Source organism: uncultured Lacinutrix sp., assembly GCF_947500325.1.
Classification (GTDB): domain Bacteria; phylum Bacteroidota; class Bacteroidia; order Flavobacteriales; family Flavobacteriaceae; genus Lacinutrix.
The window spans coordinates 1-57,671 of the sequence record NZ_CANMRQ010000008.1 but is presented as its reverse complement, the minus strand read 5'-3'; the positions used below and the strand labels follow the sequence as shown (position 1 = coordinate 57,671).

Sequence of the window (57,671 nt, the reverse complement as noted above, 5' to 3'; positions counted from 1 at the left end):
CTTAAATCAGATTTAAAAGCTGCTTTCGAACTAGTTAAACAACCAGTTCTTTCATAATTTTTTTTAGTTAGATCGATGTTTGGAATTGAGTTACGCATTTTGATAATGTGGCGTAGCTCTTTTCTAAACTAATTAGCAATTTTTTAAACTGATAAAATGAATCAGATACATCATATATCTATTTTAGATTATGTCACTTTAAATGGAAGTAAGATTGAGTCTCTCAATTTGTCTTACGAAGTGTTTGGTAGACCATTACTAGATGCACCCATTGTATTAGTTAATCACGCATTAACAGGAAACAGTAGTGTCTCAGGTGAAAATGGTTGGTGGTCAGATTTAGTAGGCGATAATAAGGTTATTGATACTAATCGATATACTGTTTTAGCATTTAATATTCCAGGAAATGGTTATGATGGTTTTGAAATAGAAAATTATAAAGATTTTGTCGCACGAGACATTGCTAAACTATTTTTAATAGGTCTTGAGAAATTAAAAATAGACAACCTTTTTGCTGTTATTGGAGGTTCTCTTGGCGGAGGCATTTCATGGGAAATGGCAGTATTAAAACCAAATCTTTCTATGCATTTAATACCTGTAGCAACAGATTGGAAATCTACAGATTGGTTAATGGCAAATTGTCAAATTCAAGAGCAGTTTTTAACTAATTCTAATAACCCTGTTCATGATGCAAGAATGCATGCTATGCTATGTTATAGAACGCCAGAATCTTTTAAATCACGTTTTCAACGTTCAAAAAACGAGGTGTTAGAATTGTTTAATGTAGAGAGTTGGTTATTACATCATGGTAAGAAATTACAAGAACGTTTTCAATTATCTGCATATAAATTAATGAACCAATTATTGCGTACAATTGATGTTACTAAAGGGAGAGAAAATAGTGAAAACATCTTAGATAGTATACAATCTAAAATAACAATTGTAGCTGTAGATTCTGATTTGTTTTTTACAGCAGAAGAAAATAGAGAAACACAAAAACAGTTAGCATTAACACATCCTAATGTTACTTACAACGAGATAAATTCTATTCATGGTCATGATGCTTTTTTAATTGAATTCGAACAGCTAGAAAATATTATTAAAGACATTTTTAATCCGGAATCAAAAGAAAAAAGAATGAAAATATTAAAATTTGGTGGTAAATCTTTAGCTAATGGCGAAGGTATAAACCGAGTAATTTCTATAATAGAAAATAAAGTAAAAGCGAAAGAAAATATTGCAGTGGTTGTCTCAGCAAGAGGACAAGCAACAGATGAATTAGAAGCTATTCTAGACAAAGCTTTAGAAAATGAAAACTATCAAGAACAATTAAAAGCCTTTAAAGACTATCAAAATTTATTGACTAATGCAGATTTGTCTCAAGAATTTTCAAGATTAGATAGTTTATTTGAAGGTGTCCAGTTATTAGGTGATTATAATCAAAAAATAAAAGATGAAGTTTTGGCGCAAGGCGAATTAATTTCGGCCAAATTAATTTCTGCTTTATTAAAAGACAAAAATATAAACGCTAAAGCTGCAGATGCTAGAGCTCTTATTAAAACTGATGATAATTTTGGTAATGCTAAACCTAATGATGCTATATCTAAGAAAAATGTTGTTGATTATTTTAAACAAAATAATGGAACAACAGTAAATATTGTAACAGGTTTTATAGCTTCTAATAAAGATAATAAAACAACGACTTTAGGTAGAAATGGAAGTAATTATACAGCGTCATTATTAGCAAACTATTTAAATGCAGAAGAGTTACAGAATTATACGCATGTAAATGGAATTTACACCGCAAACCCCGATTTAGTAACAGATGCCAGAAAAATTGAAAGATTATCATTTACAGAAGCGAATGAGCTTGCAAATTTTGGAACAACCATCTTACATGCTAAAACTATTATTCCATTAATAGAAAAAAACATTCCGCTTCGCATATTAAATACGTTTAATCCTGATGATAAAGGCACTATTATTACCTCTCAAAATAACGCTAATGGTATTCGCTCATTATCCGTTTTAGATAATGTAGCCTTAGTAAATATTGAAGGACGTGGTTTGTTGGGGAAAGTTGGTGTCGACGCAAGAATTTTTAAGGCTTTAAGTAACGAAGATATTAGTGTTAGTATTATATCACAAGGCTCTTCAGAACGAGGAATAGGTTTGGTTATAGATGCAAATAAAGCTACTAAAGCAGTAATTGCATTAGAGAAAGAATTTGAAAACGATTTCTATTCGCAGGACATTAACAAGATTAATGTTATAGATGATGTTTCGGTTATATCAATTGTAGGTCAAGAATTAAGTACGTTTCATAAACCATTTAATGCTTTAATTAAAAATCAAATAACACCTCTGTTATTTAATAATACTATTACTGGAGAAAATGTAAGTATAGTACTTAAAAAAGAGCAGTTGCATAAAGCGTTAAACGTCATGCATGGTGAAATTTTTGGTATTTCAAAAAAGATAAACCTTGCTATTTTTGGACATGGTTTGGTTGGTAGTGAACTCATTAATCAAATTATAGCTTCTGCAGAAGATATTGAAAAAAGAAAAGGCATTAAACTAAATATTTTTGCAATTGCAAATTCTAAAAAAATATTGCTAAATAAAAAAGGAATCAATAAAAACTGGGAAAACGATCTTAATGATGAAGGAGAAAATTATACAATAGAAGATGTTTTTGAATATGCAAAATCTAATCATTTAGAAAATTTAATAGCTATTGATAATACGTCTAGTTTAGAGTTTGTTTCTAACTATATTCAATTAGTAGAAACAGGTTTCGATTTGGTGTCTTCAAATAAAATAGCCAATACTATTGATCTAGAATTCTATAATAAATTACGTAAAACCTTAGAGAAATACCAAAAATCATACTTGTATGAAACTAATGTTGGAGCCGGTTTGCCCTTAATAGATACCATTAAGCTATTGCATTTGTCGGGAGAAAACATAGTGCGTATTCGAGGTGTGTTTTCTGGGTCTTTAAGTTATTTGTTTAATACGTTTTCTTCAGAAGATATTTTGTTTTCAGAAGCGTTACAACAAGCTTTAGATAAAGGGTATACAGAACCAAACCCTAGAGAAGATTTAAGTGGTAATGATGTAGCAAGAAAATTATTAATCTTGGCTAGAGAATTAGATTTACATAACGATTTAAGTGATGTGTCTGTAGAAAACTTAATTCCTGAAAATTTACGGACTATAGAAACTTCAGCATTTTTGGAATCATTGCATACGTTAAATCCAATTTTTCAAAAGAAAAAAGAGCAACAAGATCCAAATCATGTGTTAAGATATATTGGGGATTTATATGGTGATCTGGCAGATGATAATGGAGCTAAATTAGATGTGAAATTAGTGTCTGTTCCTGAGCAATCAGCACTTGGAGCTTTAAAAGGTGCAGATTCAATATTCGAAATATATACAGAAAGTTATGGGGAAAACCCTATTGTTATTCAAGGTGCTGGTGCTGGAGCTTCAGTTACAGCAAGAGGTGTTTTTGGTGATATTCTAAGATTAACAGAAAAAAATAATTAAAAAGAATGAGTTCTAATCATATAGAAACACAGGCAATACGTACGCAAATAGAGCGCTCTCAATACTTAGAGCATTCAAATCCTTTGTATTTAACATCTAGTTATATTTTTGAAGATGCAGAAGATATGCGAGCTTCTTTTGCAGATGAAAAGGATCGTAATATCTATAGCCGTTATTCAAATCCAAATACATCAGAATTTATTGAGAAAATATGTAAAATGGAAGGCGCAGAAAGAGGCTATGCTTTCGCATCTGGAATGTCTGCCGTATTTTCAACATTTGCAGCTTTATTAAATGCAGGAGATCATATTATTTCATCTAGAAGTGTATTTGGATCAACGCAAACAATGTATAATAATATTCTGCCAAAATGGAATATCTCAACTAACTATTTTAAAATCAATGAAATTGACAAGATAGAAAGTCTTATACAACCTAATACAAAAGTAATTTATGCAGAAAGCCCAACAAATCCTGCAGTAGATATTTTAGATTTAGAACTATTGGGGCAAATTGCAAAAAAACATAATCTTATCTTAATAATAGATAACTGTTTTGCAACACCATATTTACAGCAACCAATAAAGTTTGGAGCCGATATCGTTATTCATTCTGCAACAAAACTAATTGATGGACAAGGTCGCGTTTTAGGCGGCGTTACAGTTGGTAGTGAAGCATTAATACAAAAAATCTATTTGTTTTCAAGAAATACAGGACCAGCGTTATCGCCTTTTAATGCATGGGTATTGTCTAAAAGTTTAGAAACACTTCCAGTAAGAGTAGATAAGCATTGTGAAAACGCATTTAAAGTAGCTCAATTTTTGGAGACGCATAATAAAGTAAATCTAGTTAAATACCCGTTTTTAAAATCGCATCCGCAATATGAATTGGCCAAAAAGCAAATGAAATTAGGAGGTAATATTGTGGCTTTCGAAATAAAAGGAGGTATTGAAGCTGGTAGAAACTTTTTGAATAGAATAAAGTTATTATCTCTATCTGCAAATTTAGGAGATACTAGAAGTATAGTAACGCATCCAGCATCAACAACACATGCTAAACTGTCTGAAGACGATAGATTACAAACAGGAATTACTGGAGGTTTGGTTCGTGTTTCTGTGGGGTTAGAATATGTAGATGATATTATAAATGATTTAAATCAAGCATTGAATTAATGGCAAATATTGAAGAAGAAATACAAAAGCGAATTCTAATTTTAGATGGAGCAATGGGAACAATGTTACAGCGTTATAATTTCACTGAAGCAGATTTTCGTGGAGAGCGTTTTAAAGATTATCCATCGCCTTTACAAGGTAATAATGATTTGTTGTCTTTAACACAACCTCAAGCTATTTCAGATATACATAGGCAGTATTTTGAAGCCGGAGCAGATATTGTAGAAACAAATACATTCTCAGGTACAACTATAGCTATGGCAGATTACGATATGGAAGATTTAGTCTATGAATTAAATTACGAATCGGCAAAAATTGCAAAATATGTAGCTAATGAGTTTACTCAAAAGAATCCTAAGAAACCAAGATTTGTTGCGGGTAGTATTGGGCCAACAAATAGAACTGCTAGTTTATCTCCGGATGTTAATAAACCAGAGTATCGCGCAGTAACGTTCGAAGAATTACGATTAGCGTATAAACAACAAATAGAAGCTTTAGTTGATGGTGGTGTAGATTTACTTTTAGTAGAAACGATCTTCGATACATTAAATGCAAAAGCAGCATTATTTGCTATAGAAGAAGTAAAAGAAGAACGTAATATTGATATTCCAATTATGGTATCTGGAACAATTACTGATGCTTCAGGGCGCACATTGTCTGGGCAGACAGTCGAAGCTTTTTTAGCATCTATTTCTCATGTGCAGTTGTTAAGTGTAGGATTTAATTGTGCCTTAGGAGCCGAGCAGTTACAGCCGTATTTAAAACGATTAGCAAATGAGACAACATTTTATACTTCGGCACACCCTAATGCAGGATTGCCAAATGCTTTTGGTGAGTATGATGAATCTGCAGAAGAAATGCAAGCGTATATTGAAAGCTATCTTAAAGATGATTTAATAAATATTATTGGAGGTTGCTGTGGCACAAACCCAGATCATATTAAAGCCATTGCAGATGTGTCTGCAAATTATAAACCCCGTCAAATCTCTGTGCAAGCAGAAACTTTTTAAAGATTAAAGTTATGCCTAAGGATAATAAATATTTAACATTATCTGGCTTAGAGCCACTTGTAGTTACACCAGATACTAATTTTATTAATGTTGGAGAGCGAACTAATGTTACTGGCTCTCGTAAATTTTTACGTTTAATAAAAGAAGAAAAATTTGAAGAAGCGTTAAGTGTTGCTAGAGACCAAGTAGAAGGTGGTGCGCAAATTATTGATGTCAATATGGATGAAGGTATGCTTGATGGTGTAGAAGCTATGACTACCTTTTTAAATCTTATTGCTTCAGAACCAGATATTGCAAGAGTCCCAATTATGATTGATAGCTCTAAATGGGAAATAATTGAAGCGGGGTTACAAGTTGTTCAAGGGAAAAGTGTAGTAAATTCTATTAGTTTAAAAGAAGGAGAAGCCCAATTTAAATACCAAGCAAAATTAGTAAAACGTTATGGAGCTGCAGTAATTGTGATGGCTTTTGATGAGCATGGGCAAGCAGATACTTATGAAAGACGTATTGAAATATGTAAACGATCTTACGATATATTAGTTAGTGAAGTCAATTTTCCTCCTCAAGACATCATATTCGACCCTAATATATTTCCTGTGGCTACAGGAATGGAAGAACACAGAAAAAATGCTCTAGACTTCTTTAATGCTACTAAATGGATTCGTGAAAATTTACCTTATGCTAATGTCTCTGGAGGCGTGAGTAATGTGTCATTCTCATTTAGAGGAAATAATACGGTTCGAGAGGCAATGCACTCTTCGTTTTTATATCATGCCATAAAAAATGGAATGAATTTAGGAATTGTAAACCCAACAATGTTGGAGATTTATGATGAAATAGATAAAGAATTATTAGAACGTGTTGAAGATGTCTTATTTGATAGAAAAGATGATGCTACAGAACGGCTCTTAGATTTTGCAGAAACAGTAAAAGGGAATAAAAAAGAAGAAACCGAAACAATACAGGAATGGCGTAATTTAAACTTACAATCTAGAATAACACATGCCTTAGTAAAAGGGATAGATGCTTTTATTGTTGAAGATGTTGAAGAAGCGAGATTATCAGTTTCTAGACCAATACAAGTGATTGAGGGACATTTAATGATAGGAATGAATGTTGTTGGAGATCTTTTTGGAAGTGGAAAAATGTTCTTACCACAAGTTGTGAAATCAGCAAGAGTAATGAAAAAAGCAGTAGCTTATTTACAGCCGTTTATTGAAGATGAAAAAGATGGAAAACAAGAGTTTGCTGGAAAGATTTTAATGGCAACTGTAAAAGGAGATGTTCATGATATAGGGAAAAATATAGTAAGTGTTGTTTTGGGGTGTAATAATTACGAAATCATTGATTTAGGAGTCATGGTTCCTCCAGAAAAAATTATAGAAACTGCTATAAAAGAAAGAGTAGATGTAATTGGTTTAAGTGGATTAATAACACCGTCATTAGATGAAATGGTTTATGTGTCTAAGGAATTAGAAAAACAAAATATCGAAATCCCATTAATTATTGGAGGAGCAACAACATCAAAAGCACATACTGCTGTAAAAATTGCGCCGCATTACCAAAATACTGTTATCCATATTAATGATGCATCTCGTGCAGTTACTGTAGTTGGAGATTTATTACAAGAAAGTAACACATTATATAAAAATCAAATTCGTGAAGAGTATAATAAATTTCGAGAACAATTTTTAAGTCGAACAAAACAAAAAGAATACAGAACAATTGATGAAGCGAGAGCACGAAAATTTAAAATTGATTGGGAAACTACAAGCATTGTAAAACCAAAACAGTTAGGTGTTCAAACTATTCATGAATTTGATATTAAGTCACTTGAGTCATTTATTGATTGGTCGCCCTTTTTTAGAAGTTGGGACTTACATGGTAAATACCCAGATATTTTAAAAGATGAAATAGTTGGAACCCAAGCAACAGAATTATTTGCAGATGCTCAAGAACTACTTAGGGAAATATTTGATGAGAAATTGTTAAAAGCAAAAGCTGTTTTTGGTTTGTTTCCAGCAAATACCGTAAATGATGATGATATTGAAGTAAAGGTTCCTAATATGTGCTCAAGCGGATTTGATAGCCAAAGTAAGAATATTAAATTTTTAACCTTACGCCAACAGCTTAAAAAACGAGAAAGCATTCCAAACTTTGCATTAGCCGATTTTATTGCACCTAAAGCTACAGGAATTCAGGATTATATTGGTGCATTTTGCGTGACTACGGGCTTTGGAACAAAAGAGTTGGCAGAACAATTTGAAGCTAATAATGATGATTACAACTCTATTATGATAAAAGCTTTAGCAGATAGATTAGCCGAGGCTTTTGCAGAGTATTTACATAAAGAAGTACGAACAAAACATTGGGCTTATACTGAAAATGAAACATTAAGTAATCAAGATTTAATAAAAGAAAATTATAAAGGCATTCGTCCAGCGCCTGGATATCCAGCATGTCCAGATCATTTAGAGAAAACAACGATTTGGGAGCTTTTAGATGTTGAAAAAAATATTGGAGTAAAACTAACTGAAAGTTTGGCTATGTGGCCAGCAGCGAGTGTAAGTGGTTATTATTTTGGTAATAAAGAAGCTAAATATTTCGGTCTTGGAAAAATAAAAGAAGATCAATTAAAGGATTATGCTAAACGTAGAAGTATTAATGAAGAAATAGCTAGAAAATGGCTAAATCCAAATCTAGCAGAATAAGTATGAAAGTAGTAGAACATATAAACGAAGCGAATGGGAAAACACGCTTTTCATTCGAGATTTTGCCACCTTTAAAAGGACAGCATATTCAATCTATTTTTGATAATATAGACCCTTTAATGGAATTTAAACCTCCATTTATTGATGTTACTTATCACAGAGAAGAGTATACTTATAAAGATTGTGGTAATGGTTTATTAAAAAAGCAAGTTGTTAAAAAACGTCCAGGTACAGTAGGGATATGTGCTGCACTACAAAATAAATATCAAGTCGACGCTATTCCTCATATTCTATGTGGAGGTTTTACTAAAGAAGATACCGAGAATTTTTTAATTGATCTGGATTTTTTAGGAATTGATAATGTCATGGCTTTACGTGGTGACGCAGTAAAAACAGAAACGTATTTTGCACCTGAAAAAGAAGGGCATCATTATGCAAGTGAACTTGTAACACAAATTTCAAATTTAAATAATGCTAAATATTTAGATGATGAATTAGAAAATTGTTCAGCAACAAACTTTTGTGTAGGAGTTGGCGCTTATCCAGAAAAGCATATGGAAGCACCAAGTTTGGATAGTGATATTCATTTTTTAAAAAAGAAAATTAAAAACGGAGCAGAATATATAGTCACTCAAATGTTTTTTGATAATCAAAAATATTTTGAATTTGTAAAAAAATGTAGAAATGAAGGGATAACAGTGCCAATAATACCAGGGTTAAAACCTATAGCTACTAAAAGACAATTAAATATAATTCCCCATAGGTTTCATGTAGATTTACCAGAAGCTCTTATATTAGAGGTTGTAAAGTGTAAGGATAATAAAGAAGTGAGACAAATAGGTATAGAATGGTGTATACAGCAATCTAAAGAATTAGAAAAAGCTGGTATTCCAGTATTACATTATTATTCAATGGGGAAAAGTGATAATATTAAGGCAATAGCCGAAGCTATCTTTTAAATAATTAAAAATAAGTACATTTGTTGTATGCTTTCAAAGAAAACAAAATATGGAATTAAGGCTCTAGTGCATTTAGGAAAAAAAGAAGAACGCGACCCTGTTCAAATTGCAAACATTTCTAAAGCAGAAAATATATCTCAAAAATTTTTAGAGAGTATATTACTAACTCTTAAAAAAAATGGAGTTTTAGGTTCTAAAAAAGGAAAAACAGGAGGGTATTATCTTATAAAAGAGCCAGAAGATATAAAAATGGCTGATGTTATGCGTGCACTTGAAGGGCCTATTGCGATGGTACCGTGTGTAAGTCTTAATTTTTATGAGAGATGTGATGATTGTCCTGATGAAACTGTTTGTGCAGTCCATAATCTAATGCTAGATGTAAGAGATAGTACTTTAAAAATATTTAATAATACAACACTCTCAGATTTAATTTCTCAAAAATAACATAAATACTTTGCTAGATTTAATTTCTTGATTTACATTTGTTTTAAATTCCTAGTATTCCTATAGGAATTAAATAGTAATAAAAATGATGATAAATATTTTATATAAAAATGACATTAAAAAAGAAGGAAAAGAGACTTCTTTAAATGGTGCGCAAAATAAAATAGAAAACAAAACCTCTGAAGAGAAAATAAAGAGAAGTTTAATGAAAACAATTAGTTGGAGAGTAATTGGGACATTAGATACTGTACTTATATCGTATTTAATTACAGGAACAATAGCAATGGCAATTTCAATTGGAGGAATTGAGCTAGTCTCAAAAATGGGTTTGTACTTTTTTCATGAGCGTGCTTGGAATAAAATAAAATGGGGAAAATAATGGAATTAGACTTAAATAAAATAAACAAAAAGTTACAAGGTAAAACACCTATAGAGATTGTGAAATGGGCAATAGGAATTGCTAAATCGCCATTAGTTACAACTAATTTTAGACCCTATGAAGCTGCTATTTTAAATGTTACAAGTCAAATAAAAAAGGATATTAAAGTGGTTTGGTGTGATACAGGGTATAATACACCTAATACATATAAACATGCAGAAGAAGTTATTAAGCAATTAAATTTAAATGTAAAATTATTTGTGCCAATGCAAACAACAGCACATAGAGATATCGTTTTAGGTATTCCCGAAATTAATAATCCTGCGCATAAGATATTTACAGAACAAGTAAAATTAGAGCCTTTTAAAAGAGCGATGGATGAGCATAAACCAGATGTGTGGTTTACAAATTTACGTAAAGGACAAACTGCATTTAGAGACAGTATAAATATTGTTTCTCAAGATAAAAATGGAGTAATAAAAGTGAGTCCTTTTTACAATTGGACAGATGAAGAATTAGATGACTATTTAGAAGAAAATAATTTGCCAAATGAATTTAAATATTTCGATCCAACAAAACAATTAGCTAATAGAGAGTGTGGATTACATGCTTAATACCTCTAAAACATATAATAACCAAATGAAAGATACATCAAAAGTAAATCCATTAGAAAGTGAAGCTATATACATTATGCGAGAAGTGGCTGCTCAATTCGAAAAGCCAGTGCTTTTATTTTCTGGGGGAAAAGATTCAATCACCTTAGTGCGTCTAGCGCAAAAGGCATTTTATCCAGCAAAAATTCCTTTCCCATTAATGCATATCGATACAGGACATAATTTTCCTGAAACTATAGAATTTAGAGACCGCTTAGTCAAAGAATTAGGTTTAGAACTTATTGTAAGAAATGTTCAAGATTCTATTGATGAAGGTAAAGTTAAAGAAGAATCTGGAAGATATTCTAGTAGAAATGTATTACAAACTACTACTCTTTTAGATGCTATTGAAGAATTTAAGTTTGATGCATGTATTGGAGGAGCAAGACGTGATGAGGAAAAAGCAAGAGCAAAAGAGCGTATTTTTTCTGTACGTGATGATTTTGGGCAATGGGACGAGAAAAACCAAAGGCCAGAATTATTCGATATGCTTAATGGCCAAATCGAGTTAGGGCAAAATGTACGTGTTTTTCCTATTTCTAACTGGACAGAATTAGATGTCTGGTCATATATACAAAAAGAACAAATTGAAATTCCTTCAATCTATTTTGCTCATACAAGAGCTACATTTTTAAGAGATGGTTTAATATGGTCTGCAGATGATGATGTGGTTTATAGAGATAAAGACGAGGAGGTTATAGAAAGAATAGTACGATTTAGAACAGTAGGAGATATGAGTTGTACTGCGGCAGTGTTATCTACTGCAGCAGATATTAAAAGTGTGGTACAAGAAATTAGAGAATCTTCAATCTCAGAAAGAGGAGCAAGAATAGATGATAAACGTTCTGAGGCTGCAATGGAAAAAAGAAAACAACAAGGATATTTTTAATATAAAGTAATTAAATATAATAAATGGAAGTTTTAAAAATAGCAACAGCAGGAAGCGTAGATGATGGAAAAAGTACATTAATTGGAAGATTACTTTACGATACCAAATCACTAACTACAGATAAATTAGAAGCAATAGAAAAAAAGAGTAAGCAACTAGGTTACGATTATTTAGATTTTTCTTTAGCAACAGATGGATTAGTAGCAGAAAGAGAACAAGGTATAACAATAGATGTCGCACATATTTATTTTTCTACTGCAAATAAAAGTTACATAATTGCAGATACACCTGGACATGTCGAGTATACTAGAAATATGGTTACAGGAGCTTCAACATCTCAAGCAGCTATAGTATTAATTGATGCTCGTAAAGGTGTTATAGAGCAAACTAATCGTCATTTTTTTATTAATAATCTATTAAGAATTAAAACAGTTATAGTCGCTATAAATAAAATGGATTTAGTAGATTTTTCTAAGGAAAAATACGATGAAATTAAAGCAGACTTTGAAGCTTTAATGAGTAAAAGAGATTATAAGGACCAAAAAATAACTTTTGTGCCAGTTAGTGCTTTAAAAGGAGATAATGTAGTTAATAAATCTAAAAACACACCTTGGTATACTGGTGAAACATTATTACAGTATTTAGAAAAAATAGATAATCAAGATATATACAATACAGGTACACCAAGATTTCCAGTACAATATGTAATTAGACCAAAGACCGAAGAATTCCATGATTTTAGAGGTTATGCAGGAAAAATATATGGAGGAGAACTTAGTCTAGGAGATGAAGTAGTGGTGTTGCCTTCACAAACAAGATCTAAAATAAAAGAAATATTATTTCATGATCAAAAAGTAGAAACAGCTTCAAGACGCTCTTCTGTAGTAATAACACTTGAAAACGATGTAAATATTAGCCGCGGCGATATGATTGTTAAAGCTAATGATTTGCCAACTATAGATAAACAATTTGTTGCAACTATTTCTTGGATGGATTCACAACAATTAACCCTAGGAAGCAAGTATATAATACAGCATGGAGTAAATAAAGTGTTAGCAAAAGTAGATCGTATACATCATAAAATAAATCCAGATTATTCAGGAATCGATGAGAATGCAAAGGCTTTAAATATGAATGACATAGCATCAGTTTCTTTTAAGTTAAATAAACCTGTTTTTTACGATTCTTTTAAATCACACAGAACAAATGGCTCTTTTATATTAATAGATAATCAATCTAATAATACAGTCGGTGCAGGATTTATCCAATAACTCTTTTAAATAAAAGCAATGGCAATTATAATAACAGACGAATGCATTAATTGTGGTGCTTGTGAACCAGAATGCCCAAACACTGCTATTTACGAAGGTGGAGAAAGTTGGAAATACAAAGATGGAACCTCGTTGGTAGATGACAAAATAGCAATGCCTAATGGTATAGAGATAAATGCAAATGAAGAACAAACACCTATTTCGGATGAGTTTTATTTTATAGCTCCAGATAAATGTACAGAATGTGTTGGGTTTCATGAAGAGCCACAATGTGCCGCAGTTTGCCCAGTAGATTGTTGCGTACCTGATGATGATTATGTAGAGACGGAAGATGAGTTATTAACTAAACAAGCTTTTCTTCACAAGTAAAAATTATAAATAAGAAACTGCGTAAAAGTAGTTTTAAGCTAAGATTAATAATAATGCAAAGTTTTAGAACAGAAATTGAAAATCCTATAGTAGAAAAGGATGTCATAGAATTAGCTAATAAAATAGAGCTTTTTCATAATGGAAAAATCGACGAAGAAAAATTTAGAAGCTTGCGTTTAGCTCGTGGTGTTTATGGTCAGCGTCAACATGGTGTGCAAATGATTCGTATAAAGCTACCATATGGTAAGGTGTTAAGTCATCAATTACGAAGAATTAGTGAAGTTTCAGACGAGTATTCAAGAAGTCGGTTGCATATAACAACGCGTCAGGATATACAAATTCATTATGTAGATTTAAATCGTACGCCAGAACTTTGGGCAGAATTAGAAAAAGATAATGTAACCTTAAGAGAAGCTTGTGGAAATACAGTTAGAAATGTAACTGCAAGTGAAACAGCAGGAATAGATGTTAACGAACCTTTTGATGTGTCTCCATATGCAGATGCTCTATTTCGTTTTTTTCTAAGAAACGCTATTTGCCAAGAAATGGGTAGGAAGTTTAAAGTCTCTTTTTCTGCTACAGATGAGGATACAGGATTGTCATATATGCATGATTTAGGCTTTATAGCTAAAATTGAAAACGGTATAAAAGGCTTTAAAGTAATGCTAGGTGGTGGTTTAGGCTCTCAGCCTAGACATGCAGATGTGTTTTACGAATTCTTAGCTTCAGATAAAATAATTCCTTTAATGGAAGGTGTTTTAAGAGTGTTTGATCGTTATGGAGAGCGTAAAAGTAGAGCTAAAGCTAGGTTGAAATTTTTAATAAAAGATATTGGTTTAGAGGCTTTTAAAGAATTAGTAGCTGAAGAGCAAAATGCTATTGAATTTAAAACGGTAAAAATAGATGAAACGGATTATGTAACCTCTATTCCAGTAGAAGTAGAAACGCCTATTGTAGAAATAAAAGATAGAAAGGCCTTCGATTTATGGAAGTCTACAAATGTAATTCCTCAAAAACAAAAGGGCTATTTTGCTATTGGGGTAAAGGTATTATTAGGAGATTTTTATACAGATAAAGCACGTTTGTTGGCCAATTTAGTTGAGCAATATGGAGCAGGAGAAATACGCTTAACATTAAGGCAAAATATATTAATTCCTTTTGTTAGAGAAGACTTGATTCCATTTTTCTATTCAGAATTAGAAAAATTAGGTTTTGCTGAAGCAGGATATAATAAAGCAGTAGATATAACGGCATGTCCTGGTACAGATACTTGTAATTTAGGAATTGCAAGTAGTACTGGTATTGCTGAAGAATTAGAGCGTATTATAAAAACAGAATACCCTAGTTATTTACAAAATGAAGATCTAGTGATTAAAATTAGTGGTTGTATGAATGCTTGTGGACAACACAATATGGCAAACATTGGTTTTCAAGGTATGTCTATAAGAACTAAAGATAAATTAGTTGCTCCGGGATTACAAGTGCTTTTAGGCGGAGGAAATATAGGAAATGGTAAAGCTTATTTTGCAGATAAAGTAGTCAAGGTTCCAAGTCGTAGAGGTCCAGAAGCATTACGTCGTATTCTTAATGATTATGAAGCTAACGGAAAAGAGCAATTGTATGCTGACTACTATAAAGAAAAAGGAGAGAAATACTTCTATGAACTATTAACAGATTTATCTAATATAGATAATTTAACACAGGAAGATTTTATTGATTGGGGAACAGAAGAGCATTATGTTAAAGCAATAGGTATTGGAGAATGTGCAGGAGTAGTTATCGATTTAATTTCCACATTGTTTCTAGAAAGTGAAGAGAAAATAGAAGAAGCTAAAGTAGCATTTAATAATAAAGTGTATTCTAGTGCTATCTACGAAGCATACCGTTCCATGGTAAATTCTGCAAAAGCAATTTTACTTTCAGAAAATATAAAAACAAATACGCAAGCAAGTATTATTAAGCAATTTGATGAGTTGTTTGTTGAAACCAAAAAAATAAATATAGATACTTCATTTTCAGATGTGGTATATCAAATAAAAGTCTATTCGCCAACTGTAGACTTTGCAGCTAATTATATTAATTCAGCGCGTTATTTTCTAGATGCCGTTAAGGAATATAGAGAAACACAACTAGCTGTTAAAAATTAAAAATCATGATACCAAAATTAACAGTAGTTGGAGCTGGGCCAGGCGATCCGGACTTAATCACCTTAAAGGCAGTAAAAACAATAGCGTCTGCCGATGTTATTTTATATGATGCTCTTGTTAATAAAGATTTATTAGACTATGCATCAAAACATACAGAGCTTATTTTTGTAGGAAAACGAAAAGGTTGTTATGCCTATCAGCAAAATCAAATAAATGAGATGATTGTTGAACGGGCGTTGCGATGTGGGCATGTTGTACGTTTAAAAGGCGGTGATCCATTTATTTTTGGACGAGGAGCAGAAGAGTTAGAATATGCTAAAGATTATGCAATTGAAGTTGCTGTAGTACCTGGTATCTCATCATCTTCAGCGGTACCTGCATATCAAGGAATTCCGTTAACTAAACGAAATGCTTCTGAAAGTTTTTGGGTTATTACTGGCACTACAAAATCACATGAAATTTCTGGAGATATTGCATTGGCAGCAAAATCTAAAGCAACAGTAGTTGTTTTAATGGGAATGGGAAAACTTTCAGAAATTACTCGTCTCTTTTCTGCAGAAGGAAAGTCAGAAACACCAGTAGCAATTATACAAAACGGCACTACAGATATAGAGAAAGTTGGCATTGGTACTATAGATACTATAGAAGCAATAGTTAAAGAAAAACAACTAGCATCTCCAGCAATAATAATTATTGGAGAAGTAGTTAACGAGCGTATTGATTTATCATCTATGTATGAAAAAGCAAATAGGGTAACACGATTTTCAGAACCAGTTTTAGTTTAAAATTTATGGAAAGAAATAATTTATATCCATTGTTTTTAAAAGTTAAAAACCTGGACATTCTAATTGTTGGTGGTGGATATGTAGCAGAAGAGAAGCTTACATTCTTATTAAAATCTAGTCCAGATGCTAAAGTAACGATGTTGTCTCCAATGTATAGAAAAGGAACATTAGAAGTGGCAAGAAAAGGCAATGTTAACCTAATAAAAGATTATTATAATATTAACTATTTAGATAGAAAGCACATTGTTATAGCAACGACAGATAATCCAGAAGTTAACATTCAAGTATATCAAGATTGTAGAGCACAAAGTAAGTTGGTTAATGTAGCAGATAATCCGCCATATTGTGATTTTTATATGGGCGGAATTGTAACAAAAGGGAATGTTAAAGTCGCAATTTCAACTAATGGTAAATCTCCAACGACTGCGAAAAGATTACGTCAATTTTTTGAAGATGTTATACCAGAAAATATAGACGATTTAGTAAGAAATCTAAATAAATATATAAAAACAATAAAAGGAGATTTTGAACATAAGGTTGAAACATTAAATGAATTTACTAAAGGTTTAGTAGAAAAAATATAATAGAATGATTAAAACAGATATACTAATAATAGGAGCAGGGCCAACGGGTTTATTTACTGTATTTGAAGCAGGACTGTTAAAATTAAAGTGCCATTTAATTGATGCCTTACCACAACCTGGCGGTCAATGCTCCGAATTATACCCAAAAAAACCTATTTATGATATCCCTGGTTTTCCAGAAATATTAGCAGGAGATTTAACACAAAACCTATTAGAACAAGGCAAGCAATTTGAACCTGGTTTTACTTTAGGAGAGCGTGCAGAAACAATAGAAAAACAAGAAGACGGAAGCTTTATTGTTACTACTAATAAAGGAACAAAACATCATGCGCCTATTATTGCTATAGCTGGTGGCTTAGGAAGTTTTGAGCCAAGGAAGCCTAAGTTAGAAAACATAGAGCAGTATGAAGATAAAGGAGTCGCTTATTTTATTAAAGATCCAGAAGCTTATAGAGATAAGAAAGTGGTTATTGCTGGTGGTGGAGATTCAGCACTAGACTGGAGTATTTTTCTGGCCGACGTAGCATCAGAAGTCACTTTAATTCATAGACGTAATGAGTTTAGAGGCGCATTAGATTCGGTAGAAAAAGTACAAGAATTGAAGTTATTAAATAAAATAAATTTAATAACTCCGGCAGAAGTTACAGCTTTGCATGGTGAAAATAATATAGAAGCTATTACAGTTGCAAAAGATGGTGAAGAGGCTATTTTGGAAACAGATTATTTTATTCCTCTTTTTGGGTTGTCACCAAAGTTAGGCCCTATTGGGAGTTGGGGATTAGAAATTGAAAAGAATGCAATAAAAGTAGACACTTTAGATTACCAAACTAATATCCCTGGCATATTTGCTATTGGAGATGTTAATACATACGAAGGAAAGTTAAAATTAATTCTTTGTGGATTTCATGAGGCAACATTAATGTGCCAATCTGCATATAAAATATTAAACCCAGGAAAGAAGTTTGTTTTAAAATACACAACAGTTAGTGGTATAAATGGCTTTGATGGTACTCGTAAAGAATCTCCAAAAGCTGTTGTAAAAGCTATTGTGTAATGCAAGATGTAACCATACATATAACAGATCGAGAAGGTGAAAAACACAAAGTGTTGGCACCAACAGACATGGCTATGAATTTAATGGAAGTTATTAAATCATATGAGTTGGCTCCAGAAGGTACTATTGGTATATGTGGTGGCATGGCTATGTGCGCTTCCTGTCAATGTTATGTATTATCTAAGCATGATCTTGATGTAAAAGGAGATGAAGAAGATGCCATGTTATCTGAAGCTTTTGATGTTAAAGAGAGTAGCAGATTAAGCTGTCAAATACCAATAACAGCAAAGCTTAATGAATTAGAAATTGAATTAGCTCCAGAATCATAAATAATAAACTATGAAAGAGATTGCTCAAAAAAAAACGAGAACTAATTACAATATTTGCTTAAAAGACACTGTAAAAACGTTTACTAAAAAACTGTTTTATGCGCTATTTGATCAAGGTTATTATAACAAAAATATAGAAGCTATTGAGGTCTTGTTTTTTAGAATAACAAATACATTAGATTTAGAAGTAGATGAAATTTGGTTTAAGTTTAAATCACAATTTAAGGACATAAGAGAAGCACTAGATTTAGATGCTATTGCTATAGAACAAAATGATCCCGCTACTAAAAGTTTAGAGGAAGTATATCTTGCTTATCCAGGCTTTCATGCTATAGCAATATATAGATTGAGTAATGCCTTGTATAAATTAGATGCTTTTTCAATATCTAGAATGATGAGTGAATATGTACATGGTATTACAGGAATAGATATTCACCCAGGAGCTTCAATAGGAAATTCTTTTTTTATAGATCATGGAACCGGAATTGTAATAGGTGAAACGACTATAATTAAGGATCATGTAAAAATATATCAAGGAGTTACTTTAGGAGGTATTCAGGTTAAAAAAAGTTTATCGTTTATTAAGCGTCACCCAACAATTGAGAATAATGTTACTATTTATGCTAATGCTACTATTTTAGGAGGAGATATAGTTATTGGAGCAAATAGTATTATTGGAGCTAACGTATGGATTACACAATCTGTACCCGAAAATTCACTAGTAACGTATCAATCAGAAATAAAAATAAGCACGAGAAGAAATGGTTAAGACAGAAGGGATTTTAAGTCAAATAGGAAACACTCCGCTAGTAAAAACAACACGTTTAGTAAACAAACCTAACGTAGAACTTTTTCTAAAATTAGAAGGTAATAATCCTGGCGGTAGCGTTAAAGATCGTGCAGCTTATAATATGATTGCTGAAGCATTAAAAAAAGGAGTGATTAGAGAAGGCGGAACTTTAGTAGAGGCAACAAGTGGTAATACAGGAATTGCATTAGCATACGTAGCACAACTATTTGGGCTAAAAATTAAATTAGTCATGCCAGAGACAGCCACTATAGAGCGTGTTAAGACAATGAAGGCTTATGGTGCAGAAGTGATTTTAACATCTTCAGAGAAAGGCATTGAAGGCTCAAGAGACATTGCTTTCAATATGAGAGATGAAAAAGGATATGTGCTATTAAATCAGTTTGAAAATAATGATAACTGGAAAGCGCATTATAAAACAACAGGACCAGAGATTTGGAGAGACACAAATGGAGCAATAACACATTTTGTATCTGCTATGGGAACTACAGGAACAATAATGGGGACGTCTACTTTTTTAAAAGAGCAAAATAATACCATTACTATAGTAGGAGCACAACCAGAAGATGGTTCTAGAATTCCTGGTATTAGAAAATGGTCACCAGATTATGTGCCTGGTATTTTTAACCCTTCCAAAGTTGATAAAATAATAGAAGTTAATCAAACCGAAGCAATAGAAATGTCTCAAAGACTGGCAAAAGAAGAAGGGATTTTTGCAGGCATGAGTAGCGGTGGTTCTGTGGCTTCTGCATTAAAACTTATTGAAACAATAGAAGAAGGATTGGTTGTTGCTGTTATTTGCGATAGAGGTGATCGCTATTTGTCTTCTCCATTGTTTGATGAACTATAATATCTAAATACAAAATCATATTAATACTCTATTTAATTTATTTTACATTTGCGGTCTTAACTAAATAAATTAATGAAGTATTTTTTTAGCAGTATTTTTCTCTTAAGCATTTTGTTTACTAATGCTCAAGACCAAAAGAATCCATTCACTCTAGAAGCAAATGTCTTCTATGGAAATATAGCCGAACACAATAGTGATATTTCACATTTAATTACAGGGCATCCTACTGGTGTTATTTTAAGTTATAACCAAAAAACATTTGGAAAAAATACATGGGAAAGTCGTTATAACTATCCAGATTATGGAGCGTCTTTTATATATCAAGATTTAAAAAATGAGTTTTTAGGAGATAATTATGGTATATATGCGCACTATAATTTTTATTTTCTAAAACGTCATTTAATGTTTAGAATAGGTCAAGGTTTGGCAGTAACAACAAATCCGTACGATAAAAAAGAAAATTTTAGAAATACGGCTTTTGGAACTCGTGTATTAAGTTCTACTTATTTAATGCTTAATTATAAAAAGGAAAATATATTTAAAGGTTTTGGCTTACAAACGGGATTATCTTTAATACATTATTCAAATGCAAATGTAAAGGCGCCAAATAGTTCTATTAATAGTATCACGTTTAACCTTGGTGTGAATTATTTACTTGATGCAGAAAACCAACCAGAGTATATTGAATCTACTGAAGATAAAAAGTTTACTGAAAAAATTAAATACAATCTAGCATTTAGAACAGGAGTTAATGAAAGTGATATTATAGGCACTGGTCAATATGCTTTTTATATCGTTTCTGCTTATGCAGATAAACGTTTAAATAGAAAAAGTGCTATTCAATTAGGGACAGACGTTTTCTTTTCTAATTTTTTAAAACAACACATAAAATATAGAGCAGTCGCTTTTCCTCTAGATAATTTAACAGGAAATGAAGATTATAAACGTGTTGGTGTATTTGTAGGGCATGAGTTGTTTATTAGTAAAACGTCTTTAATAACGCAGTTAGGGTATTATGTTTACTATCCTTTTGATTTTGAAGGACGTGTGTATAATAGAATAGGCTTAAAACGTTACATAGGCAATAAATTTTATGCGGCACTAACATTAAAATCGCATGCCGCAAAGGCAGAAGCAGTAGAATTAGGAATTGGAATAAGATTATAAAATGAAAAAACTATTATACATATTTACAGTACTAACTTTAGTAGGTTGCGATAGTGAAAATGCACCAGATTGTTTTCAAAATACAGGAGATATAATCCAGAAAGAATTTACTGTTGGTGCTTTTACAAAAATAACTGCATTTAAAAATGTAGAGTTAATTGTTACAGATGATACTACACAAAGTGTAGTTGTAGAAACAGGGGAGAATTTATTGAATGATGTAAAAGTAACTGTTGAAAACGGAAGATTACTTTTAAAAGACGAAAACGGTTGTAATCTTACACGAGATTATGGTATAACTAAGATATATGTTAGTGCATCAAATATTACCGAAATAAGAAATAGCAGTCAATTTACTGTTAGAAGTAATGGAGTATTAAATTATAGTGACTTAAAACTAATTTCAGAAGACGATTCATCAAGCGATTTTGGTAATGTAGGTATTTTTGATGTTGAGGTAAATGCTAATAGTCTTTTTGTTGTAATCAATAATTTAACCACAACTTATGTAAGTGGTACAGTTAATAATTTAAAAGTTAACCATGCCTCTGGCGATGGGCGTTTTGAAGGTAGAAATCTTATAGCACAAAATGCAGATATTTACCATCGTGGTACAAATGATATTATTATAAATCCTCAAGTATCTTTAGAAGCAGAATTGGTGAGTACAGGAGATGTTATTGTTGTAAATACACCACCAACATTAGATATTCAAGAAGAGTTTACTGGCCGTGTTATTTTTGAGTAAAATTCCTGCGAAAGCAGGAATCTTATATAATTAAAACTTGATAAAATACGTAGTTCTACGTATTTTTATTCTGTAAGAAAAGTCTTTTATTTGCACTGCAATTTTTAATTATTGTATTCCCTCATTTAAAAGCTCTGTTTACTCAATAAAAAGAATAGTTTACTCGTTATATCTTTTACAAACAAGCATTAATATTTAATTTCGCTTAATCATTACAAACCTTAACTCTATGAAACTAAAATTTAAAAAGTACCTACAATTTGCAATGCTGTTTTTAACAGTCGCTTTATTCACTAATTGTGAAAAAGAAGAAGACGTTTTTATTGAAAAACAACATGAAGAGATTGCTTTACAAAGCACCTTATACGCTAAAGATGTCCCACATATTATTGACTACTTAAAAAAAGAGACCAATGGTAGTTTTAGAGTTAAAGTAGAAAATAAAAAAATAACTAAGAGTACAGAAACTCAGGCCTATTCAAAAGTAGAGCAGACACCTTTGGGATATATAAACACAAATCAAGTTTTACGACTAAGAAATGATGTTACTAATACTAATAAATACACTTTTGAAGTAATAGATAATGATTTAGAGACTTTTATAAACCTAATTATCATAGAAGAACCTCAAAATGAGATAAAGAGTTACTTTATTAAGTATATACCAAATGAAACGTGGCATAATACTAAAGATAGAGATTTAAAAAACTTCTCAGGAAGTGTAGAAATCTATAGTTACTCAGGAAATTTAATTAACACTTATACCTTAAACAATGGTTTAGTATCTGCGGTGAGTTCAAGAGGAAACCCCTGTGCAGACAATACTACAAATCCAAATGGTGATTCTAATGATGATACCAATACTATCCCAGTAGTTGACACAGGACTTGATACGGGATATTCACCATGGAATCCTTGGGTATATGTCCCTTTTGGAGGTGATAGTTCTGGAGATAGTGAAGAAATAAGTGAAGATGAAGAGGAAGAAGATGGTGGAGGGAACTCAAATGGTTCACAAACAGGACATTGTGATGGACCAAGAGGTGATGGAGAATGTTATTGCCATATGCTTGGCAATAGAATGGCACAAATAGATTTACAAACAACTATAGCTACGCCAACAACTACAGAACCACAGGGAACATACGAAGATTGTACTAATGTTGGTGTTTTAAATATAAGCCCTATTTACCAGCTAGATTTAACCCAAGGGCAGATAGACTGGATAACACATGCAGATAATTTTGAAGTTTATCAATTAGTTTCTAATTTTTTAATCATTAATTCTGATGATGAAGAGCTAGCCGAAGAAATAATTAACGCAGCTATTGAAGGGACATTAATCACCATAGCTCCATTCTTTAAATACCCTGACGGAAGCACTTATGCAATTGATTATCCCGAGCTAACAATCTTGTTAAAAGAATATATTCCTTATCTTAAAAATAATACTAGATTGATAGATACTATTTCTAATTTAACAGGTTTAAGTGATGAAGAAATAAAAGAAGATTTTACATGGGGAGAAGGACCTGAAATCCATATTGAGCAATTAGGTGTTGTTAATGGACAAGAAATTAAAGGTAGATTTAACCCTTTAGAACCAAATAAAATTGTAATAGATGTAGATTTAGTTAATGCTCTTGAAGCTTTGGCAGCAATTGAAAATCCAACTACAGAGCAAACACAACAGTTGCAGTTGTTTGATGGGTTAGTTACTTTTGCTGTATGTTTACATGAATATGTGCATTTTGCTGATAATGCTTTTGATGGAACAATGCAAGATAATGAAGAATTAGAATTAGGATTACTTTTTGAAGAGCTTTTTGTTGGAGGATATTATGAAGTAGATCCAAATGGAAATATAGTATTAATCCCAATTAATTAATTATGAAAAAAATAGTCTATATTTTATTTATTATATCTACAATTAATAGCTTTAGTCAGAATAAAAAATCAAAAATCAGTAAGTATTACACTTGTGAGGCTATTGAAAATCATGACTCCATAGATTCTAGTTTATATGATAAACTACCAAATGGGAAATTAATTTTTGCTGCTCATAAAAGTCAATCTAAGATTTTTAAAATTTCAACAAAAGATAAAGGGTTTTATTATGTTTCTAGGCCTGTAATGAGAAAAATCAGGCGTTCTATAAGGAGTAATAAATGTAAGAATATTGTTGTTGAAAGCCTCAAAAGAAAGAGCAAATCAAAAATAGAAGTTGTAAGAGATTAATAAACAACAATCCGACATTAAACCTTGGTCAGATTGCAGATTTAATAGTTTATCCGTAAACATATGAAATATTATTGGCTTACACACTCAATAGATAATAAAGAGATTGGACATTACCCTCAATGTGATTCTCCAAAAGCTATTGGTAATTTAAGAGATTTAGATTATTTAAAACCGATTAAGAACTTAATTACTCCAGAACCTGTAATTAATCCTAAGGCAAAACTTACAACTTATATAAAAGGAAGTTACATAAGTTCTTCAAAATTTTTAATTATTAAAGACTCTTTTGTCGAGTTTTTAAAAGATTTTGATGTTGTGGATTTTAAAACATGGGATTTAAAAGTACATTATAAATCAGAAATTTTAAACAACTATAAATTATTTCATATGCCAATACCAACTAAAGATAATTTTATTGATTTTGAAAAAAGCGATTTTTATTTAGGGGATATAAGCAATTGGCAATCAAATATGGGTAAAATTAGGATTAATGATTATTCAGAATATATAAATTTAGTTGAATCTTCTATGAAGGAAAATAAAATGATTAAATGTAATAAACTTATTCTAAATTTAGAAAGTGCAAAAAAAGACTTTTTTAAAACAGCACGTTACCCCATAGGAGGCGGATATTATGTTTCAGAACAATTAAAAGAAGCCATAGAGGAAAAAAAATACACTGGAATGGCATTTAAAGAAATATCTGAATTAGACAAAAGAATAAAAGTTTTATGAAATATATAATATGTATCATAGGATTAATTGTTACAATGGGTTGTAAAACATCTAAAATTGAGTCCAAAATATTTTTTCCAAAAAAAGGAGACATTGAATTTTCAAAAATTAGTTCGGTACTTAATGAAGAGGAGTTTAATACGTCTACTGAAAAAACAAATGCAATATTAGTTAGTGAGATGAAGCAACAAATCATAGATGAAAGAAAACAATTAAATCAACCGATAGATAGCATTGAATTAGATAGAATGTTAAGCTTAAAGACTAGTTCTATTGGTAAAAAAATATTTTCCTTTATTTATAATGGGAAGAAAGAAAATATTAGACATAGTTATCAAGATTCTTTGATTATAATAACCGAAAAAATTAATGCAAAAATAATAGGAGATTACAGAGTGGTTAATAGGGATAAAAAAACTTGGTTTTATTTAGCTAAATCAGATTCTGTTTCAAAATATTTTCTAAATAAGAAATATGAATATTCCAATGATAATAATTTAAAAATAAAAGAATTTAAAAATGAAACAAAGATAATTAATGGTTTTGTTTGTTTTAAAATTGAAGTAGAGCATTCTAATATACTAGAAGATATTATACCAAATACTACTAGTAGTGTCTTTACTTCTACACAAAAGATGTTTGTTACAGATAAAATTAAAAGTAAATTTCATCCGGTAATAAATAATAAGATTATACTAGATAATTATTTTCCATTAGAGATTATTGAAGAAAGTAATATAATTAAAGGTGTAGAAACTAAATATGAACTTGTGAAAATGTCTTTAAAATAGATCGATATTATGAATAAGTTTATAATATCTATTCTATTATTATTTATTAATATATCCAATATTTATTCTCAATCTAAAAGAATTGAGAGTGAATTAATGAAATGCACTTACAAAGCTATTTCAGATGAGGGAACTTCACTAAAACAATTAATTTTAGATTATGAAACACTTTTAATAAATGAAGGTGTTGTAGAAGATAGTAGTGGAGAAAGTTATAGGGTTTTAGTACAAAACTTTGCAAATAAAAATATTATAACCCCATCTAAATTATTTTGTGTTGAAACTCAGAAAATAAAAAAAGCAAACACAAACAAATTTTATGATTGCAAAAAAACAATATTAAAAGATTCTTTAAATTACGATTTATCCAAACTAAAAGGAACTAAACAAGCTCTATTTAATAATGCCAAACCTCATATTAAAGCCAAAGAGATGCTAAAAGTATTATCGGATAGTGATTTTGATATTGATTACTATAAGTTAAGAGCTTTTTATCTTTTTTGCGCTATAGATACTCAAGCAGGGATTAATGAAATAGATTTACAGAATTTAGATGCCGAAAATGCCTTAAATATATATTTAGATTCAAGAAATACTTTATATGTAAATGAAGTAAAAAAAACAATAGAACAATTAAAAATAATTGTTAGAAATCATGTGCTAGAGAATAAATCTAAATATGTTATTTTCTTCAAAACTGAAAGAGATACTAAATACAAAGAAGTACTTAGCTGTGAAAAAAATATAAAAGAAGTAATAAAGTCATTAAGAAATGAATATGCATTAAAAACTTATAATAATATATATGAAAATCTTAATGAAGATCAAAAAACGGAAACATATACTAGATATCCTTTGAATTTTTTAAGTGTAGATTAGTAGATAAATATTTTAGTGGTATTTATTTTTACTAGTCAAGTCTAATGCTATCGCTGGTCTTTAACGAGTGACGAAAGAGATTAGAAATAAACAAAAGTTGCAATAGTAATTGTAGCTTTTGTTTGTTATAATATTGAGTTTTATTGTTTATAACATTCGTTACAAACGAACGAGCCTTAGCATGAGTTAGATATTTAAAACAGTTTACTGGTCGTATTATTTTTGAGTAATTAGAAATATTCCAAGAACTAATATTAGAATAGGAAAGATTAATATTATCTGACTTATTAAACCCTAAGAGGTGATAAAACCGAGGTTTTAATGCAAAACCTATTACATCAAGATGGGTATGTACCTCCATCTTTTGATGTACATTTACCAGGAAATAATGGCTTTGATAATGTACTTATAAAAAGAGACCCAAGTGGTAACATTACAGATATTATTATTAACGAAAGTAAACAGGTTAGTAGTGTTGGCACTATAGATTTAACCCATAATGTTGTGGGTACGACAGGTTCAAGTTGCAATGGTTGTACACAAATGACAACAGATTGGATTGATGATGTATTAGTTAGAATGGATTTACAAGGTGGTGACTTAGCAGACTTAGCAAGTGAGATTAATAATTTCATCAACATTGATGGTGGAACTATAACACATTTAGTTTCAGGTGTTAACAAAAACACAGGAGAACTTATAATTACTAATATAACAGGATTTTAGAATTTAAAATAGGCATATGATTACCTTACAAAAAGCATTTGATAAAACTAATGAAAGACAAATTAAGTATTTAGATGCTATTCAAAATAATCCAAAACATAATATTCTTAGAATAGCTTCAACTCTAAGATCTGATTGTGTATCAAAATTTTTATATTATTTTTTTGAAGAAAATAATATTAATAAAGCTAAACAGTCAATTTATTCTGGACAGAAATTGTTAGAATTTATTAATAAATGGGATAATTTTAAATATTTCCCAACCCAAATTAATAATTTTTATTTTTTGTTTTCCGATAGTAATGAATTGATAAAAAACTTTATTGAAATAGATATAGATAGAATCCCATCAAAAGAGTTTAGACTTACAAATGGACATACATTAGGATATGTAATTCAAGAAATTTTAAAAGACAATAAAGAAAAAGCTTTAGAGTTATTAGATGTTTTTGAAAAAAAACACAAAAATTATGCTTTAAAAGAGCAAGACGCTGCTATTTTAAAAGCAATAATTGAAGGTGATAAAAAGGGAGTAGAAGAACTTTTAGAGTTCTTCTTGCTTCCTAAAAACCATAATAAATCACCAGATAAAGGCATGATAAGTCATAAGCTTATATCTTATGAAGCAACAGTATATGCAAAATTAGCATGGATTAAAAGTATAGAGGTAGACATAGATCATCCTTTATTACCAAAAGAGTTATTACCAATTAAGCCAAATAAAGAGTATATAATAGAATATGATTTTTTAAAGCCAGACTATAAACCTAATATAAAAACCAAGCAAGAAAAGCCTAAACCCAATGCTGAGTATCGTAAAGACATACCTAAAAATAAAATAGAGGTAAATAAAAGCATAATACAAGGGCTAATACAACAAAATTGGGAGGCAAAATATAGTAAGCAAGAGTTAGAAGATAATACCAATATTATTTATGCTGCTTTTACTAACCCACAAGAGTTTGATAAAACAAACTATGCCTTTGCTAAGTTAGGTAGCTACCATATTTCACATAGCGATGAAGACTTTATTTATATAGAAAGTAAACCATTTACCAATATGTGGACTAGTATGAAAAACGAACTAGATTATTTCTTCGAGGTTATAAATGTGTGTTTCGATATTATGGGAATTAAACTTGTAGATGGAGAACAATATGATAACTTAAAAAAAGAATTAGAAATTAAACAAAATAATACTGGAGGTTTTTTCAAGAAATTATTTAATAAAAATTAAAAACCAATGAAAAAACTATTGCTTGTATTTTTATCTTTAATAACAAGTATATCTTTCTGTCAAGATTTTAAAGGAAAGCTATCTTATAATATATCGTTTAAAATAGATAAAGATCAATTTTTATCTATTTTAAAAAGTAATTTTATTCAGAACGAAATAAAAACAAAAGAAGATTCTTTGTTTATGAAAAAAATAAATGAAGACTTAAAAAAGAGCGTGCAAAATAAAAAACTTGATACCAATGTTGAATATTTTGTTTTTAAAGACACTGTTATAATAAAAACGAAAGAAGCTAAGCATTCTTTAATTACAAGCAATTTTGATCATTACACAAATAGAACAACAGAACTAAATTACTATTGTTATAAAGTGAATTTTTCGGCAAGTAAAAATTTAAATTGGAAAACAAGTTATGATATAAAAATAGATAGAAATGATACTATATCAGTTTTAGGGCTAAACGGTTATAAAGTAAAAATAGTAGAAGCAATAAATACTTCCATTGGAGTATTAAAACAAGTAGCAGAACTGTATTTGTCGACAGAGATTAACGTTCCTATACATTACTATGATTTCTTAAAACTAAAAAAGAAACTAAAACTAGAAGGGCTAATTATACAAGCAAAAATTTATGATATAGATACACCTAAGATATTTGAACTTTATACTTTAACAGATTACAATACAAAACCTCAAAATAAAGATTTAATCAAGAGTTTTGATTATAATTACAAAAACTAAAATTATGTTTGGAAATCTTCAAAAAAAGAACAAAAATGTATTGAAAAGCCTGTTTTGATAAAGACATGTGCGATATGCTGTTAATTACCTATGGTATCATGTTTTATTCCCCTAGCTGATGTTTTTAAAGAAGCAATTATGAGCCAATTATCTCTAGTTGGAGGAAGTTTTAGTACTACAGTAGAACCTTTTCCTATACCTAGCCCAGCTCCATATTTAACGAGTGTTATAGGAATAGGTAATCCGTATGATTGTAATTAATAATGAGAATATGATTAAGTTATTGTTATTGTTACTTTTAAATACAAACAGCTATTTTATGGATTACATAAGGTTTGAGCATTTATTAGATAAGAATCTTTCAATTACCAAAGAAGCAATTGGAAGTGATTTTGAAAACACTCTTTTTAGTGAAAGTTTTTATTACATATCTGATAAATCTATTAAGAAAGATTTCTATGGTATGGAATATAATTCTCTAAGCATAGAAACTAATGAAAAAGATACAGTGCAATCAATCTCGGTTCATTTTCCTAAGGTAATAAACCGTCAATTTTATGATGCATTTATTAAAAAATATGGAGAACCTACTAGTATATTTGTGATTGAAAAAAGAAAGGTAGTAAGTGAAACAAAATCTAACGAGGGACATTTTAAAAAAAGTGATATAGATTTAAGAGAAGGAACTTTTGAAGAAAACCCATTATTTATTATTTGGAAAAAAGAAAATTTTCAGATTAAAGCCTTTTTAAGGCATCGACAAAATATGAGTGAAATAACATTTAGTATTCCTCTTGATTAGTATTTAAAGAATATTAGACATATAATTTCAAGATATTCCTCAAGGAGAATTCACATTTTTTAATGCCTTTTTCTTAGACGAAAAACATATCAAATTATGAAAAAACTAATTTTAATTCTAATAATTTTAATAGTAGGATTTTTTGTGAAAGACAATTATTTTACTCTAAACTTAAAAGACACCTATTTTGTAATAAGTTACTTATATATAGCTCTCTTTTTAGCCCTTATTATGATAGTAATAACTCTTATTAAGAGAAAGAAAATTAATAATCATTAAGAAGGATAAAACGACTTTGATTATTATATTCCTCAACTTTATATTCAAATATATAAGAAGTTGTTAGAGATTAATAAAAGAGAAAATAAAAAAGAAGCTGAAAAACAAATGTTTAGTTTTAAAAAGAATAATTTAGATAAAATAAAGTCATTCATTCGGAATTCGGAGGAAGTCCAGATTGATAAAGAAGACAAAGAGGAACTAATCAAAATGATTAGACCAACTGTTGGAATTAAAACTAAATCCAGTGATGATAAAAATGTGAAAATTGGAAAATCTAAAATTGGTGGAAAACCTGATTTACCAAAAGGTTTTGATTGGCCTACAATAAATGGAAAATCAATGCTGTTTTGTGCTCAATACAATCTTGCAGAATTGACGAAATTTGATAAAGAAAATTTATTGCCAAAAAAAGGCTTTTTCTATATCTTTTTAAGTCTTGACGAAGAATGGAACGAATTTAATGGAGTAAACCAACCTTTTAAACTTCTATTCAGAGAAAGTGAAAACCTAATCAGAACAGAATTTCCAAAAGACCTTGAAGAAAACCAAACTTTTAAGACAGCTTTAATTGAATATTTTGAATTTTATACACTTCCAGATGACGAAAATTATAAACTTTTTGAATTAGATAAAAAATATAATAATGATTTATACTTCTATTTTTATCAACCTACAGAAGAATATATCGGAGAGGAACTTTATCAAGATTCAAATAATATGCACCAAATTCTAGGGCACGACAGAGCAATTCAATCAAGTGTAGTTTATGAATTTGCTTCAAAAGAATTAGAGCTCTATGGAGCAGAAAGTTCTGAACATCAAAAACGATGGAATGATATTATAGAATTATCAAAAACATATGAATTATTATTACAATTAGACTGTTATGATTCAAATACTGACTTAACAAAATATGGAGGAAGTGGAACTTATTATTTCGGACTATCAAAAACCGATTTAGAAAATATGAACTTTAATAATATTAAAATGTCTTTTCAAATGACATAAAAATACCGACAAGTCAAATTCAACATTTACACAAAAAGGCAAAAATTAAATTGTGTAATTAATATTCGTATACATTTAGTAGTAATCTAACTAGTCAAATCCCTAAACATACTTTCTAAACTAGCATACTTTTGGTTAAGCTGTAAAATCTTTAGTTCATTATCATGAGCGAAATCAAAGACATGGGAACGCATATCTTGTGTAGTAGAAAAAGTGATTTCGTATATAAAATCGTGAGTATTAGTAACACTTTTCGCGTTTGGTAGTTTTAATAAAAAAGCATCTTCAACACGGTAATCAAATTCTACAATAACAATTTGTTCTTGGCCTTCTCGTAATTCTTTTAATTTTTTATTCGCAACAATCTCACCTTTATTAATTATTATAACGCGGTCACACATCGCTTCTACTTCTTGCATAATATGTGTAGATAGAAATACTGTTTTTTCTTTACCAATAGTTTTAATTAAATTTCTAATATCTACCAATTGGTTTGGGTCTAAACCAGTAGTGGGTTCATCTAGAATTAAAACATCTGGATTGTGTAATAAAGCATTTGCCAAACCAACACGCTGTCTATAACCCTTAGAGAGTTGCCCTATTTTTTTATGAGACTCTGGAGATAAACCAGTAAGTGTTATAACCTCTTCAATACGAGATTTACTAATATTATAGACATTAGCATTAAATGCTAAATATTCCCGTACATATTGTTCTAAATATAATGGGTTGTGCTCTGGTAAATAACCTACACTTTGCTGTACTTGTTTTGCCGCTGTAGCAATAGAGTGGTTATTAACTTCTGCTTCACCTTCAGTTGGACTAATAAAAGTGGTTAAAATTTTCATCATTGTAGATTTTCCAGCACCATTTGGACCTAAAAAACCAACAATTTCAGGCTTTTCAATTTCAAAAGAGATATTGTTTAAGGCTTTTTGTTCGCCGTAAATCTTCGATATGTTTTTAACTTTTATAGACATCTTAAATTCTTTGCTTCAAAAATAAACATTCTATAATTTAAACAATGGTTTCAGTTTAAATCTTTAATTCTTCAGCTAAAACATTAAAAATAAAGCTTTAGTATTTTGTTATATCAATTTATTATTTACTTTAGCATTATAATTAGATATTCGTATTAGCGAATAATGAATATGAAAACAATACAAAACACATATTTTAGTTGGTTTTATTTCTTTTTTAACAAAAGGAACGAGACGCTATATATGTAATTGTAAAATATATATTTAAAACTAAGTCTCGATTTTTATCGAGACTTTTTTTGTTTAAATAAGTTTAACATCTAAAAAAATAAGTTCGGTTTGCAAAAAAATGTAGCTATCCAAGGCGTAAAAGGATCATTTCACCATATCGTGTCGCAAGACTATTTTGGTGCTAATACCTTAGTAGATGAATGCCTGTCTTTTGACGATACAGTCAACACATTATTACATGGTAAAACAGATGCGGCTATTATGGCTTTAGAGAATTCTATAGCAGGTTCTATTATACCTAATTACGCATTAATAGATAATAATAACCTTCATATTGTAGGTGAGCATTATTTAGATATTCAACATCATTTAATGGCATTGCCTAATCAAAGTATTGAAGATATAAAAGAAGTGCATTCTCATCCAATGGCATTATTGCAATGTAAAGTATTCTTTAAAAAGTATCCTCATATTAAGTTAGTTGAAGCAAAAGATACGGCTGAGGTTTCGAGGCGTATTTCTGAAGAAAAAATAAATGGAATTGCAGCAATAGCTAGTTATTTAGCTGCAGGTATTTTTAATCTAGAGATATTAGCAGAGAGTATACAAACTATTAAACATAATGAAACGAGGTTTGCAGTAGTAAAAAGAAATCATGCAGAAATTGAAAAGACAGAAATAAATAAAGCCTCATTAAAATTTGAACTCGATCACAAAAGAGGCAGTTTAGCAACTATACTTAATGTAATGAGTGATTGTAAATTAAACTTAACTAAAATACAATCATTACCCAAGATTGAAACACCATGGTTGTATTCGTTTTTTGTAGATGTCACTTTTCAAGAGTATAGTCACTTTGAAAAGGCAAAAGAAATTATAAATATTATGGCAACACATTTTAAAATTTTAGGTGAATATAAAAACGCTAAACTCTAATGGAATTCGCAAAAAGATTACATAGTGTTGAGGAGTATTATTTTTCCAAGAAACTAAAAGAAGTTAATTTTCTTAAAGCTAGTGGTAAACCCATTATTAATTTGGGTATTGGTAGTCCAGATTTACAACCACCAAGTCAAGTGATAAGAGTGATTAAAGAAAGTATGAGTGATAGTAATGCTCATAAATATCAAAGCTATCAAGGTTTACCAGAATTAAGATCGGCTATAACAAAGTTTTATAGAACGCATTTTAATGTTTTTTTAAATGATACTACAGAGGTTTTACCTTTAATGGGTAGTAAGGAAGGTGTTATGCATATTTCAATGGCATTTTTAAATGCTGGAGATCAAGTACTCATTCCAAATCCAGGATATCCAACATATACGTCTGTAACTAGATTGTTAGAAGCAGAACCTATTTTTTATGACTTAAATGAAGGTAATAATTGGTGCCCAAAAATTGAGGATCTAGAAAAGAAGGATTTGTCTAAAGTAAAAATAATGTGGATTAGCTATCCGCATATGCCAACAGGCGCTAAAGGCAATTTAAAAAACTTTAAAGCATTAATAGCGTTTGCAAAAAGGCATAATATTCTATTAGTTAATGATAACCCTTATAGCTTTATATTAAATAATAAACCACAAAGTATATTAAGTGTGGAAGGCGCAAAAGAGGTTTGTTTAGAGTTAAATTCTCTAAGTAAAACTTTTAATATGGCTGGTTGGCGAGTAGGTATGGTTTTAGGGAAGTACGAGTATATTAATGCCATATTAAAAGTAAAAAGTAATATGGATTCAGGTATGTTTTATGGCATTCAAAAAGGAGCTATTGAAGCTTTAAAATGTAGTAAGCTTTGGTTCTTAAGTTTAAATAATGTCTATGAGCAAAGACGTAAATTGATTTGGAAACTAGCAACAAAACTAAATTGTACTTATCAAGAAGATAGTTGTGGTTTATTCGTTTGGGCAAAATTACCAACACACTTTAAAGCTGAAGCGTTTATAGATAAATTATTAAAAGAACACTATATATTTATTGCTCCAGGGACAGTTTTTGGAAGTAATGGCGAAGGTTATGTGCGTTTTTCATTATGTGCAAGTGAAGAAGATATAGAAGAAGCAATAGCAAGAGTATGATAAGTAATATATATATAATTGGTGTTGGATTAATTGGAGGTAGTTTAGCTTTAGATATTAAGCATAAAAAACCGGAGTCAACAATTTTTGGTATTGATAATAACCAAGCACATCTTAATGAAGCCTTGGAATTAGGAGTAATAGATGAAAAAGCTACAATTGAAGATTTAGATAAAGCCGATTTAGTAGTTATTGCAATACCAGTAGATGCTACTGTTAGAATATTATCTGAAGTTTTAGATAAAATTTCAGATTTTGGATTGGTTGTGGATGTGGGGTCTACAAAATCTCATATTTGTAAGGTTGTAGAAAACCATAAAAAGAGAAGAAACTTCTTAGCCATGCACCCTATTGCAGGTACAGAATTTTCTGGTCCTAAAGCAGCAATTCGTGATTTGTTTCAACACAAAACCAATATTGTTTGTGAGGTTGAAAAAACAGCATTTAAGTTGCAAGAAAAGGCTCTTAATCTCTTTTCAAATATAGGTATGCGTATGCGCTATATGAATCCCGAATCTCACGACAAGCATATAGCCTATATGTCCCATTTATCTCATATAAGTTCGTTTATGTTAGGTAAAACAGTTATTGAAAAAGAAAAAAACGAACGTGATATTTTCGATATGGCTGGTAGTGGATTTGAAAGTACAGTACGTTTAGCAAAAAGCTCACCAGCTATGTGGGCGCCAATTTTTAAACTTAATAAGGATAATGTTATTGAAACACTAGAAGATTACATATCTAATCTTGAACAATTTAAAGAGCTTATTGAGAATGATGATTTTGAAGGTGTTTATAATGAAATGAAAGATACCAATTATATAAAACAAATATTAAACGGAATAAAATAATAACATCTTTAGTTAGGTCTAAAATGTTTGAAAATTAATAAAATGGAAAATAAAAAAGAATTAAGAACATGGTTAGATGATTTGAAGTTAAATCATCCATTAGTAATCGCTGGTCCATGCAGTGCAGAAACTGAAGAACAAGTTTTAAAAATTGCACATGAACTTAAAGACACAGATGTTAGCTACTACAGAGCAGGTATTTGGAAACCTAGAACGAGACCAGGGAATTTTGAAGGCGTTGGAGCATTAGGTTTAAAATGGTTGCAAAAAGTAAAAGAAGAAACAGGATTAATGACAGCAACAGAGGTTGCTAATAGAGCACATGTAGAATTAGCTTTAGAACATGATATAGATTTGTTATGGATTGGTGCGCGATCTACAGTAAGTCCATTTATTGTTCAAGAAATAGCAGATGCTTTAAAAGGAACAGATAAAGTTGTATTAGTAAAAAATCCAGTAAATCCAGATTTACCATTATGGCTTGGAGCTATAGAACGATTAGCTTCTGCAGATATTAAAAAATTAGGCGTTATTCATAGAGGTTTCTCAACCTACGAAAAATCTAAATATAGAAATAATCCAGAATGGCAAATAGCAATTGAGTTACAGACTAAATTTCCAGATTTACCATTAATTAATGATCCTTCTCATATTACTGGTAAACGAGATATGATTTTTGATGTCTCTCAAACAGCTTTAGATTTGAATTTTGATGGGTTAATGATTGAAACACATGTCGACCCAGATAATGCATGGAGTGATGCTGCACAACAAGTAACACCTAAGCGTTTAGTACAAATTATGGAAGATTTACGTATTAGAAAAGAAACAGATCCTGAAGCAGAGTATAATAAAGAACTTACAAATTTAAGAGCGCAAATAGACGTTGTAGACAACCAATTAATTGATTTAATGGGGAAACGTATGCAAGTAGCAGATGGTATTGGAGCACTTAAAAAACGTAAAAATGTGGCCGTATTACAAAGTAAACGCTGGAATGAAATTCTTGGTAAAATGGTATTACAAGGAGAAGAAAAAGGATTAAGTGAAGAGTTTATTTTAAAGATGTTTAAGGCCATTCACCAAGAATCGATTAATCACCAAGAAAAAGTTATAAAAGGATAATAACCTTTAGTTTTATATTAAGCCTTGCAATTTGTGAGGCTTTTTTCATTGTTTACTCATCTAAAAGGGGTGTTTACTCATTCTGCCTTTTAGTATATCATATTTCAATATAGGTTTGTATCATAATTAAAAACCATAAAATTATGAAACGAATTTTACCATTACTATTAGTCTTTGCTTGCTTATCTATGACTCAAGCACAATCAAAAATTGAAAAAGAAGAAAATAAGGATTCTGAAATGTCAATTACTTTAGAGGAAGTTGAAATAGTAGCGTATGGATCTAGGAAGTCTTGTAATACAACGTATTGTTATTCAACTACGACAACCGAATGTTATTCAGAAGAAAAAAACAGCGGCTGTAATTTTAAAATGAAAGGAATTGCTGTTGAGACTATTTCATCAAATGAAATAAAGGATGTTAAATTATACCCTAATCCATCATCTAATGGTATATTTCAAATACGTGTTGATGAAAAATATAGCTCGATAGAGATAGCAGTTAATTCAATTTCTGGGCAATCTGTTTTATCTGAAAAATTTCAGAATATAACAAATAAAGTTTCTGTTGACTTATCTAATTATCCATCTGGAATTTACATATTAAATATTATTGCAGATGGAAAAGTACTTTCCACTAAAAAAGCAATTGTTAGATAATATAATTTAATATAAAAGTCGTTATTTTGTATTATAATATAATGAATGACAGGACTTGTTTATAAATCTACAGGAAGTTGGTACACGGTAAAAACCGAACTTGGTGCTACATACGAATGCCGTATAAAAGGTAAATTTCGATTACAAGGTATAAAGAGTACTAATCCTATTGCCGTTGGCGACTATGTAGATTTTGATTTAGATACAAAAAGTGATCAAGAAACTGGTGTTATTACTAATATCCATGATCGAGAAAATTACATCGTTAGAAAGTCGGTGAATTTATCTAAGCAAACACATATTATTGCTTCAAACATAGATCAGGTTTTTTTATTAATAACAATAGATAATCCGCCAACATTTACAAGTTTTATAGATCGGTTTTTAGTTACAGCCGAAGCCTATTCAATTAAAACAGTGCTGCTTTTTAATAAAATAGACACCTATACAGAAGAGACAATTTTAGAAGTAAAATACTTAGCACATGTGTACAGAGACATTGGATATGAGTGCATAGAAATTTCTGCTAAAACAGGAAAGAATATAGAAAAAGTAAAAGGGTTAATGGAAGGTAAAGTAAGTATGTTTACTGGACATTCTGGAGTTGGTAAATCTACTTTAGTTAATGCTATTGAGCCAAGTTTAGATTTAAAAACAAAAGCTATTTCTACACAACACATGCAAGGGCAACACACAACAACTTTTGCAGAGATGTTTGATTTAAGTTTTAATGCTAAAATTATAGATACACCAGGTATTAAAGGATTTGGAGTAGTAGATATGGAGAAAGAAGAAATAGGAGACTATTTCCCAGAGTTTTTTGCCTTAAAACAAGATTGTAAGTTTAACAATTGTTTGCATATAGAAGAGCCTAAATGTGCTGTGAAAACCGCATTAAATAATGATGAAATAGCAGCATCTAGATATGCTAGCTATTTGCAAATTATAGAAGGAGACGAGCAGCATTATAGAACCGATATATGGAATCAAGAATAGAATAATACTAATTTAATCTTCCCATTTTTTTTATAAAAGATATGAAAGCAGTTATTCAAAGAGTATCTCATGCTAGCGTTACTATAGACGATGAAAAAGTAGCTTTAATTACCAATGGATTATTAGTGCTATTAGGAATCGTTAATGAAGATACACAAGAAGATATTAGTTGGTTGACTAATAAAATAGCAAACATGCGTATTTTTAATGATGAGAATGGCGTCATGAATACATCGTTAATTGAAACTAATGGGGATATTATAGTTGTTAGTCAATTTACACTTCAAGCGAGTACAAAAAAAGGGAATAGACCAAGTTATATTAAAGCAGCAAAACCAGATGTCGCGATTCCTCTTTATGAAGCTTTTAATAAAACTTTAGAATTGACAATCAATAAAACAGTTCAAACCGGTAGATTTGGAGCAGATATGAAAGTGGAACTTCTTAATGATGGCCCAGTAACAATCATTATCGATTCTAAAAATAAAACATAATATGGCATCTTTATTTGGTCATGGTTTAGTAGGTTTTACATTGTCTAAAGTAATAGATTCAAAATCTAATAGGCTATTATTGTTTTTAGCAGTGGTTTCTGCTATACTTCCAGATATAGATGTACTTGCTTTTAACTTTGGAATTCCGTATTTGCATCCATTAGGGCATCGTGGTTTTACACATTCAATAATCTTTGCCATTATGTGGGCATTACTTTTAGCATTTTTACTTGGAAAGGAAAGAAAGAAGCTCTTTTTTTTAATCTTATTTTTTTCAACGCTTTCTCATGGCATTTTAGATGCATTAACAACAGGAGGCAAAGGTGTTGGCTTTTTTGTGCCATTTAATAATGATCGGTTCTTCTTTCCATGGCAAATAATAAAAGTATCACCTATTGGTATTAGTAAGTTCTTTTCTAAATGGGGAATGCAAGTCATTGTGAGTGAATTAAAATATATAGCGATACCATGTTTTATATTGCTAATGTTTTTACGCTTTCAAAAAAAATAAAAAACAGCTTAAACGCCTTATATACTGTGGTATATTATTTATATTTAACACCTAATAAAATAACATGCGCTTAAAATCTATTATTAGTATATTTTTTATACTAATGTCCTACTTAACATTTTCACAAGAAAAATTTATCGCTTTAACAGTAAGTCCTGAACTTAAGGAGAAGAGTAATGCTGTAGTTAGAAGTAATATTATTGAGATTAACATCGAATCTATAAATAAAATGATTGTTAAACAACATCGTATTGTAACGGTTTACAATGAATCTGGGCAATCTAAAGTTGGCGGTTATGTTAATTACGATAATTCAATAACAGTTAAAAAGTTAGAAGCTAAAATATATAATGTTGTTGGACAGGAAATAAAAAAAATTAAAAAGAAAGACTTTAAAGATATTAGCGTAGCTGATGGTTTTTCAATATTTAACGATAATAGAGCAATGTATTTTGAATACACACCAATTGCATACCCATATACAGTAGAGTTTACAGTTGAAACCGTAAGAACAAATACAGCATTTATTCCTAGGTGGATTCCTATTGAAGGCTATTATGTAAGTACAGAATTTTCAAGTTATAAAGTGAATAATAATTCAGGAGTAGAGTTAACAAAAAAAGCATCTAATTTTGAAGGCTATGATGGTATTGAAGAATTGTCTGAATTTCATTATACAGCAACTAATTTGCCTGCTGTTGTTTCTGAAGCCTATAGTCCGTCGTTCACTACATTTGTTCCTTTTTTAAAATTGGCCTTAAAAGAATTTAGCATGGAAGGTGTAAAAGGCACTAATACTAATTGGCAAAATTTTGGGCAATGGATGAATGATAAGCTTATTAAAGGAACCGAAGAGTTACCTGAAGATGTAAAACAAGCAATAATAGAAAAGACCAAAAATATAAGTTCGTCAATCGAAAAAGCAAAAATTGTATATAAACATATGCAAGACAAAAGTCGCTATGTTAGTATTCAAGTAGGGATTGGAGGTTGGAAACCAATGTTAGCAAGTGATGTAGATAGATTGGGATATGGAGATTGTAAGGGATTAACAAATTATACTAAATCTTTATTAGAAACGGTAGGAGTCGATTCATATTATACTGTTGTTTATGGGGATTCTAATATTAGAAGCATAGATGAAGATTTTTCTTCTCTTGAAGGGAATCATGTTATTTTAACGATACCTAATAAAGGTGATTATATTTGGCTAGAATGTACAAGTCAAGAAGCTCCTTTTGGCTACAATGCTAACTTTACAGACGATAGAGATGTACTTGTAATAACTCCAAATGGTGGGGAAATAGTACATACTAAAGTATATGAAACTATAGGGAATACACAAGTAACAAAAGCAGATGTTATTATTGATGATTTAGGAAATATGAGAGCAAAAGTAAATGTCGTGTATAAAGGCTCTCAATACGACAATCATACACATCTTGAATCTCAAGATATAAAAGATCAAAAATTGTTTTACAAGAATCATTACGATAATATCAATAATTTAAATATTATATCTCTTAAGTTGAATAATGATAAAGAGAATATTGTATTTACAGAAGATTTAGAGCTAAAATCAACAAACTATGCTTCAAAAGCAGGACAAAGATTGTTATTAACACCTAATTTGTTTAATAAAAGAACATATACACCACCGAGATATAAAAATAGAACTTTACCTTTTGAAATAGACAGAGGTTTTAGTGATAGTGATGAATATACTATTACTATTAATGAAAAGTATACTATAGAGAGTTTAAAAGAAGCGGTAAATATTTCAAATAAGTTTGGCAGTTATAAAGTGTCAATTGAAAAAAAAGATAATAATACAATACTGTATAAAAGATATTTAATTATTAATAAAGGAAAATACTCAAAAGAGGACTATAAGGCGTTTAGAAAGTTCTGTCTTGAAATAGTAAAACATGATAAATCTAGAATAGCAATAAAAAACAACATCTAACTAATGAAAATTAAATTAACAATTATAGCATTATTATTACTAAACATTGCTTTTGCACAAAATTATAAGTTTGGAAAAATTAGTAAAGAAGAACTAATGGAGACTTCTAACCAAGATGATCCAGATGCACACGCAACTGTACTCTATAAAAAGCATAATGTGTCTTTTGATTATAGAGAAGATGATGGTTTTGTTCAACAAAATGAATATCATGAACGTATAAAAATATATGACAAACAAGGTTTCGAATGGGCTAATAAACGATTTAGATTATACGATAGATCTAATTCAAGTAAAGAAGAATTGAATGATTTAAAAGCGTATACATATACTTTGGAGAATGGGAAAATTGAAAAAACGAAATTAAAAAAGGAAGGGATTTTCGAGGAGAAGAATAACAAATATTGGTCTACTACTACTTTAACAATGCCTAATGTAAAAGAAGGCTGTATTATTGAGATGAAATATATAATTGAATCTCAATTTATGCAAATTGATGATGTTGTTTTGCAATACGATATTCCTATTAAAAAATTAGAAGTAGATGTTGTTATTCCAGAGTATTTTAACTTTAAAAAAATAGTAAATCCTAAAGCGGTCTTTTATCCCAAATTCGAAGAGTATACTAATAATAGAAAAGAGACAATAACATCAAAATCCCGAAGTGGTCAATTTGCTTCACAAACAACTTTTCAATCTTCAGATTTTGAATTCAAAGAAAATGGTTTTAAAGTATATATGGATAATATTCCAGCTTTAAGCAATGAACCATTGGTAGATAATAGAGATAATTATCGTTCAAAAATAGCATTAGAATACGAGTACTATAGAGGTCCTAATGGACAGCTTAAATATTATAGCACAAATTGGGAAAAAGTTACTAAGAATATTTTCGACAGTGATGGTTTTGGAGGACAGTTAGATAGACAAAATTATTATAAAGATGAGGTGAATACATTATTAAATGGAGTTGAAGACCCTATGGAGAAGGCTGCTTTGATTTATAATTTTGTAAAGAATAAAGTGAAATGGAATGGTTTTATAGGGTATACTTCAGAAAAAGGGGTGAAAAAGGCTTATAAAGAAGGTGTTGGAAATGTAGCAGATATTAATTTAATGCTCACTTCAATGCTTAAATATGCTGGTTTATCTGCAAACCCTGTTTTAATTAGCACTAGGGATAATGGAATTCCAATTGTGCCAAGTACATCAGGGTTTAATTATGTTATTGCAGCGATAGAGTTAAAAGATAATTTAATATTATTAGATGCATCTTCAAAATATGCTATTCCAAATATACTACCTGAACGTATATTAAATTGGCAAGGACGAATTATTAGAGAGCGAGGAAGCTCTGCTTGGGTAAGTTTAGCTACAGGCAAAAAATCGAAAGAAGTAAATAGTATTAATTTTAATATTGAAAGCGATTTATCAATTAATGGAAAAGTAAGAACCCAATTAACAAATCATCTAGCATTAGAGTATCGCAATTTGTATACTAATGCTAGTGAAGAAAGTACTATTAAACGATTAGAAAGAGGAAATGATGGTGTAGAAATTTCTAATTTAAAGATTTCTAATATAGATAAAATAGGGAAACCTGTAATGTTTTCATATGATTTTGAATTAGAATCTGCAGTAGAAGAAATAGGTGGTAACCTTTACCTTTCTCCGCTTTTATTTCTTACAGTTGAAGAGAATATTTTTAAACAGGAAACAAGACAGTTTCCAATTGATTTTATTCACCCAATTACAGATAAGTATAGTGTAAATATAAAATTACCAGAAGGCTATATTGTAGAGTCTATTCCAGAAAATGCTAAAGTTGAATTTAATACGAATGAAGCAAAGTTTAGCTATATCACTAAAAAAAATGGTGAATCTTCAATTCAATTAATTATTAATTTAGATATAAATAGAACACTTGTTTTTCCTAGTGATTACAATGTGTTTAAACAGTTTTTTCAGTTTTTAGTTGATAAGCAATCTGAAAAAATTGTGCTAAAAAAGGCTTAATTATGAATATAAAAAACGCGCAGCAAGAAGTAGATAATTGGATTAAAAACCATGGTGTTCGTTATTTTAACGAATTAACTAATATGGCGCAACTAACAGAAGAAGTTGGAGAAGTAGCAAGAATAATTGCTAGGCGTTATGGAGAGCAAAGTGAAAAAGAAAGTGATAAAAATAAAGATTTAGGAGAAGAGCTAGCAGATGTTATGTTTGTGGTTTTATGTCTTGCTAATCAAACGGGAGTTAACTTACAAGAAGCTTTTGATAAAAAGTTAGATATAAAGACAAAACGAGATCATGATAGACATCATAATAACGAAAAATTAAAATAATTTGGTCTTTTTTCATAAGATAGATATTAAATACCATGAATTTACATCTCGAACAATCTGTATTAAATAATAACAATTCTATACAAGTAACAGGTTCAAAAAGTGAGTCTAATCGCTTATTGCTTTTGCAAGCATTGTATCCAGAAATTAAAATACAAAATGTCTCTAATAGTGACGATTCTAAGTTAATGACCAAAGCATTAGCGTCTAAGGATACTATTATTGATATTCATCACGCAGGAACGGCAATGCGCTTTTTAACAGCATTTTTCTCTACTCAAGAAGGAAGAACTATTGAGTTAACAGGATCTAAGCGAATGAAAGAACGGCCTATTGAAATTTTGGTCGATGCATTAAATCAATTGGGAGCAGCTATTAGTTATAAAGAAAATCAAGGCTTTCCACCATTATTGATTAAAGGAAGAAAGTTAACAAAGAATCGTGTATGCTTAGAGGCAAATGTAAGTAGTCAATATATTTCGGCAGTATTGCTTATTGCTTCAAAATTGGAAAACGGTATAGAGTTAACCCTTAATGGTAAAATTACTTCTGTGCCATATATAAACATGACCTTAAGTTTATTAAATGAAATAGGTATAGAAACGCAATTCAGTAATAATATTATTACAGTTAGACCTAAAAAAGAAGATTTAGTGATTGATAAGGTATTAACCGTTGAATCCGATTGGTCTTCAGCCTCATACTTTTATAGTATTATTGCGTTATCTCCAGTTGGGACAGTTATAACATTATCATCTTATAAAGAAACTAGCTTACAAGGAGATTCGTCTTTAGCAGAAATATATAAAAGCTTTGGCGTTGAAACTGTTTTTAAAGACAATACAGTAATACTTAAAAAACAAAGTATTATATCTAAAGAAATAAACATTAATTTCGATTTAAGTAATTCGCCAGATATAGCGCAAACAATTGTAGTAACAGCTTTTGGGTTAGGAGTAGAATGCTACTTAACGGGATTACATACTTTAAAAATTAAAGAAACAGATAGATTAGAAGCTTTAAAAACCGAAATTGAAAAATTGGGAGGTCAAGTAGATATCACTAACGATTCGTTAAAGCTGTTTACTTCAAAATCAATAAAAGAAAATATAGCTATAGCAACATATAATGATCATAGAATGGCAATGGCATTTGCGCCATTAGCTTTAAAAGTGCCAATAATAATAGAAGATGCTATGGTTGTTTCTAAATCGTTTCCTACGTTTTGGGAAGACTTAAAGGCACTTGGTTTTAAGTTTATAAAATAATAATCAGTCATTTACTTGACAACGCCTATCTCGAGATTGTATATTTGCAGCTTTGAGAAAATAAAAAGTTTAGACTAACTATATGAAATTATCACATTTTAACTTCGAATTACCAGAAGAATTACTAGCCGAATATCCAGCCGAAAACAGAGATGAATCTCGTTTAATGGTGTTGAATAGAAAAGAACAGACTATTGAACACAAAATGTTTAAGGATCTTATTGATTATTTTGAAGAAGATGACGTAATGATTCTTAATAATACAAAGGTGTTTCCTGCACGCTTGTTTGGTAACAAAGAAAAAACAGGAGCAAGGATTGAGGTTTTCTTATTAAGAGAATTAAACCAAGAACAACGTCTTTGGGATGTACTAGTAGATCCTGCAAGAAAAATAAGAATAGGTAATAAATTATATTTTGGTGACGATGAATCTTTAGTTGCTGAAGTTATTGATAATACAACGTCAAGAGGTAGAACTTTACGTTTTTTATATGATGGTTCTTATAATGAGTTTCGTTCAAAACTAAGCCAATTAGGAGAAACACCATTGCCTAAATATATTAAAAGAGAAGTAGAACCAGAAGATGAAGAGCGTTACCAAACTATTTTTGCAAAAAATGAAGGAGCAGTAGCGGCACCAACTGCAGGATTACACTTTTCTAAGCACTTATTAAAAAGATTAGAGATAAAAGGTATTGATTTTGCTGAAGTTACATTACATGTTGGTTTAGGTACTTTTAACCCAGTAGAGGTGGAAGATTTATCTAAGCATAAAATGGACAGCGAAGAAGTAACTATAGGTCCAAAAACAGTAGGGCAAATAAATACAGCGTTAAAAAACAGAAAGCGTATATGTGCTGTAGGTACTACTGCAATGCGTGCTGTTGAAAGTGCTGTATCTTCTAGTGGGACTTTAAATGAAATAGAAGGATGGACTAATAAATTTATTTTCCCTCCATACGAGTTTAGTATTGCTAACTGCATGATTACAAATTTTCATACTCCAAAATCAACATTATTAATGATGGCTTCTGCTTTTGCAGGTCATGATTTTATTAAAAAGGCTTATGAAGAAGCTGTAAAAGAAAAATATAAGTTTTACAGTTATGGAGATGCAATGTTAATTATCTAAAAGATATAAACTAAAATATAATGGACCTCGTCAAACTTTATTGATGAGGTCTTTTTTATTATTTGTAATTCATAATCGTAATTACTCAATCCTTTCACTATTTTTGCATTATAATGGCAGACAAGAAAAAAGACATACGTGCACTAACTAAAGAACAGCTACGTGAATTCTTTGTAAAAGAAGGAGATAAAGCATTTAGAGGAAACCAAGTTTACGAATGGTTATGGAGTAAAGGTGCTCATGTTTTTGAAGATATGACAAATATTTCAAAAGAAACGCGCCAAATGTTGCAGGATAACTTTGTTATTAATCATATAAGTGTAGATACCATGCAACGTAGCAGTGATGGAACTGTTAAAAATGCAGTAAGATTACACGATGGGTTAATTGTAGAGTCTGTATTAATACCAACAGAAACAAGAACAACAGCTTGTGTGTCAAGTCAAGTAGGTTGTAGTTTAGATTGTAAGTTTTGTGCTACTGCACGTTTAAAACGTATGCGTAATCTAAATCCAGATGAAATATACGATCAAGTTGTTGCAATAGATAAAGAAAGTAAACTCTATTTTAATAGGCCATTAAGTAATATTGTATTTATGGGCATGGGAGAACCACTCATGAATTATAATAATGTAATTAAAGCTATAGACAAAATAACATCTCCTGAAGGCTTAGGGATGTCTCCAAAGCGAATTGTAGTGTCAACTTCTGGCGTGCCAAAAATGATTAAAAAAATGGCTGATGATGACGTGAAATTCAATTTGGCTGTTTCTCTTCATTCTGCCATAGATGAAGTAAGAACTACAATTATGCCATTTAATAAAACGTTTCCGCTTAAAGATTTAAAAGAAGCGTTAGAACATTGGTACGAGAAAACACAAAGGAAGATTACTTATGAGTATGTTGTATGGAATGGCATTAATGATAGTATTAAAGATATTGAAGCTTTGGTAAGGTTTTGTAAATATGTGCCATGTAAAGTCAATATTATAGAATATAATCCTATAGATGATGGTGAATTTCAACAAGCATCTAATCAAGCTATAGATGATTATATTCGTATTTTAGAACGTAATAATATAGTCGTTAATGTGCGCAGAAGTAGAGGAAAAGATATTGATGCTGCGTGTGGACAATTAGCAAATAAAAGTTAAAATATCGTTTATCATTTAGTGAAGCTATATATTTGTTAAACCTGTGAAAATAACCGAACAAATAAAACAACCAATTGCTTACGAAATGGAACTTTTTGAAAAAAAGTTTCGCCTAGCCATGTCTTCTCAAGTAGCGCTTTTAAATCGTATTACACATTATATAGTTAATAGAAAAGGAAAACAAATGCGACCAATGTTTGTATTTCTAGTAGCAAAAATGGTTAGTAATGGAGATGTTAAAGATAGAACGTATCGAGGTGCTTCGGTTATAGAATTAATACATACAGCCACTTTAGTGCATGATGATGTTGTAGACGACAGTAATAAGCGAAGAGGTTTCTTCTCTATAAATGCACTTTGGAAAAACAAAATTGCGGTTCTAATAGGAGATTATTTATTATCTAAAGGTTTACTACTTTCTATAGATAATGGAGATTTTGATTTGCTTAAAATTATTTCTGTAGCAGTTAGAGAAATGAGTGAAGGAGAATTACTGCAAATTGAAAAAGCTAGAAAATTAGACATAACGGAAGCCATATATTACGAAATTATTAGACAAAAGACAGCAACGCTTATTGCAGCATGTTGTAGTTTAGGCGCAGCTTCTGTTAAACCAGATTCACCAGAAGTAGAAATGATGAGGCTTTTTGGAGAACGTATAGGCATGGCTTTTCAAATAAAAGACGATTTATTCGATTATGGTTCTAAAAGTATTGGTAAACCTGTAGGTATAGATATTAAAGAGCAAAAAATGACTTTACCATTAATTCATGTGCTTAATAATTGTAGTAAAGCAGATAAAAAATGGTTAATCAATTCCATTAAAAACCATAACAAAGACAAAAAACGAGTTGATCAAGTTATCGATTTTGTTAAAAAGAATGGCGGATTGGAATATGCAGTTTCTAAAATGAAAACTTTTCAAACCGAAGCACTAAGTATCTTAGAAAACTTTCCTGATTCAGAATATAAATCATCATTAGAATTGATGGTTAATTACGTTATAGAACGTAAAAAATAAAGAAGCTATATTAAAAAACATCATTTTTACACTTGTGTTAAGTATTTAAAATCAGTAAGTTATAATATTTATCACTTTTTTTTGTAATATGAAGCAACCATTTATAAAAATATTCCGTCTTTATAAATAGAAGTCTAAAACTAACAGCGTTTTTATTTGAAAGTAATACAATTATATAAAGATGAAGTTAAGCTCATAAAAAGAGCTTCTCAAAATAACCGCGAAGCGCAGCATATTTTGTATGAATTACATGCACCAAAAATGCTAAGTATATGTCGCTATTATATTAAAGACATACATCATGCTGAAGAAGCAATGCTTAATGGTTTTTTTAAAGTGTTTTCAAATTTGAAAAAATTTAAAGCAGAAGGGAGTTTTGAAGGTTGGATGCGAAGAATTATGGTTAGAGAATCGATTTCATTTTTAAGACAAAAAAAGAAGATTGAATTTGCAACAGATGATATTGAAACTCATGATAGTCATTATGACGCAGTACAATCAGATATTGATGTAGATCATATACAGAAGCTTATAGATAAGCTACCTGAAGGTTATAGAATTGTATTTGTTATGTATGCTATTGAAGGTTATAAACATCATGAAATAGCAACGCTATTGAATATTAGCGAAGGCACATCAAAATCACAATTATTTAAAGCACGAAAAATGCTTCAAAAACAAATAAAAACATTTAATACATCGAGTTATGGCACCAATTAAATTTGAAGAGAACTTGAAGGAGAAACTTGAGCAGCGCACTATTACGCCGTCTGCAAATAGTTGGGATGCTTTAGCAAACAAATTAGATGCTAAAGAAAAGAAAAAAGGAATTAATAATAAACTTTGGTTAAGTATAGCGGCAAGCTTTATAGGAGTAGTGTTTATGTATAATATGTTTTTTATGTCTAGTGATAAAAGTAATGTAAAAGAAAATGTAACAGACATAGAGACTAAAGCAATAGAAACTAATAAAAATGTAGAAAAGGAAGCAATACTGCAAGATGGAATTAAGAACGAAATTGTATTAGAAACAGTAGAAGAGAAAAAAGTCGAAATTAAAGATACCACAGTAGAGCAAATTAAAAGTGATAGCAATCATTTAGCAAGTACTAAAACAGTAAATAACAAACAGAAAAAGAGCAAAGACGTAAAAAGCAATATTATTGGAAATAAATCAAATAAAAATAATAACAACGCTTATTATGTTTTAAATGAAACGAATAATGGTTTAGAAAAAGGGATTAAAAAGCAGTCAATAGTATTAAATGAAAAAGCAGTTGCTATATCTCAAAAGGAAATAATAGAAATTACAGATAGTGAGTTAGATGCATTATTAAATAATGCCAAAAATAAAATAGTAAAAAACCAACCCAAAAATACTATTCCTTTAGATTATAATGAATTACTTCAAGACGTTGAAGATGATTTAGAAGAAACATTCAGGGATAAACTACTAAAAACAGTTAAAGGCGGTTATCGCACTGTTAAAACATATGTTGCAGAGCGCAACGAATAAAAACATCAATTAAAATAATCATTAATGTTCTCTTTGTTTTAACTAATGAAGAGGCAAAAAACGAACAATTATGAACACAATTACAAAGTACGTAATCTATTTATTTGTCAGTCTTTATGTCACAAATGCAATAGGGCAGGACACAACACAATCTCAAGAACAAGATGAAAAAGCTCAAAAGATTGAAGCTTTAAAAGAAAAGATACGAAGTGATGAAAAAGATGCTTTAAAATACGAAGTAGAACAAATTAATACACGTGTAAGTAAAAAAGAAATTACTTATGAAGAAGGTGAAGATTTAAAACAAGAAGTAGCAAAAAAACGTGCGTTAAATATAGAAGATCGCATTGCGATGTTAGAAAACAAAGTCGCATTTAATGATAGAAATAATCTGCCTAATGATTTTAGTAAAAAAAGTAAAAAACGTTTTGGTATAACTTTTGGCGATAACGATGCTAGTTTTACAGGAGTAACAGTCATTAACTCAGACGATACTAAGAAACCAGTAAAATACGATTTTAGAACTGTTAGTGGTTTAGTTGTATCTACAGGAATTAATAATGCAATAATAGATGGGCAAAGCCTTAGTGATTCGCCATATAAAATTGGAGGTTCAGGTTTTTTTGAATTAGGTTTCCAGTGGAAAACAAGAATTCTTAAAAATTCTAACCTAGCAAGACTTAGATACGGTGTGTCTTTTCAATGGAATAAATACGATTTAAAAGATAATAAGTATTTTGTACAAGACGGCAATACAACTACTATAGAAGAATTTCCTCAAGACTTAAGGCAAGCAAAATTTAGAACAACAAATATAGTTGTGCCTTTATATCTTGAATTTGGGCAACATGGAAAAGTAGAAAAGAAAGATCGCATAAGATATACACATAAAGGATTTAAATTTGGTATTGGAGGTTATGCAGGCTTTAATATTGGGGCAAAGCAAAAGCTATGGTATAAAGACGATGGTGAGAGAACAAAACAAAAAATTAAACAAAATTATAATGTAAACCCTTTTGTTTATGGATTAGGAGCATATGTTGGTTATGGAAATTTAAGTTTATTTGCTAAGTATGATTTGTCTGAAACTTTTAAAAGTAATTCTATTAAACAAAACAATGTGTCTTTAGGTATAAGACTTGATTTAGAATAATTTTAAGTGAGTTAGTTAATTTAAAAAAGCCTCTTCAATTCTACAGAAGAGGCTTTTTATTATAAAATGAGTATATTATTTTTTTATAAATTTCTTCACGGTTATATTCCCATTGATACCTTTAATTTCAATAAGGTATAAACCAGAAGTTAAGGTAGATATATTCAATGTTTTATTTTCTAGTATAGAATTAAAGTGTATGGTATTGACTGTTCTTCCATTAATATCATAAATAATAGCTTTGTCAAGAATAATATCAGAATCGTTTTTGATAGTTAAAATTTTATCAGCAGGATTTGGAAGTATTAATACTCCAGTTTCTAAATTAAAAGAATTAACACTTAGCACTTCATTTACCGTAATGTCAAAAGAACAAGTCACTGAATTACCAGCAACATCAGTAACAACAAAGGTGTTGGTAGTTGTGCCAATTGGGAAGTCACTACCGCTAGATAAACCAGCAGTTTGTAAAGGTGTATAATCTACTTCTAATAAGTATCTATAATTACCAGATGTTCCAACAACATCATTCCAACCACCAGAAGATTGCATTACGGTATAATCTTCATTTCCAGCATTGTTAGGTTCACCTGCATTCCAGTTAGTGTAAGTAGAAGTATCTCCACTGTTCCAAACAAAAGAACCTTCAGTTGTAACATCATCATATCCAATAAGAATATCTCCAGCAGAACCAAGCATATTAATAGCATTTAAAAGGTAAGTTCCATCTGTAGCATTTCTAATAGTTCCTACAAAACCACCTTGACTCATAGCATCTGTATAAGCATCTACAGGAGTAAATGAGGCATTTGAGATATAATAAGCCTTATCAGCGATAGTGCCTAAAGGTGTAAAACCAGTTAAAGGATTAATAGTTGAACAGTTATCTGATGAAGATATAGTATAATTAACCATAACTGTACTTTCTCCGGGGTTGGTATCTACAACCATATTAGATGGGCAATTAACCGTAGGATTTTCTGAATCGGTTACCATAACGTTAAAAGAACAGCTAACAGTATTGTTATCACTATCGGTAACTGTATAAGATACAGAAGTTGTGCCTATTGGAAAATCACTTCCAGAAGCCAATCCTGTTACTAGTGTTGCAGTCAAAGTGCCATCTTCAGTATCATTTGCAGTAACATTATATGTAGCATTTCCTGTACATAGACCAGTACTATTATTTATCATAATATCACTTGGACATGTAATTGTAGGTATGTCGCCTATAGCACTATATAGTTGAACATCTGCTATTTGATTTATAGAACTTGCTCCACATGTACCTGTAAAATTTAATCTGTAGTATGTATATGTATTTGTGTTAAGAAATGAAAATGTTCTAGAAAAAAAGCGAGTAGAGATACATGGTATTGATCCAGTAGTAATACTAGTATAAGTCATTCCGTCATTAGAACCAAAAACTTCATAAGAAGTTGGATCTCTTTCAGGAGCATCATTAGCGGTTACTATTTCCATGGCTATGGCTGTATGAGATACACCTAATAAATCGACTTCAAATCCAATTCCATCAAAAGCATTAAAATCTAAGAATTTTGTTGAAGAATTTTGATCAATAACATTTTGAACACCTTCGGCTCCAGGAGAATTTACACTTCCAAAATTTGTGGCTGTATGAATTGATGAATCAAAAATAGCTTGCCCAAAAATTGGAGAGAAACTTACAAATGATAATAAAAATAATAGCGTAATTTTTTTCATAAATATCTGTTTTAGAATTGATTAATTATATAAAAATACTCTTTTTTTTAATACTTAAGTTTTAAGAATATTGTAATTTTCAAGAGACATTCATTTATATTACATTTACAGCGTAATTCTACAAAAGTTAAAACATTTCAAAAATTGATATCAAAAGCTACCATAGACCAAGTATACGAAACAGCCCGATTAGAGGAAGTTATTGGTGATTTTGTTCAATTAAAAAAATCCGGAAGTAATTTTAAAGGTTTAAGTCCGTTTAGTGATGAACGCTCTCCTAGTTTTATGGTCTCGCCAGTAAAACAAATTTGGAAAGATTTCTCAAGTGGTAAAGGTGGAAACGTGGTAGCCTTTTTAATGGAGCATGAACACTTTACATATCCAGAAGCTATAAAATACTTAGCTAAAAAATATAATATTGAAATTGAAGAAACCGAGCAATCTAATGAGCAAAAAGAAGCTCAAAACAAACGAGAAAGCTTGTATTTAGTTAGTGAGTATGCTAATAAATATTTTCAAAATATATTACACAAAACTAATCAAGGTAAGGCAATTGGGTTAAGTTATTTTAAAGAACGTGGTTTTACAGAAGACACGATTACAAAATTTAATCTTGGCTATTCTACAGACGAATGGAGTGCTTTTACAGACGATGCTATTAAAAAAGGGTATAAGCTCGAATTTTTAAGCGAAACGGGCTTAACAATAGATAAAGGTGATAAGCAATTTGATCGCTTTAAAGGACGCGTAATGTTTCCTATACAGAGTATGAGTGGGCGTGTTCTTGGTTTTGGTGGACGTATTTTAACCAATGATAAAAAAGCTGCGAAGTACTTAAACTCTCCAGAAAGTGATATTTATCATAAAAGTAAAGTCTTATATGGTATTTTTCATGCCAAACAAAGTATAGCTAAAGAAGATAATTGTTATTTAGTTGAAGGTTATACAGATGTTATACAGTTTCATCAAACAGGTGTTACAAATACAGTATCTTCTTCTGGAACTGCACTAACAAGTGATCAAATTAGGTTAATTAATAGATTAACTAAAAACATAACGGTGCTTTTTGATGGAGATGCAGCAGGAATGCGAGCATCACTAAGAGGTATCGATTTGATTCTGGAACAAGGGATGAATGTTAGGGTTTGTAGCTTTCCCGAAGGTGAAGATCCAGACAGTTTTGCTAAAACAAATACCTTAGAAGAATTAAATCATTACTTAGAGCAAAACGCAAAAGATTTTATTCAATTTAAAGCTTCTGTTTTATACGAAGACTCTAAAAACGACCCTATAAAAAAGGCAGATACTATTAGAGATATCATTAATAGTATAGCTAAAATTCCAGATAGGATTAAGAAAGAGGTCTATATTCAAGAGTGTGCTCGTATAATGGATATAAGCGAAGAAGTACTATTTAGTACTTTAGCTCAAATTGATAAAAAAGAAACAGATAGTACTTCCAAAAGGCAAGGTAGTACTCCTAAAGCTTTTGATGTTATAAAGCCGCAACAACCTGTTAAAAAGGTTGATGTACAGTTTGTTTTAGAACGTAAAATAATTGAAGTGTTATTGCTTTATGGTAATAGAACAGAAGATTTTGAAGATTTAATTTTAAAAGAAAATGATAGTGGTGATTTAATTCTAGAGCCAGTAATTCATCAAACTAAAGTTTTTGAAAAAGTATTTTTAGACTTACAGGAAGATGAAATGGAATTTTCTAATCCACAGTTTAAAGATTTGTATTATAAAATTATAGAAGCCTTAAACCAAAATCCTGATCTATCTGCAGAACATTTAATAAATAATGTAGATGCAGAAGTAGGAAATCAAATTACCACAATTCTTATGGAAGATGAACGTTATGAATTGTCGGATTGGGAACGTAAAAACATATTTCCAAAACCCAAAAACGAAACCATTTCACAATTGGTTAGTGAAACAATTTTAAGTTTAAGATGCCATTTAATAGACTTAAAAGTGATAGGTTTCCAACAACAAACATTAGAGCAAAGAAATGAAGTTAACAAATCTGTCTTAGAAGAAGTTAAAGACTATTCTGGCTTAAAAATGTTATTGTCTAGAAAGTTAAATCGCGTTTTATAATTCTAGTTGATTCGCTTGACTTACTAGATCTACCAAATTAGTAACGTTTAATTTTTTCATTAATCGCGCACGATAAGTACTTACTGTTTTCTCATTTATAGCAAGTTCTTTTGCAATTTCTTTATTACGTCTTCCAGAGGATAATAATTTTAAAACTTCTATTTCTCTAGTAGATAGTTTCTTGTGAAAAGAACCGCCAGTAGAAGACCCTTTTCTGTTTTTAGTAACGCGAGCAACCATAGACTCACTTAAATAAGTACCACCATTATATGCTTTCATTATAGCATCTTTAACAGTAATAATATCTGTAGTTTTAGAAATGTAACCAGAGGCTCCAAGTTTAATTGTATTTAGGGCATAAACTTCTTCAGGTTGTGCACTATATATAACCACTTTTATTTCTGGAAATTCTTTTTTTATACGTCTAAGGGCTGTAATACCATTAAGTTTGGGTAAATCTATTTCACATAAAATAACATCAACAGTAGTTTGTTTAATGAAATCGAAAATAGCTTCTCCATCGCTAAGGGTGCCAATGAATGAAATGTCTCGTGTAGTATCGAAAATAAGCTCCAATCCTTTACTTACAATAGGATGTGGGTCAACTACCAATAGCTTGACCATGTTGTTTTGTTTTAATGGATTCTATACTTAACAACTAGTTAGTATCATTGTTAAACAGAATCTATATTTGATAAATTGAATAGCCTAGTAAAGGTACTAATTTTTATAATATGTTTAGCAATTACTTTAAATTATTGGGAATTTCACAAATTGGTATTGCTATCATCTTGTGTTTGTTTGAGTTATTAAAGCGTTTGTAGATTTTAAATACTTCTTTTTCCCTTCCAGAGAAGTCATTTTCTGTCATACCATTCTCACTTTTTTGCATTGCCCATTCTAATTCAGGATAAGAAGCTCCAATTTGGTCTTCATCACTTCTTGCATCTCCAAATAATCCGTCGCTAGGTGCAGCTTTAATTATAGAATTTGGAACCTCAAGAAGTTCAGCTATTTCATATACTTCACTTTTTAGTAGATCAGCAATAGGACTTAAGTCAACACCACCATCTCCATACTTGGTATAAAAACCAACACCAAAATCTTCAACCTTATTACCAGTTCCTGCAACCAAAAGTCCTAATAATCCAGCATGGTAATATAACGTGGTCATACGTAAACGAGCTCTAGTATTAGCTAAAGCCATATCTACAGTAGCTTTTTTTCCATCAAGAGAGACTTCTGTTTTAAATTCTTCAAAAACAGGGGTCAAATCGGTTTTTATATCACGTACGTTACTAAAACGTGCTTTAAGTTGCTTAATATGTTCTTGACCTCTAGATACATGACTTTCTGCTTGATGAATAGGCATCTCTATACATAAAACATCTAAACCCGTTTTTGCACATAGCGTAGAAGTAACAGCAGAATCTATGCCTCCAGAAATACCAACAACAAAACCATTAACTTTTGCGTTAGTAGCATAATCTTTTAACCAATTTACAATGTGATTTATTACTTTTTCTGTTTGCATTTTTAAAGAATTTTACAACAAAGAATAGTACCTTTGTCAAACAAAAATAAAGTAAACGTTTTCCAAATAAAAATGAAACGCTATTTAGTTTATATGTACAGATATTTTTTTACTTTTTTAATAATCTTAAGTTTCTTTTCTTGTCAAGACGATAATAAACAAGAGGATGATATTGCAAAAATTGATGCTAGTTTTAATGTTGAACGTTTTGATGTTGCTTTTGCTAAATCAAAACCAGACAATTTACCAAAGCTAAAAGAAACTTTTCCTTTTTTATTTCCAGTTAAATATAAAGATTCGTTTTGGATACAGCAGATGCAAGATACGTTACAACAAGAGTTGCACGCTGAAACTATAAAAACATTTAAAGATTTTAAAATTGAAAAAAAAGAGATCGAATCGTTATTTCAGCATTTAAAATATTACTTCCCTGAGTTTAAAACGCCTCGAGTAATATCTGCTACTTCTAATGTAGATTATAGAAATAAAGTAGTTGTTACAGATACTATTGTATTATTATCTTTAGACACTTATTTAGGAGCAGACCATCATTTTTATGAAGGTATTCAAGATTTTATAAGAACTAATTTAAAACGAGAACAATTAGTTGTTGATTTAGCAGATAAATATGCTAATTATTATATTTTTCAGCAACAACGCAGAACACTTTTAGACGAATTAATCTATACAGGTAAGCAATTGTATTTTAAAGATAAAGTTATTCCTTTTAAAACAGATGCCGAAAAAATAGGCTACTCGCAAGCACAGATAGAATGGGCTCAAGCTAATGAAGAATATATTTGGCGCTATTTTGTTGATAAAGAATTATTATATAGCACAGATTCTAAATTACCTAGCCGTTTTATTAATCCAGGACCTTTTTCTAAGTTTTATTTAGAAGAAATAGATAATGTGTCTCCTGGTAGAATAGGGCAGTACATAGGCTGGCAAATTGTTCGAGCTTATATGAAAAATAATGATGTGACTTTTAAAGAAATGCTTAATAAAAGCACAAAAGAAATATTTGAAAACTCAAAATTTAAACCACGTAGATAATGGCTAATATAAAATCGGAGATTACACTAAATGTAGAATTAGATGAAAATCGTGTTCCAGAAAAATTAAATTGGACCGCGCAAGATGGTGGAATAAATAATGCCGAAGCTAAAGCTTTAATGTTATCTGTTTGGGATGCTAAAGCACAAGAATCTTTGCGTATAGATTTATGGACAAAAGATATGCCTGTAGATGAAATGAAAGTGTTTTTTCATCAAACATTAGTAGCAATGAGTAATACTTTTAATCGCGCTACTCAAGATGAAAAAATGACAGCAACCATGAAGGATTTTTGCGATTATTTTGCAGAGAAGTTAGAGTTGAAAAAATAATAAAAAAGCCTTTCTATATAGAAAGGCTTTTTTGTTTATAGTGTCCCGTCCTGAAATAAGTTGACAAAAAATCGACTTATTAATGAAAAGTAAAGAGAACAAAAGAGTTAAACGAACT

At 30.3% G+C, this 57,671-nt stretch carries 57 protein-coding genes (1 of these 57 running past the window's edge); 53 read left to right on the top strand and 4 right to left on the bottom strand.

Translation table 11 applies throughout. From position 1 onward, the window contains the following. The 32 genes from Q0997_RS11445 to Q0997_RS11290 form a co-directional block, all read left to right on the top strand. A protein-coding gene (locus Q0997_RS11445; protein ID WP_299888973.1) for an O-acetylhomoserine aminocarboxypropyltransferase/cysteine synthase family protein crosses the window boundary here: on the top strand, window positions 1-57 show its end. The gene continues 1,236 nt to the left of window position 1, outside the view; 57 of the gene's 1,293 nt are visible here — the last part of the coding sequence; its start codon lies off the left edge, out of view; the stop codon is at window positions 55-57. 99 nt (window positions 58-156) lie between these two features. Beyond that, entirely contained in the window at window positions 157-3,555 is a 3,399-nt protein-coding gene (gene thrA / locus Q0997_RS11440) for a bifunctional aspartate kinase/homoserine dehydrogenase I (RefSeq protein ID WP_299888971.1), read from the top strand. A 5-nt stretch (window positions 3,556-3,560) separates the two neighbouring features. After that, on the top strand, window positions 3,561-4,727 hold the full coding sequence (locus Q0997_RS11435) for an aminotransferase class I/II-fold pyridoxal phosphate-dependent enzyme (protein ID WP_299888970.1): 1,167 nt from the start codon (window positions 3,561-3,563) through the stop codon (window positions 4,725-4,727). After that, entirely contained in the window at window positions 4,727-5,737 is a 1,011-nt protein-coding gene (locus Q0997_RS11430; RefSeq protein WP_299888968.1) for a homocysteine S-methyltransferase family protein, read from the top strand. Before Q0997_RS11435 ends, Q0997_RS11430 begins: the two co-directional genes overlap by 1 nt. Before the next feature lie 11 nt (window positions 5,738-5,748). After that, window positions 5,749-8,448, top strand: a complete 2,700-nt coding sequence (gene metH / locus Q0997_RS11425; RefSeq protein WP_299888966.1) for a methionine synthase — start codon at window positions 5,749-5,751, stop codon at window positions 8,446-8,448. 2 nt (window positions 8,449-8,450) lie between these two features. Continuing rightward, window positions 8,451-9,407, top strand: coding sequence for a methylenetetrahydrofolate reductase [NAD(P)H] (metF, locus tag Q0997_RS11420; protein ID WP_299888964.1), 957 nt, complete (start codon window positions 8,451-8,453; stop codon window positions 9,405-9,407). Between the two features lie 27 nt (window positions 9,408-9,434). Continuing rightward, complete coding sequence (locus Q0997_RS11415; protein WP_299888962.1) at window positions 9,435-9,851, top strand: Rrf2 family transcriptional regulator; 417 nt, start codon at window positions 9,435-9,437, stop codon at window positions 9,849-9,851. Between the two features lie 85 nt (window positions 9,852-9,936). After that, complete coding sequence (locus tag Q0997_RS11410) at window positions 9,937-10,230, top strand: DUF2061 domain-containing protein (RefSeq protein WP_299888960.1); 294 nt, start codon at window positions 9,937-9,939, stop codon at window positions 10,228-10,230. Then, window positions 10,230-10,844 (top strand): phosphoadenosine phosphosulfate reductase family protein, encoded by a 615-nt coding sequence (locus Q0997_RS11405; protein WP_299888958.1) that lies wholly within the window; start codon window positions 10,230-10,232, stop codon window positions 10,842-10,844. The genes Q0997_RS11410 and Q0997_RS11405 overlap by 1 nt, the downstream gene beginning before the upstream one ends. Further along, window positions 10,837-11,772, top strand: a complete 936-nt coding sequence (gene cysD / locus Q0997_RS11400) for a sulfate adenylyltransferase subunit CysD (protein ID WP_299888956.1) — start codon at window positions 10,837-10,839, stop codon at window positions 11,770-11,772. The genes Q0997_RS11405 and cysD overlap by 8 nt, the downstream gene beginning before the upstream one ends. A gap of 23 nt (window positions 11,773-11,795) precedes the next feature. Further along, window positions 11,796-13,043 (top strand): GTP-binding protein, encoded by a 1,248-nt coding sequence (locus Q0997_RS11395; RefSeq protein WP_299888955.1) that lies wholly within the window; start codon window positions 11,796-11,798, stop codon window positions 13,041-13,043. An 18-nt stretch (window positions 13,044-13,061) separates the two neighbouring features. Beyond that, a complete protein-coding gene (locus tag Q0997_RS11390; RefSeq protein ID WP_299888953.1) occupies window positions 13,062-13,412 on the top strand; it encodes a 4Fe-4S dicluster domain-containing protein in 351 nt (116 codons plus the stop codon). Window positions 13,413-13,465: 53 nt separating this feature from the next. After that, window positions 13,466-15,559, top strand: coding sequence for a HEPN domain-containing protein (locus tag Q0997_RS11385; protein WP_299888951.1), 2,094 nt, complete (start codon window positions 13,466-13,468; stop codon window positions 15,557-15,559). A 5-nt stretch (window positions 15,560-15,564) separates the two neighbouring features. Then, the gene (gene cobA, locus Q0997_RS11380; protein WP_299888950.1) at window positions 15,565-16,344 is read left to right on the top strand and encodes a uroporphyrinogen-III C-methyltransferase; all 780 of its coding nucleotides are present in this window, start codon (window positions 15,565-15,567) and stop codon (window positions 16,342-16,344) included. Window positions 16,345-16,349: 5 nt separating this feature from the next. Then, on the top strand, window positions 16,350-16,928 hold the full coding sequence (locus Q0997_RS11375; protein ID WP_299888948.1) for a bifunctional precorrin-2 dehydrogenase/sirohydrochlorin ferrochelatase: 579 nt from the start codon (window positions 16,350-16,352) through the stop codon (window positions 16,926-16,928). A gap of 4 nt (window positions 16,929-16,932) precedes the next feature. After that, window positions 16,933-17,982 carry an NAD(P)/FAD-dependent oxidoreductase gene (locus Q0997_RS11370; RefSeq protein ID WP_299888946.1) on the top strand — a complete coding sequence of 350 codons (1,050 nt, stop codon included), beginning with the start codon at window positions 16,933-16,935 and terminating at the stop codon, window positions 17,980-17,982. After that, complete coding sequence (locus tag Q0997_RS11365; RefSeq protein WP_299888944.1) at window positions 17,982-18,311, top strand: 2Fe-2S iron-sulfur cluster-binding protein; 330 nt, start codon at window positions 17,982-17,984, stop codon at window positions 18,309-18,311. The genes Q0997_RS11370 and Q0997_RS11365 overlap by 1 nt, the downstream gene beginning before the upstream one ends. A gap of 10 nt (window positions 18,312-18,321) precedes the next feature. Then, window positions 18,322-19,080 (top strand): serine O-acetyltransferase EpsC, encoded by a 759-nt coding sequence (epsC, locus tag Q0997_RS11360; protein ID WP_299888942.1) that lies wholly within the window; start codon window positions 18,322-18,324, stop codon window positions 19,078-19,080. Beyond that, the gene (gene cysM / locus Q0997_RS11355) at window positions 19,073-19,969 is read left to right on the top strand and encodes a cysteine synthase CysM (protein WP_299888940.1); all 897 of its coding nucleotides are present in this window, start codon (window positions 19,073-19,075) and stop codon (window positions 19,967-19,969) included. The genes epsC and cysM overlap by 8 nt, the downstream gene beginning before the upstream one ends. Before the next feature lie 72 nt (window positions 19,970-20,041). Then, entirely contained in the window at window positions 20,042-21,136 is a 1,095-nt protein-coding gene (locus Q0997_RS11350; protein WP_299888938.1) for an acyloxyacyl hydrolase, read from the top strand. A 1-nt stretch (window position 21,137) separates the two neighbouring features. Continuing rightward, the gene (locus tag Q0997_RS11345; protein WP_299888936.1) at window positions 21,138-21,884 is read left to right on the top strand and encodes a head GIN domain-containing protein; all 747 of its coding nucleotides are present in this window, start codon (window positions 21,138-21,140) and stop codon (window positions 21,882-21,884) included. 229 nt (window positions 21,885-22,113) lie between these two features. Further along, the gene (locus tag Q0997_RS11340) at window positions 22,114-23,772 is read left to right on the top strand and encodes a hypothetical protein (protein WP_299888934.1); all 1,659 of its coding nucleotides are present in this window, start codon (window positions 22,114-22,116) and stop codon (window positions 23,770-23,772) included. Window positions 23,773-23,774: 2 nt separating this feature from the next. After that, on the top strand, window positions 23,775-24,122 hold the full coding sequence (locus tag Q0997_RS11335; protein WP_299888932.1) for a hypothetical protein: 348 nt from the start codon (window positions 23,775-23,777) through the stop codon (window positions 24,120-24,122). 63 nt (window positions 24,123-24,185) lie between these two features. Continuing rightward, window positions 24,186-24,860 (top strand): hypothetical protein, encoded by a 675-nt coding sequence (locus Q0997_RS11330; RefSeq protein ID WP_299888931.1) that lies wholly within the window; start codon window positions 24,186-24,188, stop codon window positions 24,858-24,860. Further along, window positions 24,857-25,651: a hypothetical protein gene (locus Q0997_RS11325; protein WP_299888929.1), complete on the top strand. Its 795-nt coding sequence runs from the start codon at window positions 24,857-24,859 to the stop codon at window positions 25,649-25,651. The genes Q0997_RS11330 and Q0997_RS11325 overlap by 4 nt, the downstream gene beginning before the upstream one ends. 9 nt (window positions 25,652-25,660) lie before the next feature. Continuing rightward, window positions 25,661-26,530: a hypothetical protein gene (locus Q0997_RS11320; RefSeq protein WP_299888927.1), complete on the top strand. Its 870-nt coding sequence runs from the start codon at window positions 25,661-25,663 to the stop codon at window positions 26,528-26,530. Between the two features lie 321 nt (window positions 26,531-26,851). After that, a complete protein-coding gene (locus Q0997_RS11315) occupies window positions 26,852-27,256 on the top strand; it encodes a hypothetical protein (protein WP_299888925.1) in 405 nt (134 codons plus the stop codon). Between the two features lie 16 nt (window positions 27,257-27,272). Further along, complete coding sequence (locus Q0997_RS11310) at window positions 27,273-28,493, top strand: Imm49 family immunity protein (protein ID WP_299888923.1); 1,221 nt, start codon at window positions 27,273-27,275, stop codon at window positions 28,491-28,493. A 6-nt stretch (window positions 28,494-28,499) separates the two neighbouring features. Continuing rightward, window positions 28,500-29,234 carry a hypothetical protein gene (locus Q0997_RS11305; RefSeq protein WP_299888922.1) on the top strand — a complete coding sequence of 245 codons (735 nt, stop codon included), beginning with the start codon at window positions 28,500-28,502 and terminating at the stop codon, window positions 29,232-29,234. 138 nt (window positions 29,235-29,372) lie between these two features. Then, complete coding sequence (locus Q0997_RS11300) at window positions 29,373-29,495, top strand: hypothetical protein (protein WP_299888920.1); 123 nt, start codon at window positions 29,373-29,375, stop codon at window positions 29,493-29,495. 58 nt (window positions 29,496-29,553) lie between these two features. Beyond that, the gene (locus tag Q0997_RS11295) at window positions 29,554-30,036 is read left to right on the top strand and encodes a hypothetical protein (protein ID WP_299888918.1); all 483 of its coding nucleotides are present in this window, start codon (window positions 29,554-29,556) and stop codon (window positions 30,034-30,036) included. A gap of 339 nt (window positions 30,037-30,375) precedes the next feature. Beyond that, window positions 30,376-31,326 carry a DUF1963 domain-containing protein gene (locus Q0997_RS11290; protein ID WP_299888916.1) on the top strand — a complete coding sequence of 317 codons (951 nt, stop codon included), beginning with the start codon at window positions 30,376-30,378 and terminating at the stop codon, window positions 31,324-31,326. Between the two features lie 86 nt (window positions 31,327-31,412). Here the strand turns inward: Q0997_RS11290 and gldA are convergent, their stop codons facing one another. Then, the gene (gene gldA / locus Q0997_RS11285) at window positions 31,413-32,306 is read right to left on the bottom strand and encodes a gliding motility-associated ABC transporter ATP-binding subunit GldA (protein WP_299888915.1); all 894 of its coding nucleotides are present in this window, start codon (window positions 32,304-32,306) and stop codon (window positions 31,413-31,415) included. A 339-nt stretch (window positions 32,307-32,645) separates the two neighbouring features. On the opposite strand from gldA, the gene Q0997_RS11280 reads away from it, so the two are divergent. The 18 genes from Q0997_RS11280 to Q0997_RS11195 all read left to right on the top strand — a co-directional run bounded on the left by Q0997_RS11280 (window position 32,646) and on the right by Q0997_RS11195 (window position 50,803). Further along, window positions 32,646-33,473, top strand: coding sequence for a prephenate dehydratase (locus Q0997_RS11280; protein WP_299888913.1), 828 nt, complete (start codon window positions 32,646-32,648; stop codon window positions 33,471-33,473). Further along, a complete protein-coding gene (locus Q0997_RS11275; protein ID WP_299888911.1) occupies window positions 33,473-34,612 on the top strand; it encodes an aminotransferase class I/II-fold pyridoxal phosphate-dependent enzyme in 1,140 nt (379 codons plus the stop codon). The genes Q0997_RS11280 and Q0997_RS11275 overlap by 1 nt, the downstream gene beginning before the upstream one ends. Continuing rightward, a complete protein-coding gene (locus Q0997_RS11270) occupies window positions 34,609-35,463 on the top strand; it encodes a prephenate dehydrogenase (RefSeq protein ID WP_299888909.1) in 855 nt (284 codons plus the stop codon). Before Q0997_RS11275 ends, Q0997_RS11270 begins: the two co-directional genes overlap by 4 nt. A 42-nt stretch (window positions 35,464-35,505) precedes the next feature. Beyond that, on the top strand, window positions 35,506-36,588 hold the full coding sequence (locus Q0997_RS11265) for a bifunctional 3-deoxy-7-phosphoheptulonate synthase/chorismate mutase type II (protein ID WP_299888907.1): 1,083 nt from the start codon (window positions 35,506-35,508) through the stop codon (window positions 36,586-36,588). Window positions 36,589-36,731: 143 nt separating this feature from the next. Then, on the top strand, window positions 36,732-37,247 hold the full coding sequence (locus Q0997_RS11260; protein WP_299888905.1) for a T9SS type A sorting domain-containing protein: 516 nt from the start codon (window positions 36,732-36,734) through the stop codon (window positions 37,245-37,247). Between the two features lie 45 nt (window positions 37,248-37,292). Beyond that, on the top strand, window positions 37,293-38,243 hold the full coding sequence (gene rsgA, locus Q0997_RS11255) for a ribosome small subunit-dependent GTPase A (protein WP_299888904.1): 951 nt from the start codon (window positions 37,293-37,295) through the stop codon (window positions 38,241-38,243). 41 nt (window positions 38,244-38,284) lie between these two features. Further along, window positions 38,285-38,737, top strand: a complete 453-nt coding sequence (gene dtd / locus Q0997_RS11250; RefSeq protein ID WP_299888902.1) for a D-aminoacyl-tRNA deacylase — start codon at window positions 38,285-38,287, stop codon at window positions 38,735-38,737. A gap of 1 nt (window position 38,738) precedes the next feature. Further along, window positions 38,739-39,248: a metal-dependent hydrolase gene (locus Q0997_RS11245; protein ID WP_299888900.1), complete on the top strand. Its 510-nt coding sequence runs from the start codon at window positions 38,739-38,741 to the stop codon at window positions 39,246-39,248. Window positions 39,249-39,351: 103 nt separating this feature from the next. Then, window positions 39,352-41,214: a DUF3857 domain-containing protein gene (locus tag Q0997_RS11240; protein WP_299888899.1), complete on the top strand. Its 1,863-nt coding sequence runs from the start codon at window positions 39,352-39,354 to the stop codon at window positions 41,212-41,214. A gap of 3 nt (window positions 41,215-41,217) precedes the next feature. Further along, window positions 41,218-43,230, top strand: a complete 2,013-nt coding sequence (locus tag Q0997_RS11235; protein WP_299888897.1) for a DUF3857 domain-containing protein — start codon at window positions 41,218-41,220, stop codon at window positions 43,228-43,230. A gap of 2 nt (window positions 43,231-43,232) precedes the next feature. Continuing rightward, window positions 43,233-43,559 carry a nucleotide pyrophosphohydrolase gene (locus tag Q0997_RS11230; RefSeq protein WP_299888895.1) on the top strand — a complete coding sequence of 109 codons (327 nt, stop codon included), beginning with the start codon at window positions 43,233-43,235 and terminating at the stop codon, window positions 43,557-43,559. Window positions 43,560-43,594: 35 nt separating this feature from the next. Continuing rightward, window positions 43,595-44,827 carry a 3-phosphoshikimate 1-carboxyvinyltransferase gene (locus Q0997_RS11225; protein WP_299888893.1) on the top strand — a complete coding sequence of 411 codons (1,233 nt, stop codon included), beginning with the start codon at window positions 43,595-43,597 and terminating at the stop codon, window positions 44,825-44,827. Window positions 44,828-44,909: 82 nt separating this feature from the next. Continuing rightward, window positions 44,910-45,959, top strand: a complete 1,050-nt coding sequence (gene queA / locus Q0997_RS11220; RefSeq protein ID WP_299888892.1) for a tRNA preQ1(34) S-adenosylmethionine ribosyltransferase-isomerase QueA — start codon at window positions 44,910-44,912, stop codon at window positions 45,957-45,959. A gap of 113 nt (window positions 45,960-46,072) precedes the next feature. Then, entirely contained in the window at window positions 46,073-47,113 is a 1,041-nt protein-coding gene (rlmN, locus tag Q0997_RS11215; protein ID WP_299888890.1) for a 23S rRNA (adenine(2503)-C(2))-methyltransferase RlmN, read from the top strand. Between the two features lie 43 nt (window positions 47,114-47,156). Then, entirely contained in the window at window positions 47,157-48,134 is a 978-nt protein-coding gene (locus tag Q0997_RS11210; protein ID WP_299888888.1) for a polyprenyl synthetase family protein, read from the top strand. 156 nt (window positions 48,135-48,290) lie between these two features. Further along, on the top strand, window positions 48,291-48,854 hold the full coding sequence (locus Q0997_RS11205; RefSeq protein ID WP_299888886.1) for an RNA polymerase sigma factor: 564 nt from the start codon (window positions 48,291-48,293) through the stop codon (window positions 48,852-48,854). Further along, entirely contained in the window at window positions 48,841-49,650 is an 810-nt protein-coding gene (locus Q0997_RS11200) for a hypothetical protein (RefSeq protein WP_299888884.1), read from the top strand. Before Q0997_RS11205 ends, Q0997_RS11200 begins: the two co-directional genes overlap by 14 nt. A gap of 70 nt (window positions 49,651-49,720) precedes the next feature. Then, entirely contained in the window at window positions 49,721-50,803 is a 1,083-nt protein-coding gene (locus Q0997_RS11195) for a hypothetical protein (RefSeq protein WP_299888882.1), read from the top strand. 75 nt (window positions 50,804-50,878) lie between these two features. On the opposite strand, the gene Q0997_RS11190 is transcribed toward Q0997_RS11195, so the two are convergent. Further along, the gene (locus Q0997_RS11190) at window positions 50,879-52,528 is read right to left on the bottom strand and encodes an HYR domain-containing protein (RefSeq protein WP_299888880.1); all 1,650 of its coding nucleotides are present in this window, start codon (window positions 52,526-52,528) and stop codon (window positions 50,879-50,881) included. Window positions 52,529-52,672: 144 nt separating this feature from the next. On the opposite strand from Q0997_RS11190, the gene dnaG reads away from it, so the two are divergent. Continuing rightward, window positions 52,673-54,631: a DNA primase gene (dnaG, locus tag Q0997_RS11185; RefSeq protein ID WP_299888878.1), complete on the top strand. Its 1,959-nt coding sequence runs from the start codon at window positions 52,673-52,675 to the stop codon at window positions 54,629-54,631. On the opposite strand, the gene Q0997_RS11180 is transcribed toward dnaG, so the two are convergent. Both Q0997_RS11180 and nadE read right to left on the bottom strand, forming a co-directional pair. Continuing rightward, complete coding sequence (locus Q0997_RS11180; RefSeq protein ID WP_299888876.1) at window positions 54,626-55,255, bottom strand: response regulator transcription factor; 630 nt, start codon at window positions 55,253-55,255, stop codon at window positions 54,626-54,628. The two genes, dnaG and Q0997_RS11180, sit on opposite strands and share 6 nt — an antisense overlap. 121 nt (window positions 55,256-55,376) lie before the next feature. Then, a complete protein-coding gene (gene nadE, locus Q0997_RS11175; protein WP_299888874.1) occupies window positions 55,377-56,165 on the bottom strand; it encodes an NAD(+) synthase in 789 nt (262 codons plus the stop codon). A 72-nt stretch (window positions 56,166-56,237) separates the two neighbouring features. On the opposite strand from nadE, the gene gldB reads away from it, so the two are divergent. Continuing rightward, complete coding sequence (gene gldB / locus Q0997_RS11170; RefSeq protein ID WP_299888872.1) at window positions 56,238-57,221, top strand: gliding motility lipoprotein GldB; 984 nt, start codon at window positions 56,238-56,240, stop codon at window positions 57,219-57,221. Beyond that, window positions 57,221-57,553: a gliding motility protein GldC gene (gene gldC, locus Q0997_RS11165; protein WP_299888870.1), complete on the top strand. Its 333-nt coding sequence runs from the start codon at window positions 57,221-57,223 to the stop codon at window positions 57,551-57,553. The genes gldB and gldC overlap by 1 nt, the downstream gene beginning before the upstream one ends. Window positions 57,554-57,671: the final 118 nt, after the last annotated feature.

Excerpts from the sequence above, each read along its gene's own strand:
- thrA (WP_299888971.1), top strand. The coding sequence starts at position 157 with ATGAATCAGATACATCATATATCTATTTTAGATTATGTCACTTTAAAT.
- Q0997_RS11435 (WP_299888970.1), top strand. The coding sequence starts at position 3,561 with ATGAGTTCTAATCATATAGAAACACAGGCAATACGTACGCAAATAGAG.
- Q0997_RS11430 (WP_299888968.1), top strand. The coding sequence starts at position 4,727 with ATGGCAAATATTGAAGAAGAAATACAAAAGCGAATTCTAATTTTAGAT.
- metH (WP_299888966.1), top strand. The coding sequence starts at position 5,749 with ATGCCTAAGGATAATAAATATTTAACATTATCTGGCTTAGAGCCACTT.
- metF (WP_299888964.1), top strand. The coding sequence starts at position 8,451 with ATGAAAGTAGTAGAACATATAAACGAAGCGAATGGGAAAACACGCTTT.
- Q0997_RS11415 (WP_299888962.1), top strand. The coding sequence starts at position 9,435 with ATGCTTTCAAAGAAAACAAAATATGGAATTAAGGCTCTAGTGCATTTA.
- Q0997_RS11410 (WP_299888960.1), top strand. The coding sequence starts at position 9,937 with ATGATGATAAATATTTTATATAAAAATGACATTAAAAAAGAAGGAAAA.
- Q0997_RS11405 (WP_299888958.1), top strand. The coding sequence starts at position 10,230 with ATGGAATTAGACTTAAATAAAATAAACAAAAAGTTACAAGGTAAAACA.
- cysD (WP_299888956.1), top strand. The coding sequence starts at position 10,837 with ATGCTTAATACCTCTAAAACATATAATAACCAAATGAAAGATACATCA.
- Q0997_RS11395 (WP_299888955.1), top strand. The coding sequence starts at position 11,796 with ATGGAAGTTTTAAAAATAGCAACAGCAGGAAGCGTAGATGATGGAAAA.
- Q0997_RS11390 (WP_299888953.1), top strand. The coding sequence starts at position 13,062 with ATGGCAATTATAATAACAGACGAATGCATTAATTGTGGTGCTTGTGAA.
- Q0997_RS11385 (WP_299888951.1), top strand. The coding sequence starts at position 13,466 with ATGCAAAGTTTTAGAACAGAAATTGAAAATCCTATAGTAGAAAAGGAT.
- cobA (WP_299888950.1), top strand. The coding sequence starts at position 15,565 with ATGATACCAAAATTAACAGTAGTTGGAGCTGGGCCAGGCGATCCGGAC.
- Q0997_RS11375 (WP_299888948.1), top strand. The coding sequence starts at position 16,350 with ATGGAAAGAAATAATTTATATCCATTGTTTTTAAAAGTTAAAAACCTG.
- Q0997_RS11370 (WP_299888946.1), top strand. The coding sequence starts at position 16,933 with ATGATTAAAACAGATATACTAATAATAGGAGCAGGGCCAACGGGTTTA.
- Q0997_RS11365 (WP_299888944.1), top strand. The coding sequence starts at position 17,982 with ATGCAAGATGTAACCATACATATAACAGATCGAGAAGGTGAAAAACAC.
- epsC (WP_299888942.1), top strand. The coding sequence starts at position 18,322 with ATGAAAGAGATTGCTCAAAAAAAAACGAGAACTAATTACAATATTTGC.
- cysM (WP_299888940.1), top strand. The coding sequence starts at position 19,073 with ATGGTTAAGACAGAAGGGATTTTAAGTCAAATAGGAAACACTCCGCTA.
- Q0997_RS11350 (WP_299888938.1), top strand. The coding sequence starts at position 20,042 with ATGAAGTATTTTTTTAGCAGTATTTTTCTCTTAAGCATTTTGTTTACT.
- Q0997_RS11345 (WP_299888936.1), top strand. The coding sequence starts at position 21,138 with ATGAAAAAACTATTATACATATTTACAGTACTAACTTTAGTAGGTTGC.
- Q0997_RS11340 (WP_299888934.1), top strand. The coding sequence starts at position 22,114 with ATGAAACTAAAATTTAAAAAGTACCTACAATTTGCAATGCTGTTTTTA.
- Q0997_RS11335 (WP_299888932.1), top strand. The coding sequence starts at position 23,775 with ATGAAAAAAATAGTCTATATTTTATTTATTATATCTACAATTAATAGC.
- Q0997_RS11330 (WP_299888931.1), top strand. The coding sequence starts at position 24,186 with ATGAAATATTATTGGCTTACACACTCAATAGATAATAAAGAGATTGGA.
- Q0997_RS11325 (WP_299888929.1), top strand. The coding sequence starts at position 24,857 with ATGAAATATATAATATGTATCATAGGATTAATTGTTACAATGGGTTGT.
- Q0997_RS11320 (WP_299888927.1), top strand. The coding sequence starts at position 25,661 with ATGAATAAGTTTATAATATCTATTCTATTATTATTTATTAATATATCC.
- Q0997_RS11315 (WP_299888925.1), top strand. The coding sequence starts at position 26,852 with ATGCAAAACCTATTACATCAAGATGGGTATGTACCTCCATCTTTTGAT.
- Q0997_RS11310 (WP_299888923.1), top strand. The coding sequence starts at position 27,273 with ATGATTACCTTACAAAAAGCATTTGATAAAACTAATGAAAGACAAATT.
- Q0997_RS11305 (WP_299888922.1), top strand. The coding sequence starts at position 28,500 with ATGAAAAAACTATTGCTTGTATTTTTATCTTTAATAACAAGTATATCT.
- Q0997_RS11300 (WP_299888920.1), top strand. The coding sequence starts at position 29,373 with ATGAGCCAATTATCTCTAGTTGGAGGAAGTTTTAGTACTACAGTAGAA.
- Q0997_RS11295 (WP_299888918.1), top strand. The coding sequence starts at position 29,554 with ATGGATTACATAAGGTTTGAGCATTTATTAGATAAGAATCTTTCAATT.
- gldA (WP_299888915.1), bottom strand. The coding sequence starts at position 32,306 with ATGTCTATAAAAGTTAAAAACATATCGAAGATTTACGGCGAACAAAAA.
- Q0997_RS11275 (WP_299888911.1), top strand. The coding sequence starts at position 33,473 with ATGGAATTCGCAAAAAGATTACATAGTGTTGAGGAGTATTATTTTTCC.
- Q0997_RS11270 (WP_299888909.1), top strand. The coding sequence starts at position 34,609 with ATGATAAGTAATATATATATAATTGGTGTTGGATTAATTGGAGGTAGT.
- Q0997_RS11265 (WP_299888907.1), top strand. The coding sequence starts at position 35,506 with ATGGAAAATAAAAAAGAATTAAGAACATGGTTAGATGATTTGAAGTTA.
- Q0997_RS11260 (WP_299888905.1), top strand. The coding sequence starts at position 36,732 with ATGAAACGAATTTTACCATTACTATTAGTCTTTGCTTGCTTATCTATG.
- rsgA (WP_299888904.1), top strand. The coding sequence starts at position 37,293 with ATGACAGGACTTGTTTATAAATCTACAGGAAGTTGGTACACGGTAAAA.
- dtd (WP_299888902.1), top strand. The coding sequence starts at position 38,285 with ATGAAAGCAGTTATTCAAAGAGTATCTCATGCTAGCGTTACTATAGAC.
- Q0997_RS11245 (WP_299888900.1), top strand. The coding sequence starts at position 38,739 with ATGGCATCTTTATTTGGTCATGGTTTAGTAGGTTTTACATTGTCTAAA.
- Q0997_RS11240 (WP_299888899.1), top strand. The coding sequence starts at position 39,352 with ATGTCCTACTTAACATTTTCACAAGAAAAATTTATCGCTTTAACAGTA.
- Q0997_RS11235 (WP_299888897.1), top strand. The coding sequence starts at position 41,218 with ATGAAAATTAAATTAACAATTATAGCATTATTATTACTAAACATTGCT.
- Q0997_RS11230 (WP_299888895.1), top strand. The coding sequence starts at position 43,233 with ATGAATATAAAAAACGCGCAGCAAGAAGTAGATAATTGGATTAAAAAC.
- Q0997_RS11225 (WP_299888893.1), top strand. The coding sequence starts at position 43,595 with ATGAATTTACATCTCGAACAATCTGTATTAAATAATAACAATTCTATA.
- queA (WP_299888892.1), top strand. The coding sequence starts at position 44,910 with ATGAAATTATCACATTTTAACTTCGAATTACCAGAAGAATTACTAGCC.
- rlmN (WP_299888890.1), top strand. The coding sequence starts at position 46,073 with ATGGCAGACAAGAAAAAAGACATACGTGCACTAACTAAAGAACAGCTA.
- Q0997_RS11200 (WP_299888884.1), top strand. The coding sequence starts at position 48,841 with ATGGCACCAATTAAATTTGAAGAGAACTTGAAGGAGAAACTTGAGCAG.
- Q0997_RS11195 (WP_299888882.1), top strand. The coding sequence starts at position 49,721 with ATGAACACAATTACAAAGTACGTAATCTATTTATTTGTCAGTCTTTAT.
- Q0997_RS11190 (WP_299888880.1), bottom strand. The coding sequence starts at position 52,528 with ATGAAAAAAATTACGCTATTATTTTTATTATCATTTGTAAGTTTCTCT.
- Q0997_RS11180 (WP_299888876.1), bottom strand. The coding sequence starts at position 55,255 with ATGGTCAAGCTATTGGTAGTTGACCCACATCCTATTGTAAGTAAAGGA.
- nadE (WP_299888874.1), bottom strand. The coding sequence starts at position 56,165 with ATGCAAACAGAAAAAGTAATAAATCACATTGTAAATTGGTTAAAAGAT.
- gldB (WP_299888872.1), top strand. The coding sequence starts at position 56,238 with ATGAAACGCTATTTAGTTTATATGTACAGATATTTTTTTACTTTTTTA.
- gldC (WP_299888870.1), top strand. The coding sequence starts at position 57,221 with ATGGCTAATATAAAATCGGAGATTACACTAAATGTAGAATTAGATGAA.